Here is a 57,267-nt window from a genome sequence, read left to right on the forward strand (position 1 = left end):
CTTCACCCCCGATCCCGGCGGCAGCATGACTTGACAAACCCCATTGGGAAGTCCTTTCGGGTGGGCGGGCGTCATGAGCGCAACATATCATTAGTGGTAAATATGATTTAAGAGGCAAATCCTCACGTCAGGACGCTAGCCGCGCAGCGCGGACGCGAAGATCCCGGGCAGCTTGGACCAGCCAGGACGTCCGGCGAAGGCGGCCAGGCGGCGTCCGGTGACCCGCGCCGTCCGGTTGGTGACGAACCACGGCGGGCGCGGCGAGATCGCGAGCTGCCCGGTGGCGACTGACCGGGGGAACGGCCGGAACGGGCCGTGCGCTACGGTCCGTTCGACGTGGTCGAGCAGCAGCGCGTTGTGCACCACGCCGATTCCGCTTTGGACGTCGGTGAGCGGATGCCCGGGGAACGCGCCCCACGAGGCGCGGGCCGTCAGGTAACCGACGCCGGTCCAGGCGTTGATCGCGATGGTGCCGTACCGCAGGCGCGTGATCGCCTCGGTGAAGCTGCGGCCCAGACGCCGTTTCGTCCGCGGGTGGAGCACGATGTTCGCGCCCAGCGTCCCGGCCAGTTTCTCGTTCGCGAAGTCGACGGCTCGGTCGAGGAACTGCCGCGGATCTCCTGGCAGCTGAGTGACCGCCAGGACCGGGCCGAAGTACTCCTCGGTGAAAGCGGCGTCGCCGTCCGCGGGCACGTCGAGCAGAAGCCGGTCTTCCCAGTGTTCCGCGGCCGGGTGCTCGGCGAGGGCAAGGAAAACGTCCTTCTGCTCCCAATCGCTGCTGAGCACCAGGACTTGCGACGCGACGCAGTTGTACCCGTTGTTGTGCAGCTTCTGCGTGACGACGTGTTCGGCCTGGAACGCCAAGTCCCGCGCGGACCAGCGGCCGGGAACGACGATCGTCGGCGACACCCCGCCGAGTTCGCTGGTGATCGGCTTGGCCGCGTCCGGGGCGCCGGGGGATTTTCTCGACTATCTGGTGCGGCAGGAGGACTTGCAGGTGCGGATGATGCACGCGGCACTGATCGGGAACGCCTCGGACGTGCCCGGGATGGTCGAGGAGTTCATCAGCGTCTGGGACGGCTAGGTCAGACGCCGTATCCGCCGTCCACGTCGAGCTTCTGCCCGCTGATGAACCCGGCCCGGTCCGAGGCCAGGAAACACACTGCCTCCGCGATGTCCCGCGCACTGCCGAAGGTGCGCAACGGGATGGCGCGCCGCGCGGCCTCAAGAGCGCGTTCGTCGAGGTCGCCGCGCGCCATCAGGTCCGCGGCCATGCCGTCGGTCAACATCCCCGGCCCGACGCAGTTGACGCGCACGCCGAACCGGCCCTCCTCGGCGGCGAGTGCCCGGGCGGTCGCCTCGACCGCGCCCTTGGGCCCGGCGGACAAACCGTCGCGGACCGGGTACCGCCTCGTCGCCGCGGTGGTGACCGCCACGATCGATCCTTTGCTGGCCCGCAGCGCGGGCAGCGCCGGGTGGACGAGATTGAAGAACGCGGCGGCTTCCGCGGCGAGACGCGTGCCGAACTCGTCAGGGTCCACTGTAGACAGATGCTGCTGCGGGACCAGCGGTCCGGCGGCGTGGACGAGGGTGTGGATCGCCCCGAAACGCTCGACCACACTGCCGACGTACGCCTTGCTCCGCGCGGGGTCGGTGAGGTCGAGAGAATCGGCCGTCGCGCCGAGTTCGGCTGCCAGGCTTTCCGCTGCTTCCCGGTTGCTGAGGTAGGTGAAGGCGATCGCGCAGCCGCGCTCGGCGAGAGTCCGGCAGATCGCGGCGCCGAGTCCGCCGGTGCCGCCGGTCACGACCGCGACGCCCGGCTTGCCGTGAAAGTCTTTCAAGGGCCGGTCTTCTCCCGTCAGGCACGATAGCAAGCAAACGCTTGGTCGAGTTTACGAGGCCGTGCCGCACTGGTCAAACGGAAGCCGGAGGCGTCCGCTGAGCCGACGCATGCGCCCCGCTCTTCCCGCTGGCGAAGGTACCTTCGCGCGACCACGCACCCCGAGCCGAAGGAAGTGGAACGTGACCGACCAACTCGTGGACCTGCGGGACAAGATCGTGTTCGTCACCGGTGCCGCACAAGGACAGGGCGCGGAGCATGCCCGGACGGCTGCCCGGCTGGGCGCGGACGTCGTGCTGGCCGACCTCGACGAGAGCGCCGTCGCGAAAGTAGCCGCGGAGATCGACGGGCGAGCCATCGGACTCGACGTGCGCAGCAAGGAGAACTGGGCTGCCGTCATGGAACGCGTCCGCGCCGAGTTCGGCCGGATCGACGTGCTCGTCAACAACGCCGGGTTTTATCGCAAAGCACCGTTGGAGAGTTTCGAGGAGGAGCACCTGGCGCAAACCTTGGGCGTCAACCTGATCGGGCCGGTCCTCGGGATGCAGGCCGTGCTGCCGTTGATGCGCGACCGCGGCGGTTCGATCATCAACGTCGCTTCGACCGCGGGGTTGATGGGTTTCGCGGGCGGGCTGGGGTACAGCGCGTCGAAATGGGGACTGCGCGGCGCCAGCAAATCCGCAGCGAAGGAGCTTGGCGAGTTCGGTATCCGGGTGAACTGTGTCTGCCCGGGCGCGATCGACACGCAGATGATCTCCGAAACGACCCGCGCGGGCGGGGGAGCGGTGGCAGGTCAGCCAATCCCTCGTCCGGGGACGACGGCCGAGGTGGCCGCGTTGGTGGCTTTCCTCGCCAGCGACGCGAGCAGCTACTGCACCGGACAGGACTTCGTGATCGACGGCGGCCAAACCGCCTGACAACCAGGCTGGTCGGCCCTCCGCAACGAGGGCCGACTAACCAGCAGCAGGCCCGCCATTGGCCAGTTGCAGCTCAACCGCAGGCGGAAGCTCCGGCACCGCCCGGGGACGCAGCGTCGGAACGCCATTGGCGACCCGCCACACAGTAGCGGCGGCATTGCGCACCTCGGTGATCGTCGAGACCAGATCGAGCGCCCGGGTCGGACCGCACACAGACAGCGCGAAATGCCCGTCGTCGTCCATCGTGGTGATCGGGGCGGCCACCACAGTCACGCCGTGATGAGTGCCCTGCGCATCCACGGCCACACCCCCGCGGTCGCGGACCCGGGCCAGGTCTCGCAGGAGCTGGCTGCGCGACTGGATGGAGTACTGGGTGGGCGCGTGGCCGAAATGCAGCTCAGGCCAATGATCGGGGGCCAGGGTGGCGAGCAATGCCCGTCCGGGGGCGGTGAGCGGGACCGGCTGCCGGGCGCCCGCGCTCCATTGCCCGGAGGCGGACGGCCACGAGCCGATCCGTTCGAGGTGCATGATCTCGGAGCCGACCAGCATGCTCAGGTACACGGTCAGCCCGCTTCGGCGATGCAGTTCGGCCATCACCGCGACGGCGGCGCGCGGGACGGTGCGCCGCCGGGTGAACTGCGAGCCGAGTTCGAACATCCGCACGCCCAGCGTGTAGGTGAACTCCTTGCGCTCCACCCAGCCGAGTTCGACCAGCCGCTGCAGGATCCGGTGCGCCGACGACCGCGGCACGTGGGAGCGGCGGGCGAGTTCGGCCAGCGTCAGGGGCCGTTCGCCCACGAAGGACTCCAGCAGCGACGCGACGCGGTCGATCATCGCCGCGGGGGCTTCCTCGATGTGCGCCATTGCAACACCACCTCCAGAGACTGCGTGTGTCAGATTAAGACTACCTGTCAGAATCTGACATCTTGGAGTGTAGGCACATCGACGCTCGGCTGTAAACCGGCTCGCGGACAGAGAAGTGCGCCGTGTCCGGGCGAACCGGGCACGGCGCACCTGTGCGGTCACACCGTCTGGACGATCCGGAGCCGTCCTGCCGCGACTTCGGCTTCGAGGGACTCCTTGAGCCGCGAACATCCCGCCAGCGCCGGTCCCGGCATCGGCGACGCGCCGAGTTCCGCGCAGGCTTCGACGGCGTCGGCGTTCCACTGCAGGCTCGTCTGGTGCACGGTGCTCTTGCGCGCCAGCAGTCGCGCCGCGCAGTGCTGGCACCGCAGCGGCTGCATCGGCACGTCGTCGAGCCGGTTGTCGGTCCTGAGTTCGCTCACGGCGCGGTCTCCGTCGGCTTGGCCTGCCGGGCGATGTTCGCGGCCACCTCGTCGTGCCACGCCTTCGTCGGGCGGGTGAGATCCAGTTCGTACTCGAATCGGTCGACCATCTCCGGCTGGACGTCCGCGACGTCGACGTAGAACTGCTCGTACCAGCGGCGCAGCTGGTACACCGGGCCGTCTTCCTCGCACAGCAGCGGGTTGTCGATCCGGGCCTTGTTCTTCCAGATCTCGACGTCCTGCTCGAAGCCGACCTTGATGTAGTCGCCGAGCGCGATCGCCGAAGCCATCGCCGCGTCCTCCGGCAGCGAGGCCGACTTCTTGACGATGATCCCGTACTGCAGCACGAACGAATCCGCCGTGATCGGGTAGTGGCAGTTGAGCAGAACCGTGTGGTGATCGCCGAACTCGTAGTGATACGTCAGGTCGTCGATCATGAACGACGGGCCGTAATACGACGCGACCGAAGTGGTGCCGAGCATTTTCGGCTGGCCCTCGGGCGCGGGGTAGTCGTCGCGGGCGTCGCCGTTCATGTACTGGGTCGCGACGTGGCCCTCGAAGACGTTCTTGAAGTACGTCGGCAGCGATCCGTGCACATAAAAGAAATGCGCCATGTCGACGACGTTGTCGATGATCTCGCGGCAGTTGGTGTTCACGACGGTCGTGTACCAGTGCCAGTCGGTCCACTCGTCGCTTTCCGCGCCCTCGATGCGCGGGATGGCGACCTCTTCGGTCGGCTTCTTGCCCTCCGGGTCGTGCCAGACGAACAACAAGCCGTCCTGTTCCGACGTGGTCCAAGCCCGGGTGCGCGCGAGCATGGGGACGCGTTTGCTGTACGGGATCTGCTTGCACCGGCCGTCGCCGCCCCAGCGCCAGTCGTGGAACGGGCAGGCGATCTCGTCGCCCTTGACCTCGCCCTGGGACAGGTCGCCGCCGAGGTGCCGGCAGTAGGAATCGAGAATATTGATCTTTCCGCTCTCCCCGCGGAACACCACGAGTTTCGTGCCGAAGGCGTGCACGGTATGCGGTTTCCCGTCGCCGAAATCGCGGACGAGACCCAGGCAATGCCAGCCGCGGGCGAAGCGGGCGGGGGCCGAATCCGCTTCGATCAGGCGGATCTCGTCCGGTTGCAGAGAAGTCATCGCGCTCTCCTGGAAAGGGTTGGTGGGGAGCTGTCAGTCCGGTGCGTTCCGGTTTTAACAAGTGCTGGGGCCATGAACCCGGTCACAGTTCACTGACTGGAACGTCGTTGGTGCACGACGTCGGCCGGGCTCCAGATCGCGCGCATGCTCGTGATCCGGCCGCGTTCGTCGAACGTCATGACGTCGATCGGCTCGATCGAGCTGACGAACTCCTCGGTCGTGGTGATCACGCGCAGATGGAAGGCCGCCGTGTCGCCGGACGCGCGGACGGTCAGCAGTTCGGCGGTGAGAGCGAGGCCGTCGAGTTCGCTGTAGAACGCGGCGATGGCTTCGCGGCCCTTGCGGACGGCGCTGCCCGCGGGGTCTTCGACGGTGGCGTCCTCGGCGTAAAGCTCGGCGATCTTGGCCGCGTCGCCTGCTTCGAGCCGGCGCGCGTACTCCGCGACGGTCTGGGTGATCTTGTCGATGGTCAGCATGCGGGGATGCAAGCACAGCCGGGGCTGGGAAAAAGCCCGAGCAACCGCTTGGTGGGAAGCGACCGGTCTCCCAGTCAGCGAAACGCACCCGCCTCGCCGCCCTTTCCCCGCCCTACCGTTCCCCGGGACCGCCCGCGCTGAAGTCCGTGAGGGGAACCCTGAGGGAATCAGATTCCCTCAGGGTTCCCCTCACGGACGGGGCGGCGGGTTGGGCGACGAGGACCAGGAGGGTGGATGTCCACCGAAACGAGTACCGGCCGCGAGGCCGCGCCGGGTTCGCGCGGGAAACGGGTCCGGGTGACCGACGTCGTGGAGGAGACCGCCGACGCGCGCTCGTTCGTCGTGGAGCCGGTCGGGGACGCCGCGTTCGGCTACCGTGCGGGGCAGTTCCTGACCGTCCGGGTCCCGGACGCCGGAACGGGGTCCGCGCGCTGCTACTCGCTGTCGAGTTCGCCGCACAGCGACCAGGCGATGAAGTTCACCGTCAAGCGCGTGCGCGGCGGACACGGCTCCAACTGGCTGTGCGACACGGTCTCGGCTGGCGACGAACTCGACGTCCTCCCGCCCGCCGGGACCTTCACACCCGCGTCGCTGGACCAGCCGGTGGTGCTGGTCGCGGGCGGCAGCGGGATCACGCCGGTGATCGCCATCGCGAAGTCGATCCTGTTCGGCGGCAGCGGGAACATCGTGCTGATCTACGCGAACCGCGACGAGGCGTCGGTGATCTTCGCCGGAGAACTGGCCGCGCTCGAGAGCAAGTTTCCCGATCGCTTCACCGTGATCCACCTGCTGGAGTCGCTGCAGGGCTATCCCGGCCGGAACCTGCTGACCGTGCTGCTGCGTCCGTTCGCCGGCCGCGACGTCTACCTCTGCGGTCCGGAACCGTTGATGGACCTGGCGGCGGACGTGTGCGCCGGAATCCCCGGGACCCGGGTGCACTCGGAACGATTCCTTTCCCTGCAGCAAGATCCGTTCGCCGACGACCCGGAGACCGGGACCGGTGAGGTCGCGTGCACTGTGAAGGTCTCGCTCGACGGCGACGACCACGTCGTGCCCTGGAATGCCGGGCAAAAACTCCTCGACGCCCTCCTGGCCGCAGGCGTCGACGCGCCGTACTCGTGTCGCGAAGGCGCCTGCAGCGCGTGCGTGTGCGCGCTGACCTCGGGGAAGGTGAACCTGGCGCGCAACGAGATTCTCACCGAAGACGACCTCGCCGAGGGATACATCCTGGCGTGCCAGGCGGAACCGGTCAGCGACGAGATCGCCGTCGAGTACTGAGGCCCCTGTTCCACTCATCAGGAGACCTGGTCCGATCCGGCTTCCTGGTTGGCAAGCTCGACCCACTGCGAAGATCTAGGAGCCCCTATGCCGAATCCAGTGCTCGACAACATCGAGGCGATCGCCGACGAACTCCGGGCCGCCGCCGACGAGGGCGAGTCGCTCGGCCGCCTTCCCGACGACATGGCCAAGCGGCTCAAGCAGGCGGGCGTCATCCGTTTGCTGCAGCGCAAGAAGTACAACGGCTACGAGGCTCACCCGCGCGAGTTCGCCGAGACGGTCATGAAGACCGCGAGCATCTACGGTTCGGCGGGCTGGGTGGGCGGCATCGTCGGCGTCCACCCGTGGCAGCTGGCCTTCGCGGATCCGAAGGTGCAGGAAGAAATCCTGGGCGAGGACACCGACACGTGGCAGGCGTCGCCGTACATGCCCGCCGGGGTCGCGGTTCCGGCCGACGGCGGGTTCGTGCTGAACGGCCGCTGGCAGTTCTCGTCGGGCACCGACCACTGCGACTGGATCTTCCTCGGCGCGATGCTCGGCGGCCAGGACGGCCAGCCGCTGATGCCGCCGCACAGCATGCACGTGATCCTGCCGCGTTCGGACTACGAGATCATCGACGGTTCCTGGGACGTCGTCGGCCTTCGCGGCACCGGCAGCAAGGACATCGTGGTCAAGGACGCGTTCGTCCCGGCGTACCGGGTGATGGACGCGGACAAGGTCATCGACGGCTCCGCGGCGAGGGAGTACGGCGTCACCGAGACGCTGTACAAGATGCCGTGGTCGACGATCTTCCCGCTGGGCATCACCTCGGCCACCATCGGCATTTGCGAAGGGGTGCTGGCCGCTGGGGTCGATTACCAGCGCAACCGCGTCGGCGCGACCGGAACCCTTGTCAAGGACGACCCGTACGTGCTGCACGCGCTCAGCGATTCGGCCTCGGAGATCGACGCCGCGCGCCAGCAGCTGCTGTCCAATGTGGATCGAGCGTGGGACAAGGTCGACCGCGGCGAGGAGATCGACTTCGCCACCCGTGCCCAGATCCGCCGCGACCAGGCCCGCGCGGCGTGGCGAGCGGTGCGCGCCGCCGACGAGATCTTCGACCGCGCCGGCGGAAACGCGTTGCGGATGGACAACCCGCTGCAGCGCTTCTGGCGCGACGCGCACGCCGGGCTGCACCACGCGATCCACGTCACCAGCACCACCTACCACGCCGCCGCGCTGGCGTCGCTGAACGTCGAAGTCCCGCAGGGTCCCCTGCGCGTGATGATCTGAGAAAGGATCCCCGTCATGAGCGAAATCAAGGGACTCGGCTACGTCCGGGTCATCGCCACCGACCTGGAGCGCTGGCGCGAACTCGGCTTCGACGTGCTCGGTTTCGCGCCGGGCTTCGGCGACGAGAAGGACGCGCTGCACTTCCGGATGGACGAGCGCCCGTCCCGCATCACCGTCGAGCAGGGCGACGCGGACCGCGTGACGGCGGTCGGCTGGGAAGTGCGCGACGCTCCGGCGTTGCGTCGGCTCCGGGCGACTCTCGAAGACGCTGGCGTGGAGTGCACGCCGATGTCGCAGGAACTCGCGGACCGGCGCAAGGTCGAGGCGGGCTTCTCCGCGAAGGATCCGGGCGGCACGCCGCTGGAGTTCTTCCACGGTCCGGTGCTCGAACACAGCCCGGTGGTGACCAAGTACGCCCACAAGTTCGTCACCGGCGCGCAGGGACTCGGCCACGTGGTCATGCCGACCACCAGCTTCGACGAGTCCTTCGAGTTCTACACCGAGACGCTCGGCTTCCTGTCGCGCGGTGCGTTCCGGATGCCCGGCCCGCCGGAAGCCGGTCCGCTGCGCATCCGGTTCCTCGGGATCAACCAGCGCCACCACAGCCTGGCGATCATGCCGAGCCTGGAAGGCCGCGACCCGGGTCTGATCCACGTGATGGTGGAGGTCGATTCGCTCGACGCGGTCGGCCGCGCCTACGACCAGGTGCTGGCGCGCGACTTCCCGGTGTCCTCCACTCTTGGGCGGCACACCAACGACAAGATGATCTCGTTCTACGTGCGCGTCCCCGGCGGCTGGGACATCGAGTACGGCTACGGCGGCCAGCCCGTCGACGAAAGCTATTACACCGCCGAGGAAGTCACCGCGGACAGCTACTGGGGCCACGAATGGCTCTGGATGAAGGAAATGAAGGAAGCGCAGAAGGCCGCCGAGTCCACTGTGGATGCCTGACGTGGAAAACTCTTTCGACGCAGTCGTCGTCGGCGCCGGGATCGCCGGGCTCTACGCGGTGCACAAACTGCGTGCGCGCGGAATGCGGGTGCGGGGCTTCGAGAGCGCGGCCGGGGTGGGCGGCACCTGGTACCACAACCGGTATCCCGGTGCGCGCTGCGACGTCGAAAGCATCGACTATTCCTACTCGTTCGACGAAGAACTGCAGCAGGAATGGACGTGGAGCGAGCGGTTCGCGGCCCAGGACGAGATCCTGCGGTATCTCGGCCACGTCGCGAACCGGCACGACCTGCGCTCGGCGTACGAGTTCTCGACCAGGGTGACGGCGGCGGACTACGACGACCGGTCCGGGCGGTGGACAGTGCGAACGGACACCGCCCGGACCGTCAGCGCGCGGTTTCTCGTGCTGGCCACCGGTGTTCTGTCGGCCACCAACATGCCGGAGATTCCCGGACGGGACAGTTTCGCGGGCGAGCTGTACCACACCGGAGCCTGGCCGCACCACGGCGTGGAGTTCGAAGGCAAGCGCGTCGGCGTGATCGGGACCGGGTCGTCCGGAATCCAGACGATCCCGGTCGTCGCCGAAACCGCGGCGCGGGTGACGGTTTTCCAGCGCAGTCCCAACTATTCGATTCCCGCGCGGAACCGTCCGTTGCCGCCCGAGTTCATCGCGGACGTCAAAGCCGGCTATCCCGAACGGCGGCGGTTGTCGCGGATCAGCGGCGGCGGCACGCCTAACAGCCCGCACCCGCGCGGCGCGCTCGAAGTCGACGCCGCCGAGCGGACCCGGATCTACGACCAGTGGTGGGAACGCGGGGGATACCTGTTCGCCAAGGCTTTCCCCGACCAGACCACGAATCTCGCCGCGAACGACACCGCGCGCGAATACGTCGAAGCCAAGATCCGCGAACTCGTGCACGACCCGGAAATCGCCGAACAGCTCATCCCGGACGACCATCCGATCGGCACGAAACGCATCGTCACCGACAGCGGCTATTTCGAGGCGTACAACCGCGAAAACGTCGAGCTGGTCAACCTCCGGCGCACGCCGATCACCGAGATCACGCCCAGCGGAGTCCGCACGTCGGACGGTCTGCGTGAACTCGACATGCTGATCTTCGCGACCGGTTTCGACGCGATGACGGGTTCGCTGTCCCGCATCGACCTCCGCGGCCGGGACGGGCGCACGCTGCGCGACGCCTGGTCGGCGGGCCCGCGCACCTACCTCGGGCTGGCGGTTTCCGGATTTCCCAACATGTTCGTCGTGTCCGGGCCGGGCAGCCCGAGCGTGCTGGCGAACATGGTGCTGACCGCCGAACAGCACGTGGACTGGATCGCGTCCTGTTTGGACTATCTCGACGAGCACCGCGCGACGACGATCGAGGCGAGCGAGGACGCCGTCACCGAATGGGTGGCCACGTGCAACGCCAACGCGGCGGCGACGCTGTTCCCGGCCGCCAACTCCTGGTATCTCGGCGCGAACATCCCCGGCAAGCCTCGCGTGTTCATGCCGTACGTCGGCGGGCTCGGCAAGTACCGCGCGATCTGCGATGACGTCGCGTCCGACGGGTATCGCGGGTTCGTCCTCGACGACCGCGCCGCCGAGGTGAAGGCGATGCTGGCCGGTCTGGCGGACTTCCCGGACGTGACCCAGCACGATCCCGCGGGCCTGCGGACGCTCATCCGCTCGCGCCGGGCGCCGCTGACACATCAGCCCGCGATGCGGATCGCGGAAGACCGCGTCATTCCTGGGCCCGGCGGCGACCTGAGGCTGCGGATCTACGCGCCACACCACGAAGGGCCGCTCCCGGTCGTGGTCTTCGCGCACGGCGGCGGGTTCGTGTTCTGCGACCTCGACAGCCACGACGAGTTCTGCCGTTCCCTGGCGGATGCGGTCGAAGCGGTGGTGATCGCGGTCGACTACCGGCTGGCCCCGGAACATCCCGGTCCCGCAGCGATGGAGGACGTGTACGCGGCGGTGGTCTGGGCTGCTGAGCACGCCGCCGAATACGGGGGAGACCCGGCCCGGATCGGCGTGGTCGGCGACAGCGCGGGCGGCAACCTGGCCGCGACGGTGTGCCTCGCGGCCCGCGACCGCGGCGGCCCGCGCATCGCCGCGCAAGTCCTGCTGTACCCGGTGATCGACGACGATTTCTCCACCGAGTCCTACCAGCGCTACGGCGAGGGCTACTACAACACCGAGACCGCGATGCGGTGGTACTGGGCGCAATACGCGCCGAACGGAACCGACAGCCCCTACCTGGTGCCGACCCGGGCGGAGTCCCTTGTGGACCTTCCTCCCGCTGTGGTCGCGACCGCCGAACTGGATCCGTTGTGCACGGCCGGAGACGACTACGCCGAGCGCCTGCGGGAAGCCGGGGTCTCCGTGACCGCGCACCGGTTCGAGGGCCTGTTCCACGGCTTCCTGACGATCCCGGCGTTGTCCCTGACCGAACCCGCGCGCGAGAAGCTCTGGCAGATGATGCGGGACCTCCTGGCCTAGTCGTCCGTGAGGGGAACCCTGAGGGACTCAGAGTCCGTGAGGGTTCCCCTCACGGCACGCCGCACCCCGCAACGAGAAAGGACTCACGTATGACGGCAGGCAAGCTGCGTCCCGTCCCGGCCGCCGCGATCGCCGAATGGCACGAGACCGCGGACGTGGTGATCGCCGGCTACGGCATCGCTGGCGTGTCCGCGGCGATCGAGGCCGCGAGGTCCGGCGCGCAGGTGCTGATCCTGGAACGCACAAGCGGCTGGGGCGGCGCGGCGGCGCTGGCCGGCGGCTTCGTGTACCTCGGCGGCGGCACTCCGCTCCAGCGCGCGCTCGGGTTCGAGGACTCCGCGGAGAACATGGAGAAGTTCCTGCTCGCGGCCGTCGGCCCGGGCGCCGACGCGGCCAAGATCGCCGATTACTGCCGCGGCAGCCTGGAACACTACGACTGGCTGGTCGGCAACGGCGTGCCCTTCCGCGAGGCGCTCTGGGACGAACCGGGCTGGGAACCGCCGCACGACGAGGGCCTGGCCTATTCCGGCGGCGAGAACGCGGCTCCGTTCAACGCCGTCGCCAGCCCCGCGCCGCGCGGACACGTGCCGCGGATGCGCGACAAGCGCACGGGGGAGCGAGGCGGCGGCTACATGCTGATGAAGCCGCTCGCGGAGACCGCCGAAGCGCTCGGCGTGCGCGTTTCCTACGACGTCCGCCTGACCCGTCTCATCGTGGACGGCGAACGGGTCGTCGGGGTGCTCGCGCGGCGCTACGGGCGCGAGATCGCCGTCCGGGCCGAACTCGGGGTCGTACTGGCGACCGGCGGTTTCGCCTACTCCGAGCAGATGGTCGCCGACCACGCGCCGCGGCTGATCGGCCGTCCGGGAGCCGCTATCGAGGAACACGACGGCGTCGGCATCCTGGCCGCGACCGCGTTCGGCGCGGCGACCGCGCACATGGACGCCACCGAAGTCGCCTTCTTCGGCGACCCGCAGATGATGGCGCGCGGCATTCTCGTCAACGGCCAGGGCCAGCGCTACGTCACCGAAGACACCTACCCGGGCCGGATCGGCCAGGCGACGCTGTTCCATCAAGACAACCAGGCCTTCCTGGTGATCGACGAACAAGCGCACGAGGAAGCCCTCGCGACCGAGACCGCCACCCCGGTCTTCCGCGTGCCGCCGACCTGGGCCGCGGAGACCGTCGCCGAACTGGAGGCCGACATGGGCCTGCCGGAACTCGCTTTGCAGACCACGGTCGAGGTCTACAACACCTATGCCGCGCAAGGCCTGGACCCGCTGTTCGGCAAGAAACCGGAGTGGCTGCGCCCGCTCACCGGCGCGGTCGCCGCCTTCGACCTGCGGGGCGCGACCGCCGGATTCCCTCTGGGCGGTTTGCGAACCGATCTGGATTCGCGAGTGCTGCACGTGTCCGGGGAGCCAATCCCCGGCCTGTTCGCCGCCGGACGCTGTACGGCAGGCATCTGCACCGGCGGCTACGTCAGCGGCGCTTCACTGGGAGACGGCAGCTTCTACGGCCGCCGGGCCGGACTCGCTGCGGCCAAGGGAGAAGTTGAATGAACAAACCGTCGGACCCCACGCGGATGCGGGCCGTGCTGGGACATTTCGCGACCGGCGTCGTGGCGATCACCGGAATCGACCCGGACACGGGCGCACCGGTCGGCCTGGCGGCGAACTCGTTCACGTCGGTGTCGCTCGACCCGCCGCTGGTCGCGTTCTGCGTGGCCGCGACCAGCACGTCGTGGCCACGAGTGCGCGCCGCGGGCTGCTACGCGATCAGCATCCTGTCCGAGTCCCAGGAAGCCGTCTGCCGAAGCTTGGCGGCCCGCGGTGTCGACAAGTTCGCCGGTATCGACTGGACGCCGTCGCCCTCGGGCGCACCAGTGGTCACCGATTCCCTGGCGTGGATCGAAGCGGAACTCGACACCGAGCACGCGGCGGGCGACCACACGATCGTCGTCTCCCGCGTACGGCACCTGTACTCGTCGGACCAAGAGCCGCTGGTCTTCTTCCGCGGCCGCTACGGACGCATCAGCGTGCCCGCCTGAGAGCGTCCGCTGATCGGGAAAGCCGTCCGACCGGGGCAGATTCCGCTGGCAAAGTCGAGCCATGACCGCCGAATCCGCTCCCGAACTCCGCGAACTCCCCACCGAACACGGCGTCCTGCGCTACCGCGAAAGCGGCGACGGCCCGCCGCTGGTGCTGCTGCACGGTTCCGGCCCCGGCGTGACAGGCTGGCGCAACTTCGGCGCCAACCTGCCGACCTTCGCCCCGCACTACCGCACCATCGTGCTGGAGTTCCCCGGCTTCGGCGTCAGCGACGATTTCGGCGCCGCGCACCCGATGCAGTCCGCCGGGGCCGCCGTCCGCGCGCTGCTGGACGGTCTCTCGCTGGACCGCGTGCGCATGGTAGGCAACTCAATGGGCGGCTTCGTCGCAACGGACTTCGCCCTCTCGTCCCCCGAACGCGTCGAGCGCTTGGTCACGATCGGCGGCATCGGAACCCCGATCTTCAGTTCGCAACCAGGGGAAGGCATCGTCCGCCTGAGCGAGTTCGTGGAAAACCCGACCCGCGACGCACTGGTCGCCTGGCTGCGCTCGATGGTCTACGACCAGTCCATGGTCACCGAGCAGCTGATCGAGGAACGCTGGGCCCAAGCAACAGATCCCGCCACCCTGGAAAACTCCCGCCGCATGTACGGCGCCGCAGCCCTCACCGCCATGGCCGCCGCCGCCCGCAACGCGGAAACCCCCGCCTGGGCAAAACTACGCCACCTGACCACCCCAACCCTGATCACCTGGGGCCGAGACGACCGAGTGAGCCCCGTCGACATGTCCCTGCTCCCCATGCGCACTCTCCCAAAAGGCGAAATCCACATCTTCCCGAACTGCGGCCACTGGGTCATGATCGAACAAAAAGCGGCCTGGGAAGCCACAGTCTTAGCCTTCCTAGCCCGTTGATCTTCCTCCGCCACAGCTTTCGCCCGCTTCCCTGAACTTGCCCACCACGCGGGATCGCGCCGGCGTTTGGGGGCTGCCCGGCGTGACAGGCCGAAGGCCCCTCACGCCGGGCAGCCCCCAAACGCCGGCTTAAAAGCGATCCCGCCCGCGACGACGAAGTCGGCGCCAAAAACACAGGAGCAACGTGAAAAACAAAGTCCCCGCCGTAACACCAGCCAAGAACAAAACCGTAGACCTGCTAGTAATCGGCTCCGGCACCGGCCTAGCCGCCGCCCTCTCCGCCCACGAACGAGGCCTCTCCACCCTGGTCGTCGAAAAAACCCCCTACGTAGGCGGCTCAACAGCCCGCTCCGGCGGCGCCTTCTGGATCCCAGGAAACCCCACCCTGCCCGACACCGGCCCCCAAGCAGTCACCGACGCAACCACCTACCTAAAAGCAGTAGTCGGAACTTCAGCCCCACCCGAACGCGGACACGCCTACCTAAAACACGGCGCCGCAGCCGTAGACATGCTCCGTCGCACCACACCAATGCGATTCTTCTGGGCAAAAGGCTACTCCGATTACCACCCAGAAAAACCAGGCGGCCGCCCAGAAGGCCGAACCTGCGAATGCCGCCCATTCAACGCTTCCGTCCTAGGCCCCGAACGCCCCAGACTGCGCCCGGGCGTAATGGAGGCCCCAGTGCCAATGCCAGTCACCGGCGCAGACTACAAGTGGATGAACCTGGTAGCACGCAAACCACTCAAGGCGCTACCACGGATCCTCGCGCGAGCCGCACTGGGCATCGGCGGCATGCTCATCGGCCGCGACTACCTAGCAGGCGGGCAAGCACTCGCGGCCGGAATGTTCGCGGGCGTACTGCGCGCGGGCATTCCCGTGTGGACAGAGACCAGCCTGATCCGCCTGCTCCAAGACGACGACCGAGTCACCGGAGCCGTACTGCGGCAGGGAGACAAGGAAGTCACCGTCCGAGCCCGACGCGGCGTAGTCCTGGCCGCAGGCGGCTTCGACCACGACGTCGAGGCGCGGCACAAATTCCAGTCACCCCGACTCGGCGAACACGCCAGCCTAGGATCGGAAGGCAACACCGGCGACGGCATCCACGCAGGCCAGGAACTCGGCGCGGACACCGCTTTGATGGACCAGGCCTGGTGGTTCCCGGCGTTCGCACCGGTACCGGGCGGCGCTCCGGCAGTCATGCTGGCCGAGCGTTCGCTGCCGGGCTCGTTCATCGTCGACCAGAACGGAAAACGGTTCATCAACGAGGCGATCGACTACATGTCGTTCGGACAGGAAATCCTCGCCCGCGAACGGGCGGGCGCGCCGGTCGAGGAGATGTGGCTGGTGTTCGACCAGCGCTACCGGGACAGCTACATCTTGGCGGGCCGCTGCTTCCCGCGGCAGCCGCTCCCGGAATCGTGGTACCGGGCCGGAATCGCGCACAAGGCGGAAGACCTCGGCACGCTTGCCGCGGCGATGGGCGTGCCGGTTGCCGCGTTCCAGGACACCTTCCAGCAGTTCAACGAACGCGCGGCAACCGGAACCGACCCCGACTTCGGCCGGGGCGACAGCGCTTACGACCGCTACTACGGCGACCCCACGATCGGCCCCAACCCGAACCTGGCCCCGCTGCGCCGAGCGCCGTACTACGCGGTCAAGGTGGTCCTGAGCGACCTCGGCACTTGCGGCGGTCTCGTCGCCGACGAACACGCCCGAGTCCTGCGCGAGGACGGCGAAGCGGTCGACGGTCTCTACGCGATCGGAAACACCGCGGCGAACGCCTTCGGCACGTCATACCCGGGCGCAGGCGCGACGATCGGGCAGGGCGTGGTGTACGGCTACATCGCCGCGATGCACGCCGCTGGCGCGTCCTCGTAACTCCCGCTGTAGCCGGGCGGGACTCGTCACTCGGCGATTCCCGCTCGGTCCACAAAGGACTACTTGGCGAGCCGGGTCAACCCGCTCAACGCCATCCGCAACCCCCGCGAGTCCCACCGCTCAATGTCACTGAAGTCATCAGACCCACCGCTCTGCACCCACCGCGTCAGCGAGTGCCGCATAGTCTGTATCACCAGCAGCGCCGGAAGTTCGCGCAGGAACGGGTCCGGGTCAAGCTCGTAGTACCGCGCGAGAAACCGCGTGACCGCCCCGCTCAGCCCCTCGCACCACTCCACGAACCGCAGCCGGTACTGAGGGGTGTTGACGATCAGGGTCATGATCTGGTGGTCGTACTCGGGCACCTGCCGCCGGTTCAGCTCCGTCGTGAGCGCGGTCGTCAAGACCTCGATCGGATCCGCGTCGTCCGGTGCGTCCTCCAGGCCCTGCACGATCACTCGCTCGCTGCGGCGCAGCAGCGGCATCAGGACGTCCTCCTTGACCGGGAAGTGCCGGTGGAACGTCCGCGGGTTGATCCCGACGATCTCGCAGATCCGCTCGACAGTCACCGACGTGTCGCCCTCGGTCACGAACAGGTCCCGCGCGGTGAGCGCGATGCTCATGCGCAGCTCCTCGGCCCGGCGTTCGGTGAGGGTCTGCCGTTTCGGTTCCGTCACCAGGACTCCCTCCCTGTCGCGTTCATGGACCGTAGCCGCGCGGACGCACTTCGTGACGCCCGCTGACCACTCTGCGGAACAACGCGCCGTGCGGCCGCGAATGTCAGAATATGACACGTCCCAGCAGGCCCGGCGCCGATCCTGCTACGCTGATCGTGATGAGCAACTACTCGAACAGATCGGGGGTTCCGTTCGCCAAAGGTGAGTGCTGATGCACCCTTTGCCCGCGAACGAGAATCTTCGCCTCCTTTTCTGGGCGCGCGTGCGCGAATTCGCCGTGCCGCCGTCGATGATCGAGTCAGCGACTGCCCGCCGCTCGGCGGGCGACTGGGCCGGGGCCTGTGCCGCGGCGCGCGTCGACGTGGATCTGAACCTCCGGGCCATCAGCCGCACCCATGGCGGCTGGCTGGCGGCACAGGTCCGCGCCGATTTGCGGCATCTCGCCCCTGACCTGCTTCGCTGGCATTTCCCGCGCATCGCGCCGGACGGCCTGCTCCGGCCAGGGCTCACGGTGTCCCTGGCCCGGTACGGCGAGTTCCACCTTGTCGCGCGTACGCCGCCCGCCTGGGCGGATGCCGGGCAGCGGATCAGTCTCGCGCTGTGGTCGCCGTCCCAGCGCGCGGCCGGACTCCATCCGCATCCGCGTCCCGACCGGCGTTATCGCCTCGACCTGCACCGTCACTTGTGGGACGTGCGCAGGGCGGGCGAGCTGCGAGAACGGTCGGGGCGCTGGCCCCCGGACGAGAATGCCATCCAGCTCCCAGGCGGAGTGGGACCCTGCGCGGTCGACCGGTGGACGGCCGAGGCGGCGTTGCTGCTGCGCGCGGAGGGGCGCACGGACGGCGTCGTCGCGGTACGGCTCACCTCCCGGCACCGGCTGATGCTGGATATCGGCGCAGGAGACCGGACCCGTGCGGCACCGGTCCTGCCAGACGCCGCGACCTGGGTCCTGCCCGACCTGGAGCTGCTCCACGCCAGGCTGCTCGACGTCGACCAGCTGCATCCGCTTGTCGCAGCGGCACTTCGGCCCGGCCACCGACCCGGCGCGGCACGGAATTCCACCGCAACGGGGAATTCTCGCCTCGTCGACTGTCGCGGCGCCACGCATCGGATCGGCGTGGTGAACGGCGTGCTCGTCCCGCTGGACCACGACCCCGGCGAAATTCGCCGCGAAGAACTGCTGGGCGCGCTGGGCGGCCCCGAACTGCCGTGCCTGCGGGCGATCGACGAGGCGCACCGGTCTCCGGAAAGCCTCGTGGACGTCCGCGCCCGGCTCGATCACGGCGATGCGGCCGGCGCCCTCGCCGCCGTCGAAGGACTGCTCGGCCCGGACGTACTCCTGCGCAGCGGCGCACTGCGCGACGAACTGGAAACGGCAGTGGATCGCCAAGTCGTCCACGGCCTCTACCGGGCCGGACTGGCCGGATACGCACAGCCGTACTGGCCCGGGCCCGCCGCCCGGCACGCCAGCCACCGCGGCCACCCCCGGCACGCGACCTCTCGCTGATTCGCTCAGCCCTGATTCGACCCCAAAGGTGATGAAACCTGTTTACTGCCATGGATAATCGACGACCCCTGGACACCGCCGCCGCTCTCCTTTCCCTGCTGAACGACACGAGCACCGAACCGCGCCCCGACAGCCAGCTGGAAGCCTTGACGCTGGCCGTGTCCGCCGACCTGCCGGTGCTGCTGTGGGGCGAGCCGGGCATCGGCAAGACCGCCGCGCTCACCCAGCTCGCCGAGGCGCTCGAACTGCCGCTGACCACGGTGATCGCCAGCGTGCACGAACCGTCCGACTTCTCCGGCCTGCCGGTGGTCGGCGACGATCCCGCCGAGCAGGGCGTGCCGATGGCCCCGCCGGACTGGGCCGTGCGCCTGGTCCGTGCCGGCCGCGGACTTCTGTTCCTGGACGAGCTTTCCACCGCCCCGCCCGCCGTCCAGGCCGCGCTGCTGCGCGTCGTGCTCGAGCGGCGGGTCGGGGCGCTCAGGCTTCCTCCCGGCGTGCGGATCGTGGCCGCCGCCAACCCGCGTTCCTCCGCCGCCGACGGCTGGGAGCTGAGCCCGCCGCTGGCCAACCGGTTCGTGCACCTGCAATGGACCTACGACCACGACGTCGTGGTGCGCGGACTCGGCGGAACGTGGCCCCAAGCAGCGCTGCCCCAGCTGGACCCAACGCAGTTGCCCGACGCCGTGACGTTCGCCCGCCGCGCGGTCTGCGGGCTCCTGAGCACCCGGCCCGGGCTGGTGCATCAGCTGCCGAAGAGCGAAGCCCGGCGCGGCGGTCCGTGGCCTTCGCCGCGCAGCTGGGAAATGACCCTGCGACTGGTCGCTTTCGCCACCGCGGCGGGCGCTTCCCGGGAAGTGCTGTCCATGCTGGTGCGCGGCACGGTCGGCGACGGCCCGGGTCTGGAGCTGCTCGCCAGCCTCGACCGGATGGATCTGCCGGACCCCGAAACCTTGCTCGCGGACCCTCGATCGGCGGTGCTGCCCGAACGCGGCGACCTGCGCCAGACCGTCCTGGACGGGGTAGTGGAAGCGGTGCGGAAACGGCCGGAACAGGCCCGCTGGGACGCGGCGTGGGCGTTGCTGGTGCTGGCGTTGGAAACCGGCGCGCCGGACCTCGTGGTCGTGCCCGCGACGACGCTCGCCTCGCTGCGCCGCGAAGACTGGCAGGTACCGGCGGCGATCGAACGGCTGTCCGGCGCGGTGGCGTTGTCCCGGCGGGCGCAACCCGCAGGTGAGCGCTGATGGACGAGGAGAAGCTTTACGCCGCAAGGCTTTACGCCGTCCGGCACCGGCCGTATCTGGCGACCGCGTTGTTCGCCTTGCACGTGGTGGAGTCACGGCGAGTGCCGACGATGGGCGTTGACCGCCACTGGCGTTGCTACGTTTCGCCGAGGTTCGTGGACCGCACGCCGCTGGAGGAGCTGGCCGGAGTCTGGGTGCACGAGGTCTCCCACTTGCTGCGCGACCACCACGGCCGCGGCGACCGGTACGCCGCGAAGCACGAGCTGACCGGGCCGGCGGAGCGATTGCGGATGAACATCGCCGCGGACTGCGAAATCAACGACGACGTCTTCGGCGACGGCCTGGACCGGCCCGAGGGCGCCGTCGATCCGCAACTGCTGAGGCTGCGCGAAGGCGAGTTGATGGAGGAGTACCTGGCCCAGTTCCGGCTCGGTCCGTACACCGCCGAATTCGCCTGGCTCGACTGCGGCAGCGGCGCCGACGGCCTGGAGCGCGACTGGGATCTCGGCCTTGACGGCGCGCACGGGCTCAGCGAGCAGGAACGGGACGCCGTCCGGTTCCGGGTCGCGCAAGGCATCAACGGCAACCCGGGCGACGTTCCGGCGGGCTGGAAACGCTGGGCCGAGGAAGCGTTCCATCCGCCGCTGCCGTGGCGGGAACTGCTGGGCGCGGCGCTTCGGTCCGCGATGTCGGGCGCGGGCGAGGATTACACCTACGGCCGCCCGTCGCGCCGGTCGGCCAGCCTGCCCGGCGTCATCCTGCCGAGCCTGCGCCGCAGGCCGCCGCAGGTCTGCGTCATCGTCGACACCTCCGGCTCGGTGAGCGACGCCGAACTGGGCAGCGCACTCCTCGAAATCGCCGCGATAGTCCGCGCGGTGGGCGGCCGCCGGGATCTCGTCTCGGTGCTGTCGTGCGACGCCGCCGCGTACGTCACGCAACAGCTGTGCGGCGCCGAAGGAATCCCGTTGCTGGGCGGCGGCGGTACGGATCTGCGCACCGGTTTCGCCGGGGCGCTGAGAAGCAACCCCCGCCCCGATGTGATCGTGGCGTTGACCGACGGCCAAACCCCTTGGCCCAGCTCGAGACCGCCCTGTCGGACGGTGGTGGGCCTGTTCCCCAGGGTGGGTCGGCTGGCCGAGAACATTCCCGGCTATCGGCCGGATTCGCCGCCTGATTGGGCCCGCGTGGTCACCGTGGGGTGAGCTACCTTCGGAGAATGCCTTTCACCGGTCTGGACGCCTGGTTGAGTGCCCGAGCCGCCGCCGACGAGTTCTCCGGGGTGGTGTTGATCCGGCGCGGCGAGGAAGTGCTGTTTTCGGGCGCGTACGGGCCGGCGAGCCGTCGATGGGCCGTGTCGAACCGGCTCGACCTCCGGTTCGACACGGCCTCCATCACCAAGCTCTTCACCGCGGTGGCCGCGTTGCAGCTGGTGGACGAAGGCCGGCTGGACCTGGACATGCCGATCACCGAGATCGTCGACCTGGCCGGTACGGCGATCTTGCCGAGCGTGTGCGTGCGGCACCTGCTCACGCACACCTCCGGGATCGCCGACGACGCGGACGAGGAAGCCGGCGAGAGCTATGAGGCGTTGTGGGCCGACAAGCCGGTCTACTCGGTGCCGCGAACGCGTGACCACCTGCCGAATTTCGTTCACAAGCCGCCGAATTTCCCGCCGGGGGAGGGCTGCCGGTACTGCAACACGGGGTACGTCCTCGTCGGCCTGGCGATCGAGGAGATCACCGGAACCGCGTACCGCGACCACATCCGGAGCGCGGTTTTCGCACGGGCGGGCATGACCGCGGCGGACTTCTACGACCGCAGGGAAGCGGCGCCGGACGTCGCGGAGGGCTGGGATCCGGTCACCGATTCCGAAGGCCGGATCACCGGGTGGAAGCAGAACATCTTCAGCTATCCGTCGATCGGCTCGCCCGACGGCGGCGCGCACGTCACCGCGGCCGATCTGGTGCGGTTCCTGCGCGCGGTCCGCGGCGGCGAGCTCATGTCGGCCGAGCGGACCGAGCAGTTCCTCACCCCGCGGGTGCTGCACCACCGAGCCGAGGACGGCGACGTGTGGTACGGCTTCGGGCTGGAATTCACCTTGCGGCAGAACGGTTCTGTCCGGAACTACTACAAGGAGGGCCGCAACGCCGGCGTCGGCGGCATCGCGCGGCACTACCCCGCCGAGGACATCGACGTTGCGGTGCTGTCCAACGCCGCACGCGGCGCCCTGGCCGTGATCCGCGAAATCGACCGCCGCATTTAACTGGCAGCCGGTTAATTGCCGGGGCAAAGTATGAGACTGTGCTCCAGTTGAGGTTTCAACCTGCTACGCAATGGCCGTGAATGAGTGCGCGAATGTCCGAGTTTATCGGGTTGTGATAGGTGTGTTCATCTGTTGTTAACCTGCACGTTCCTGTCTGGTTAACCTAGGCAGCGCCACCATTGTGCACCATGCCCACCCCCGCCCAGGCTAGTGAAAATACTTTCATGACACCGTCGGGAGGCCCCCTTTCCCCCGGCGAACTCGCCGTCTTCCTTCGTCTGGAAGAAACTGAAAAGTTCGCGCCGCCGGAGCTTGCCGCGCACTACGCGGAATGTCTTCCGGAAGCGCGGGCGACGACTATGTCCCGGCTGCTCTCCGCTGTGGCGCGCGAGGGTTTGCTGAAAATGGACCTGGCCCGCGAACGCGGTCTGGACCTGGTGCTGCGCCAGGCGACGAAGACCGGCCGCCTGGTCCTCGCCGGTCCGGTGCGCCTCGACGGCTGCGAGGTCGCCGATCCGTTGCGGCTCTGGGATTTCCTGGTGAGAGAACAGCTTTGTTCCGGCGACGGCGACTCTTGGGATCGGCTGCGCGCCGAACTCGCCGACAGCGTCACCGGTCACGCGCTGTCCCTGGCCGCCGCCGGTCTCTTCGCGGCCGACCTGCGCGATCGGGATGATTCCGACAACGAGCCCGGAACCCGGCCGTTCACCGCGCTGGTCGCCGCGCTCCGCGAATCGGGAGAGACCGGGTCGCTGCTGGTTCCTTTCGAGAGAATGGTCGTCGAAGGGCACCCATTGCATCCGGTCGCCAAAATGAAAGTCGGGATGTCCGCCGAGGACGCCGTCCGCTATTCCCCGGAATTCGGTCCGGAATTCGGCCTGCCCCTGGTTTCGGTTTCCCGGGACGCCGCCGCCGGAGCGAACGGCCTTGATGCTTCGCAAACACTGCTGAGCGAAGCCTTTCCGCGAACTGTCGCCGCGGCGACGGTCGAGATGCGCGCGGCCGGGCTGATTCCCGAGCAGCGCGTGCTGATTCCCGTTCATCCGCACCAGCGTTTCCACGCCCTGCCCGTGCTGCACGCCGACGCGATCGCCGACGGCACGGTGGTGCCGCTGCGGACCCGGATCCCGGCGCGTCCGCTGATCTCGGTCCGGACCCTGTCGGCGCGCGAGGCCGCGGCCAGCGCGGGGCTGCACGTCAAGACCGCGCTGGAAGTGCAGCTCACCAGCGCCGTCCGCGGGGTTTCGCCCGCCGCGGTGCACAACGGCCCGCGGCTGTCCGCGCTGCTCGAACGCATCGTCGCCGGAGACCTGGACCTGTCGCTCGCCACGCCGGACGGGCGTCGCCGGTTCGCGGTGCTGCGAGAGTTGGCCAGCGTCGCGTATGTGCCGCCGGACGGAGACCCCGCCCCGGCGCGACGTCGTTCGCTCGCCGCCGTCCTCCGCGAAGACAGCGAAGATCTGCTCGGCCCGGACGAACTGTCGATGCCGATCGCGTCGCTGTTCGCGAAATCGCCGTTGACCGGCGCCAGCCTGCTCCACGACCTGATCACCGAGACCGCTTCGGGCACCGGCGCTCCGCTGACCGAAGTGGCCCGGCAGTGGCTGGCCGCGCACGTCGAGTGCTGCGTCCCGCCGGTGCTGACGCTCCTCGTCCGCTACGGCATCGCGCTCGAACCCCATCCGCAGAACACCGTTCTCGTGCTGAAAGACCGCTGGCCGCACCGCGTTCTGGCCCGGGACCTCGGCGCCGCGCGCCTGCTGGAGTCCCGCTTGGCCCGGCGGGCCATGACCGGCGACTTCCTGCCCGGCTCGCCCCTGCTCGCCCGCGACGCCGCGACGCTGCGCGCCAAGCTGTACTACCCGCTCTTCGGACACCACCTCGGAGAACTCGTCGCCGAGCTCGCGAACACAGCCGGGTGCTCGGAGGACCTTCTGTGGCCGGTGGTGGGGGAGTGCGTGCGGAGGACGTTCCACCGGCTCGCCATGTCCGCCGGCTGTCCCGAAGAGGCCGAGGACGCCAGGGCGGACGCCGAAGCGCTGCTGAGCGGGCCGTGGCAGCACAAAGCGTTGCTGACAATGCGGTTGAAGAACCTCGTCACCGATCAGCAGTACGTCGAGGGGCCGAATCCGCTTGTCGCGCCGGTCGCGGAGCCGGAACCGCCGGACCTCAACGAGGCGGAGCGGGACATGTTCGCCGGCCTGCGGGATCGTCGGCCGGAACTCGTGCGGCCGTGGCTGGACGAACTCGCCGGGGCGCGACTGAGCACCCTCAACGGAGCGTGCGGCGCCCTGCTGCGCGAGCGGAGATCGTTGTCCGCCAAGCGGATCACCGAGATCGTCCTGCCCTTCACCGGAACCCCGCCGGTTTCCCCGAGCGTTCTCGCGCTGCTCGGTCCGCGCACGGGCAGGCTGATGTGCGTGACCCTGCCGTCCGGACGACGGCTGGCCGTGGTGTGCGAGCTGGAGAACGGGTTCGGGGCCAACGAAGTGGCGAGCCCCGTGGTAGTGAGCGACGGCGTCGAAGTCCGCGCGCTCGACCGTCCCGAACAACTGGTCGACGCCGTCGCTTCACCCGGCGGAGAGATGGATTGGGGCGCGCTCCGAGACGATCTCGTCGACTCCGCGCGCAACCTCGCCCTGTCCCGCGCCTGCGTCCGGCGCGGCCTGCCCCTGCACCGGCTGGCCGAGCAGCGCGCCGCTTCCGACCTCACGCTCGACCTGGACGCGGCAAGCGCGGAAGGGCACACGATCCACCTCTGCCCGAGGGTTCGCCGAGGCTTCACCCCGGCGGATTCTCTCGCGTACTGCCCGGAAAGCGCCGACACGGTAGGCCTTTCCTTCGTCGCGGTGCGCAAGGATTCCGTGCGCTCGACCCCCGACCCGTCGGGCGCCTCGGTGGGCACGATCGTGGCCGACCACTTTCCCGCGATAGCCGCGCGCGCCATCGACGGACTCGCCGCCCGCGGGCATGCCCCCGCCGAGTACGAGCTGATCCCCGTGCATCCGTGGCAGATGCGGAGCCGGCTGGCCGCCGAGTACCACGAGGAACTGGTAGCGGGCAGCATCGTCCCGCTCCCCGAAGCGCAACTGGCGTGCCGCCCGACCGTCTCGGTGCGCACCCTGGTCACCGCCGCCCCGGGCAGGCACGGACGTCGCCTGACGGTCAAAACCTCGCTCGACGTCCAGCTCACCTCGCGGCGGCGCACGATCTCGCCCGCCACCACCGACAACGGCCCGCGGATGAGCCGTCTCCTGCAACGCCTCCTGGCGGACGACCCCGCCACGCGCGGCAGAGTCGTCTGCGTACCGGAGCTGGCCGGCATCGCTTTCTCCTCGCCGGCAGGCAAAGGCGCACCCGAGCGAGAACGCGGCCTTTCCGCGCTGCTCCGAGACGATCCCGCCGACTACGCGATGCCCGGCGAGATCGTCCTGTCCGCCTGCGCTCTGCGCGGAGCTTCGCAGCCGGACGGAACCGTTCTGGCGGAATTGGCCCAGGAACGCCCGCACGAGTTCTTCGAGCAGTACGTCGAGTTGATGCTGACCGCGGGGCTGCCCTTGCTGTGGCGATACGGCATCGGCCTGGAAGCCCACCTGCAGAACACGCTGCTGGTGGTTCGCGACGGACTCCCGGTGCGAGTCCTCGTCCGCGACTTCGGCGGGATCCGCGTCAATCCCCGCCGGATGCACGAGGCAGGCCTCGATTTCGCCCCGCACCCCGATTCGATCACCTTCACCGACGACATCGACTACGTCCGCCGAAAAGTGTCGTATGCACTGCTGCAGGCCAACATCGCGCAAGTGGTGACGATGTTCGCGGCGACCTGGAACCTGCCCGGCGAGCAGCTCTGGGCGACGGTGCGCACCAAGATGACGGACCTGCTGGCCGGCCTCCCCGAGAACCTGCTCGCCAGGGCGTCCGCCGACGTGGCGTTCCTCCGGACGTCGCATCTTCCGCAGAAAGCGTTCGGCCTCATGCGATTGCTGGCGGCCGACCACGACATCTACCTGCCACAGGCCAATCCTCTGCACGGCGCGGGCGACCCCGTGCGATGAGCACCGGCCCTGCCGGACGGCTGCCGCTGCGCCTGTTCCTGGCCGGCACGCTGTCCTCCCGGATCGGCGACACCGCGGATCTCGTCGCCCTCAACTGGTACGTGGTCGAGCAGACCGGTTCGGCGACCGCGCTGGCGACGGTGAACGTGGTGCGGCTCGCGCCCATCCTGCTGTTCACCGCGCCGGCCGGGTGGCTCGCCGACCGCTACGACCAACGCCGGCTCCTCGCGGGCCTGCGCGTGGCGCTCTTCGTCTCGACCCTGTGCCTGGCCTGGATCGTCACCACCGGCGGCCCGCTGTGGCTCGTGTGCGCGATGGTGTTCGCGCGGGCCTCAGCGGGCAGCGCCGAACCCGTGCTGAGACAGACGCTCCTCCCGCTGCTGCGGGACCAGCGACCGCTCACCGCCGTGATCGCGATGCACTCCGCCTGCCTGAACGCCGCGATGATCCTCGGCCCCGCGGTCGGCGCGCTCGTCCTCGCGGTCAGTTCGGTCCCTACCGCGTTCTGGTTCAACGCGTTCTGCACGCTGGTCGCCCTGTGCTGCCTGACCATCCTGCCCGAGTCCGCCCCTCCGGAACCGTCCGCTTCGGACCCGCCGACGGATTCGGTCTGGCACCTGCTCCGGCGAAACCCGGCGATGCGCCGCCAGATCGCCCTCGCGATGGGACCGATGCTGTTCGCTTTCCCTTACACCGCAATGATGCCGCTCCTGTCGAAAGACCTCTTCGACGGCGACGGAAGCACCGCGGCCCTGCTGCTGACCTGCGGCGCGGCGGGCGCGTTGGCCGCGTCGACCACCATGTCCCGCCGCCCGCCGGCCAACCCCGCGCGACTGGCCGCGATCGGCGCGGTGCTCCTCGGCTGCGCCCTGCTGGTCCTCCTGGTGCCGAGCGGCTTCACCGGAAGTCCCGCCGCAGTAGGCGCCGGCGCGACGATGGTCGTGGTCGGCCTGGTCGGCCAGTGTTACCGCACGGCCAACCGGGCAGCCTTGCAAGCGACCGCCCCCGGCAACCTCCTCGGCCGGATCATGGGCATCGCGAGCACCGACCGCGCGATGATCCCGGTCGGCACCGCGGTGCTGGGCCCGATCGCGGAACTCGCGGGCACCCGGGCGATGCTCGCGTTCATGGGGCTCGGATGCGTGGTCACGACGCTGCTGACGATCCGGATCTACCGGGCCCCGCCGCAGCCGGAACCGGGTCTGGCCCCTGGCTGATTCCCGCGCTCGCCGCCTGCCATCTGTACGTATTCGCTGTCCAGCGCGTCAATGACCGAAACTCGCGCCAAGCGCCCCAGCCCCATGAACGCGAGTGTGGCGACCGGCAGCACGATTTCGCCGAAGTCGGCCCCGCTCGCAGACCTGACCGAGGCGGCCCGAGCCTGGACTTCCTCGGTTCGCGGCGGTCGTGCAGCAAACGCGCTCTCCTGGGCCTCGACCGCGCGCTGCCGGTGACGAATCCGCCCTGAATGCGAGGACACGCCGGGACGCCCGCCCCTCGCGGCCCGAAATCGCCCGCCGACAGTCCTCAGTGGATCTCCCGAGCGGCGGATTGCGCCATCTGCCCCAATGGCGCCGGGCCGCAGCGGGTATCCCCACCCCATGAACCGGATCACCCGCACGGTCGCCCGAGGCGAAAAGACCGACACCGCCCAGTTGCTCGGCCGGGCGGGGATGGCGTGTTACGCGCTCGTGCACCTCATCCTCGCCTGGCTCGCCGTGCGAGTCGCCTTCGGCAGCGGCGAACAGACCGACCAGAAGGGTGCCCTGCGGGAGGTCGGCTCGACGGGGTTCGGCCAGGTTCTCTTATGGGTGCTCGCGTCCGGCCTGGCCGCCTTCGGGCTGTGGCAGTTCCTGATGGCCGCGACCGGATACGCCTGGACCAGCGGCGGAAAGCGAACTCGCAAACGGTTAGGCGCCGCCGCCCGGGGAATCGTGGTGCTCGCGCTGGGCGGCACCGCCTTCCGCCTCGCCGCGGGCGAGGGCGGGGGAGGTTCGAGCGATCAGACGCAGCAGGAGTTCACCGCGAAGCTGCTCCAACTCCCCGCCGGTCCGGCGTTGGTGGTGGCCGCCGCGGCGATTGTGCTCGGCGTCGCCGTTGCCGCTGGGGTCAAAGGCGTGAAGCAGACTTTTCTGGAAGACCTCGACCCGAGCGGGCTGCCCGGCAAGACCCGCCGCTGGGTCGGCTGGCTGGGCACTACGGGATATCTGGCGAAGGCCGTCGTGTTCGCGGTGACTGCTTTCCTGCTGGGCTACGCGGGTTTCCGCGCCGATCCGAGGCAGGCGGGCGGGCTGGACGCCAGCCTCAAGACTCTCGCCGCCCAGCCGTTCGGGACGGTGCTGCTGACGGTGGTCGCGGCGGGTCTGGCGGCGTTCGGCGTCTATTGCCTGGCTGCGGCTTGGGCACACCGGCGCTGAGGCGGGTCAGCCGGTGCCCGCGAGCAGGTCGACGACATCCTCACCGCGTCCCCGCTCCGCGAAGCGCTGTCGTTGCCGATCCGCGCCGCTGCCCTCGGCGCACAGCCGCGTCACGGCTTCCCGGGCGAACTCCAGGTCCCCAGCTGCTTCCAGCGCAGAAGAAGCCAGCTCGACCAGATCAGTCAAGACCGTCTTCGTCGGAGCCAGATCGCCGCTGCTCGGGTGCGGGCAACTGCCGATGACCCCGTCCCGCGACGCGCGCCAGCCGAGCAGGACCGCTTCCTGCGGGGTCGCGGCGACGTCGGCCATGCGGAACTCGATGGTCGGCTGCTTCTCCGAGAGCCGGACGTCCCAGTAGACCATCCCGCGGTCGAGGATCGCGCCCGAGCACAGCCACGCGTCGACGACGCTTTCGTACTCGTCGAGCGACGCGAACCGCGGCGGGGGACCGGCCGAGGGCCAGCGGCTCCATTGCTGGTCACGCCAGCTGCGGTATCCGGTGTCGTAGCCGTCGGCGATGGCGGAATTCGCGGTCACGGTCAGCAGCGCCGGCAGCCACGGCCGGATCCGCCCGAGCACCTGGGTTCCGGTCTCCTTGTCCGGGACGGCGACGTGCACGTGACAGCCACAGGTCCGCGCCGTACGCGCGATGGCCCCGAAATGCTCGGCGATCCGCTCGTAGCGCGGATTCGGCGTGACGCTGGGCAAACCGGCTTCGGCCACCGGCGGCGTGCCCGCGGGCAGCAACCGGCGTTGCTGCCGGCGCGCGGCTGCGGCCAGGTCCTCGCGCAATTCGCGCAGCCGCCGCAGCGCCTCGTCACGGGTCCGGCAGACATCCGCGCAAACAGCGCTTTGAGGGCAGCGCCAAGTCCACAAAGGACCGAATCAGGTGAGTTTGCTGCCGCCGGCAAGCGAACCCTTCAGCGCACCGGTAGCCGCAGTGAGTGCCTTGGTCGCGGCACTGACGTCCATACTGTCGTTCCAAGTGCTCATGACCGCGACCGCGAAAGTCCGGGACTCGATCCGCACCAGACCGGTCGTATTGAGCACCCGCCGCCCGTCGGAAGTGCCCCACCCCTGTTTCACCGCCCATTTCGCGTCCGGGAACGCGCGCGGGATCCCGAAATGCTGGTCAAACCCGTCAGCGGCGTTGCGCGAGGCGTTTTCCAAGGCCTCAGTAAGGAATTCCCGCTCCTCGTCGGACCGGCCCGAGGTGATGTGCCGGTACACCGCGACGACGTCGTCAGCCGACATCTGCGTGGAACCCCATTGGCCGGGGTCGGCGGGCGGCGAGGTGTGCGCGAGGCCCAGTTTTTCGGCCTGGTGCCGGACAATCGCCGGTCCGCCGAGTTGCTGCCACAGGCGGCTGGCGATGCGGTCGTCGCTGGCCGAGAGCATGGTGCGGACGGCGGTGGCGTCGTCGTCGGAGGGAACTCCGGAACGGTCGATCAGCTCGAGTGCGATCAGCAGCTTCACCACGGACGCGGTCGGCTGCGGCTGGTCGGCTTTCCAGCTCACCTCGACGGAGCACGCGTCGAGATCGACGACCTCGATCTCGAGCCGAGGGTCGTTTCCGTTGCTCAGCAAGGCTTTCCGGGCTTCGGCGACGGCGCCCGGATGCTTGGCCGCCGCCGCGGCCGGAGCCGTTCTGCACGAGGCGGTCCAGTCGGTCCCGCCGGAACTGCTGGCGATGACGGTCGCGGCGACCAAACTTCCCGCGACCGCGAGCGCGGCCACCCCCACGAGCATCTTCATCGATGCGAACTCCTTCGGCAACGGTCCGCTTCCGCGGGAAGCGGGAGCGATGCGAAGGTAGTGAGAGCGGGGGAATGGCAGGATCGTCCGAAGAGTCCGTCCATTCAGGCCAGTCGGCGGGCAACCCCGTCCGGGCATCGGCCATTTGGCCGACCCGCGGCGCGCTGAACTGCGGAGACTCGACGGCCGCCAGCGATGCGGCGACGGCGGCCGGGAGCGCGAACAACTCGGCGACGGCGGAAGCCGGAGGACGTTCAGGCAGATCCGCTTGCCCGATCTTGCCTTTCCGGCCGCCTTTTGTCGGTCTCCGGGGTTCGTTCAATCGGTTTCGGGTTGCTGCCACGTCCGTCCGGCCCGCTGGGCGGCCAGCCGGATCTCGTCGCCGACCACCTGCCAGTTCTGGTCCGTCGGGTCGTGGTCGCCGATCCACGTGCGCCGCGGCGCCGCGAGGGAGCCGCCGGCCGGCTGCGGGTTTTCTGTCATCTGAGTCATGATTCCTCCGTCTCCGGACGAAAACCACCTCGGACTACCCCTATCGAGCCCCGCGAGGCGATCGAAAGATTTCCGCTGAGGGGTGTCGATCCTCGCTACGGTCGTTCGACGCGTAGTCGAAGGCCCCTCGAAAGGCAGCCGCCGAGACCCCAAGGACCCTCCCATGACCGAACTGAACGCGGAACTCGTCCGGCAAGCGATCGTCGACCACACGAGGCACCTGGCGGAATCAGCCGTCGCCGCCGGGCCGGGCGCTGCCGTGCCGACCGCTCCGAAGTGGACTGTCGCTGACCTGGTCGCGCACGTGGGCCAGACCCAGCGCTGGGTCGCCGAGATCATCGAGCGCCGCATCACCGACCCCGCCCAGCTGCCCACCGAGATGGCCGCCCCGCCTTCGGATCCGGCTGAGTGGCGGGCCTGGCTGTCGGAATCCGCGCAACGGGTCGCGAACGCGTGCTCCGATGAAGCGCTCGACGCACCGGTCTTCAACGCCTCAGGAGACACCCGGTCCGGGACGCGATTCTGGATGACCAGCATGCTGAACGAAGCGGTCGTCCACGGCTTCGACGCCGCCAACGCCGCGCACCGCTCGCTCGACGTCGACCCCGGCATCGCGGCCGCGCTCATCACCAACCACCTGACGATGCTCACCTCGCCCACGTGGGAGATGCAGCGGTCCGAGTCCGCGCACGCCATCCGGGGCACCGGTCAGACGCTGCAGTGGCTGGCCACCGACACCTCAGCCGCCTGGTCCGTCGAACGACAGCCGGACGGCGCGACCTGGCAGCCCGGAACCCGCGAGGCCGACGTGACCGTGACCGGCCCGGCGCAATCCCTGCTCCTTCTCTTGACCCGGCGGCTCCCGCTGGCCGACTGCGAAACCGTCGACGGCGACACCGCCCTCGCTCAGCATTGGCTCGACAACACCGCCCACGCCAGCGACTGACCTGGAGCTCACCGGCGCGGAACCGGCCGGGAAAGCCGCAGTTCGATCAGGTCCGCACCGCGCCGCAACAGGTCCACCCACTGCTCGGGATCGTGGTCGAAGCGCGCGGAGGACCAGCCGATCGACAGGCTGCCGTACGGTTCGCCGCGCAGGAAAACGGGCACCGCGAGCGTCGCCACGCCGGTGTCGTACTCGCCGGTGGTGAACGCCCAGCCCCGGTCGGCGACCTCGGCCAGCTGATCGCGCAGGACGGCGAGGTCAGTGACCGTGTCCGGCGTGAAGCGCGCCATCGGCCGGTCGGCGAACAGCCGGTCGCGCTCCTCCTCGGGCAGGAACGCGAAGTACGCCTTGCTGGTCGCGCCCGCGTGCGCCGGGTACAGCTCGCCGACCAGCGAATAGCCGCGCAGCCGTCCGTCGGTGCCTTCCGCGGCCAGCACGCACCGGGTGTGCGCGCCGTCGGGCAGGGACAGCAGGGCGGCGTGCCCGGTCTGGGCGGCGAGGTCGGAGAGGACCGGGACCACCAGCAGGTCCAGTGCCCCGGCCCGGTCCCACAACCGGCCGAGGTGCAGCGCGGCGGGCCCGATCCGGTACCGGCGGGTGCTGTCGTCGCGGACGAGGAAACCGCGATGCGCCAGCACCGCCAGGAGCCGCTGCGCGATCGAGGTGTGCAGCCCGAACTCGCGCGCCACCGCGGTGACTCCCCATTCCGGGCGGGCGCGGTCGAACGCGAGCAGCACCTGCAGCGCGCGGTCCGCGGTCTGCGGCAGGCCGGGCGGGGTGGCGCGCTCGTCGTGGTCCGGCATCCGGCCATTGTGCGAATAACGGGAAATATTTGTAAAGCCGGTGCACCCGGACCGAGTCTGGTCGGACCACCCCCGGCGGCCTGACTTCTCAGAGGAACCACATGCTCAAACACGTCCTGGAACTGCTCGAAATCCTCGACGACCCGGCGGTGACCGGGAAAGAGGTCGTCGCCTACCTCGACGCCGTCGCCGGCGCCGCGGGCAGCGGCGCGGAAATCACCACCGTGACTGGCGACGCCGGCCAGACCGACTTCGTCCGGGTGCGGGTGCCCGGCAGCCGCGGCCGCACCGCGGGCGGCGACGCGCCGACCCTCGGCGTGGTGGGCCGCCTCGGCGGAGTAGGCGCCCGGCCGGAGGTGACCGGTTTCGTGTCCGACGGCGACGGCGCCGCCGCCGCGCTGGCCGCCGCCGCCAAGCTGCTGTCGATGCGGGCGCGCGGGGACGTGCTGGCCGGTGACGTGCTGATCGGCACGCACATCTGCCCGGACGCGCCGACGCTGCCGCACGACCCGGTGCCGTTCATGAACTCGCCGGTCGACATCGCCACGATGAACAGCTACGAGCTGTCCGCCGAGATGGCCGCCGTGCTGTCGATCGACACCACCAAGGGCAACCGGGTGATCAACCACCGCGGGCTCGCCCTGTCCCCGACGGTCCGCAGCGGCTACATCCTGCGGGTGTCCGAGGGCCTCGGCGAACTGCTGGAAACGGTGACCGGCGCGCCGCTGGTGACCTACCCGATCACCACCCAGGACATCACGCCCTACGGCAACGGCGTCTACCACCTGAACTCGATCCTCCAGCCGGCGACCGCGACGGACGCGCCGGTGGTCGGACTGGCGATCACCTCGGCCGCGACGGTGGCCGGCTGCGCCACCGGGGCGAGCCACGAGACGGACATCGCCGCCGCCGCGCGTTACACGGTCGAGGTCGCGAAGCAGTTCGGCGCGGGCACGCTGCATTTCCACGACGAGACGGAATTCGCCACCCTGCAGACCCGCTACGGCTCGATGGCGCACCTGCAAACCCTGGGCACGGAGGTGACCGGATGAGCACCGCGACGCAAACCGCGAAGCACGCCAAAAAGCGGATCGGCAACGACGACTACGCGCTGCGCCGCGTCCCCGGGGACGCCCGCTACGGGTTCGGTTCGATGCTGCTGCAGTGGCTTGCGCAGTCCGGGTCGCTGTCCCAGTTCGTGCTCGGCGCGACGCTCGGCGTCGGGATGCGGTTCTCCGACGCGTTCTGGGCGTTCACCCTCGGCGCGGTGATCCTGGAGGCGGTGATCTTCCTGATCGGCCTCGCCGGGCAGCGCGAGGGACTCACGATGACCATGCTGACCCGGTTCACCGGCTTCGGCCGCAACGGGTCCGCGCTGGTGAGCCTGGTGATCGCGATCAGCCTGGTCGGCTGGTTCGGCGTGCAGAACGGCATCTTCGGCAAGAGCATGAACGCCCTGGTCGGCGGGCCGGTGTGGCTGTGGTGCGCGGTGTCCGGCGTGGTGCTGACGCTGCTGGTGATCTACGGCTTCAAGTACATGATGTGGCTCGCGAAAATCGCGGTGCCGCTATTCTTCGGGCTCGTCGCGTGGAGCGTCATCTCGACCCTGTCGGAGCACTCGGTGGGCGCGCTGATGTCGGCCGCGCCGACCGCGACCGCGATCTCCGTCCCGGCCGCGGCGACGATCATCGCGGGCGGCTACATGACCGGCGCCGTGGTCGCCCCGGACATGACCCGGTTCAACCGCAAGGGCTGGCACGTCCTGCTGCAGAGCTCGGCGTCGATGGTCCTGTCCGAATACATCGTCGGCATGACCGGCGTGCTGCTCGGGCACCTGGTCGGCAGCTCTGACGTCACGCACATCGTGCTCTCCACGTCGGGCTTCGTCGGGCTGATCGTGGTGGTGCTGGCGACCGCGAAGATCAACGACTGGAACCTGTACGGCTCCTCGCTGGGCGTGGTGAACTTCGTGCGGACCGTGTTCGGCCGCCCGCTGCACCGCGGCGTGGTCACCCTGGTGATCGGGATCGCCGGGACAGTGCTGTCCGCGATCGGCTTCCTGCAGCACTTCACCGCGTTCCTGTCGCTGCTGGGCGTCGCGATTCCGCCCGTGGGCGGGATCATCGTGGCCGAGTACTTCCTGGTGCGCCGGCTTTCCACGCCGCTGCGGGAAACCCGGGCGGCCGGGCGGGTGCCCGCCACGATGCCGGTCTGGGTGCCCGCCACGCTCGCGGTGTGGGCGGCGGCGTTCTGCGTCGGCAAGTTCGTGCACTGGGGCATCCCCGCGCTGAACTCGCTGCTCACCGCGGCGATCCTGTACACGGTGCTGGGCTGGGCCGGGCTCATCCGGCCGGTGGGCTCGGTGGAACTGGAGGAGGTGGCCGCGTGACCAGCGCACAGGACGAGGTGGTCGAGCTTTGCCGCGACCTGATCCGGATCGACACCTCCAACCCGGGCGCGACCGAGCGGCCCGCAGCGGAGTACGTCGCGGAGAAACTCGGCGAGGCCGGGCTGGAACCGACTCTGGTGGAGAGCGCGCCCGGGCGGGCCAGCGTGTTCGCCCGACTGGCCGGAGTGGACTCTTCGCGGCCCGCGCTGCTCCTGCACGGGCACCTGGACGTGGTGCCCGCGGACGCCGACGAGTGGAGCGTCCCGCCGTTCTCCGGGGAGATCGCCGACGGCATGCTGTGGGGCCGCGGCGCGATCGACATGAAGGATTTCGACGCGGCGATCCTCGCGCTGGCGCGGCAATTCGGCCGCACCGGCGAGAAACCGCCGCGCGACCTCGTGTTCGGCTTCCTCGCCGACGAGGAGGGCGGCGGGAAGTTCGGTTCGCACTGGCTGGTCGAGAACCGCCCGGATCTGTTCGAGGGCGTCGGCGAGGCGATCACCGAGGGCGGCGGCGTGTCGTTCGACCTCGGCAACGGCAGCCGGCTGTATCCGATCGAATGCGCGCAGCGCGGGCAGGCGTGGCTGCGCCTGGTCGCCACCGGCCGCGCCGGGCACGGTTCCTCGCCGAACGACGAGAACGCGGTCACCGATCTCGCCGAATCGCTCGCCCGGATCGGCCGCCACCGGTTTCCGGTCCGGCTGATCGAACCGGTGCGGGCGCTGCTGGAACGCGCGGCGGAACTGCTCGGCGTCCCGTTCGATCCGTCCGATGTGGACGGGAGCCTGGCGCGGATGGGCCGGGTGGGGGAGCTGGTGAACGTGATCCTGCGCAATTCGGCGAACCCCACCATGATCTCCGGCGGGTACCAGGTCAACGTCATCCCCGGCCGGGCCACCGCTGCGGTCGACGGCCGGTTCTTGCCTGGGTACGAGCAGGAACTGCTGGACACGATCGACGAGCTGCTGCTGCCGTCGGTGCGCCGCGAGTTCATCCATCGGGACATCGCGATGGAGAGCGGCTTCGACGGTCCGCTGGTGGACGCGATGTGCGCGGCCGTCACCGCGGAGGACCCCGACGGCCACCCCGCCCCGTACTGCAACGCCGGCGGCACCGACAACAAGGCGCTGTCCGCGCTCGGCATCCGCGGCTTCGGGTTCAAGGCGCTGCGCGTCCCGCCGGAACTGCCTTACAACCGGCTGTTCCACGGCGTCGACGAACGGGTGCCGCTGGAGTCGCTGCGGTTCTCCGTCCGGGTCCTGGACCGGCTGCTGCGGACTTGCTGAACAATGGCGGGCGAACCAAGGAGAATCGCGTGACTGACCTGCTGTTGCTGTCCAACTCGACCAACCACGGCCGCGACCCGCTCGACCACGCGCTGGACGCGGTCGCCGAGGTGCTGGACGGGCGCACCGAACTGGTGTTCGTGCCGTTCGCGCTGGCCGACCACGACGGCTACACCGAGCGCATCGCTGCCGCGGTGGCGCCGCTCGGCGTACGGGTGCGCGGGCTGCACACCGCCGCCGACCCGGTCGCCGCGGTGCGCTCGGCCCCGGCGGTGTTCACCGGCGGCGGCAACACCTTCCGCCTGCTGGCCGAGCTGTACCGCCGCGAGCTGCTGGAACCGTTGCGGGACAGGGTGTCCGAGGGGATGCCCTACCTCGGAGCGAGCGCGGGAACCAACATCGCCGGTCCCACGGTGCGCACCACCAACGACATGCCCATCGTGGAGCCGCCGAGTCTCACTTCGCTGGGACTGGTGCCGTTCCAGCTCAACCCGCACTACGTCGACCCCGACCCGGCCAGCAGGCACATGGGGGAGACCCGGGAGAAGCGGCTCGCGGAATTCCACGAGTGCAACGACATTCCGGTGCTCGGCCTGCGCGAGGGCACGTGGCTGCGCGTGCGCGGCGACTGGGCGGAACTGTCCGGCGTGTCCACGAGCGGCGGTGCGCCCGGACGGCTGTTCCGGCGGGGTGCGCCGGGCGAGGACGTCTCCGGCGACGTCAGCGACCTGCTCGCTCCCGCGACCGAACCGGTGTGGGGCTGATCGCGCGACGTCTGCACGTCGTTCCGCGGGTCGACAACTGGGAAGGGCTGGGCCAGCGGGCTCGGCCCTTCCCGGTTTGCTTTCTCGGCAGCCGTTGTGCCCGGCGCGCAGCGGCTCCCGCAGATGTCCGTGAAGGGCTCCTTGCGGGAACCCGATTCCCTCAAGGAGCCCTTCACGGACCTCCACGGCCGCGCACCGTCGGCGTTGCGCTGCTGCTGAGAACCTCGTCATGGCATCGAGGAAGAGGCCTCTGCCGAGATAGCTTGACACAAGCATCTTAGGACAAAGATACTTCCCGGCGACCCCGCCGGCCGAGGCGGCCGGTCCGGCGTCGCGGCGGGTCCGCGCGGTCCGGGCCGCCTCGCGATGGTCCGGCCCGGAAAGGAACCGCCGTGACCGTGCTGAGGGAAGACCGCCGCCCCGGCGCGCCGCTGTCCGCGTGGCTGGGCGTGCTGGCGCTCCTGGTGGTCGTGGCGGTTTCCTACATCGACCGGGTCAACGTGTCCGTCCTGATCACCGATCCGGCCTTCACGCAGCATTTCGGGATCGCGGGCAACCGCGCGGCGCAAGGCGCGCTGATGACGCTTTTCCTTGCCGGATACGGAATCGCGGCCATGCTGATCACGCCGTGGTACGAGGCGGTGTTCGGGGTGCGGCGAGGGCTGCTCGTCAGCCTGGCGTGCTGGGCGCTGTTCACGCTCGCGTCCCCGTATGCCGGGGGAGCGGTGGTGCTGCTGACGCTGCGGTTCCTGCTCGGCGCCAGCGAGGGGCCGCTGTTCTCGCTGAAGACCATGTACGTCAAGGACAATTTCGCCGAAGGCACCTGGGGCAAGCCCAACGCGGTCAGCTCGATGGGCGTTTCGCTGGGGACGGCGCTGGGCATCCCGGTGATCACCTTCGCCCTCGTGCACTTCGGCTGGCACGGCTCGTTCCTCCTGCTCGCGGCCCTCAACCTGGTGGTCGGGCTGCCGCTGGTGGCTGTGTTCGTCCGCGCCTCGCGGCATCGGACAGCCGCGCGGCAACCGGCGTTGCGGCGGTTCGCCGGAGCGCTGCGCACACCCAAGCTCGGCTGGATCCTGCTGATAGAGGTGGCCACGCTCGGCTATCTGTGGGGCAGCACCTCGTGGCTTCCGTCGTATTTGCTGCAGGCGCGGCATTTCTCGCTGGCGCAGATGAGCGCGCTGTCGGCACTGCCGTTCGTGGTCAGCCTCGGATCCGGCTTCCTCGGCGGGTATCTCATCGACCGGATGCCCGCTCGCCGGGCGCCGCTCGTGCTGGTGATCGGCAGCGTCGGCACCGCCCTGTGCGCGACGACCGTGACCCTCGCCGATTCGCGCTGGCTGGCGGCGGCGACGCTCATCCTCGCCAACGCGTTCTGGGGCCTGCAGGGACCGGCGATTCCGACGCTGGTGCAGCAATACGCGCCGGCGGGCGCCGTCGGGAGCGCCTACGGCCTGATCAACGGAGTCGGCAATCTCGTCTCCGCGCTGCTTCCCACGTTGATGGGCGTGGCGATCGCCGCGGGCGGCGACCACGGATTCGCCGCCGGGTACGCACTGCTCGCCGCGACCCAGCTGCTCACGCTGCTCGGTGCGGTCGTGCTTCTCCGCGGCCGCGGCCCAGCCGGAAAGGACCCCGCTGTGGCCGATGTCCCCGCGGTGCCGGAAGAGTCCCGTTAGGACTCGTTGTCGCCGCGCGAACACCGGATAGGCTCCGTCCGCACCCTGGCGGACAAGGAGTCGATGACGATGGACACGGTCGATCAGGTGGTGGCGGACTGGGCGCGGCAACGCCCGGACCTGGACGCCTCGCCGATCGCGATCTTCGGCCGGATCCGGCGGATCGCCGACCTGGCCGCCGGGAGCCTCCGCGGATACCTGGCCTCGTACGGCCTGACTCCCGGTTCGTTCGACATCCTGTGCAACCTGCGCCGAGGCGGCCGCCCCTATCGGAAGACACCGTCCGAGCTGGCGGCCTCCGCCCTCGTCACCTCGGGTGCCCTGACCGCTCGGCTGGACGCGCTAGAACGCGACGGCCTGATCCGCCGCCGCGACCACCCAGCCGACCGCAGGGTCAGCTACGCCGAACTGACCGCCGCCGGCCGCAAGCTCATCGACCGCGTCCTCGAAGGACACCTAGACCGGGAGGAAGCGCTCCTCGCCGGTCTGAGCGAAGCCGACCGCAAAGACGTCGAACGGGCACTCGCACTGCTGGAAGACACGGTCCGGGAAGCTTCTCCAGCGCAGTAGCCCGCAGAGGTTCATTCGGGCAGACAACGAACCCGCCGAAGCTACGCGGCCGCCGGGCCTCCGCAGGCGTGGCTAGCGTGATCATCATGGAAGCCGAGAAGCCGACTACGTTCGTTCTGGTGCACGGCGCCTGGCACGGCCCATGGTGCTGGGAACGGGTGAGCGAGCACCTAATCGCGCGCGGTCACGAGGTGGTCTGCCCGTCGCTGCCGTGCGACAACGCCGAGGCAGGACAGGACGAGTACCTGGCGGTGCTCGAAGCCGCGCTCCGAGGCCGTTCCGGCGTCGTTCTCGTCGCGCACTCGATGAGCGGCATGGTGGCACCGTTGGCGACTGGCAACCCCGCGGTCAGCTCCCTGATCCTGCTGGCCGCCCTGGTGCGCAAACCCGGCTCGTCGCTGACCGACGACGGGGCAGCGCCACTTGCCGAGCCGCTGCAAAAGGCTGTGGCGCGCGCCGTCGTGGACGAGTCCGGACGCGTAGTCCTGGACCCAGCCGACGCGACCGACGTGCTGTACCACGACTGCGCCCCGGCGGACGCCGCCGACGCGGTCCGCCAATTGCGCCCCAGCGCGAATACCGTGGGCGCGCAAACCTGCCCTGCTTTGCCGGAACGCCGCGTGCCGACCACGTACGTGTCCTGTCGTGCCGATCGCGCGGTGAACTGCGACTGGAACGCCGCCCGCGCGCGGGAACTACTAGCGGCGGAAGTCCGCGAGATCGACGGCGGGCACTCGCCGTTCTGGTCGGCGCCGGAAGAATTCGCCGCGCTGCTGGTCGAACTGGCCTGACGGAACACCTCGTTCGCCGCACCGGATGTCGGCTTGGGCTAAAAGCGGCCTGTCGGGGGTACGAAATTGTCGTACCCCTGTGTGATCGTAGGGCAGCCCGTTGTTCCTCGGGGGAGGAGAACCGACGATGCCCGCAGCTCGACCGACGCCGGAAGGCCGCGAGTGGTCCGCAGTCCGGATCACCGACGGCTTTACCGAGCCCGCCGACCCCGGCAGCACCGGCCCCGCAGGCGAGCCGCAGCCCGCCGGGATCGAACGCGCCGAAGCCCGCCTGGCCTACGTCGAGGCCACTCAGCACCGGCCCGCCCCAGGTGGATTGTCCTGGATCAACCAGCGTCCGGACAGCGTCGCGGCCGGAGCGATCCGGTGAGCGGCGTGTTCGGCGTTCTCAACCAGCAGGTCGCTCCGCCCGGGCTCGGGCTGGTGCTGGCGCTGGGGGTGTTCGCGGTCGCGGTGTCGGCGGCGACGTTCGTGCTGATGCTGGCCGGTCCCGCACGGTGGCGGCCGCTCACCCGGGCCAACGTGCTGAGCACCGTCGTGCACGAGGGCGGGCACGCGCTGCTGAGCATCGTGACCGGCGGCGGAGTGTTCCAGATCGAGGTCACCAGCGCCGAAACCGGGCTCACCCGCACCTGGAGCACGTCTCGCTGGTCGCGGGTGCTGACCCTGGTCGCCGGATACGCGACGCCGCCGCTGGCCGGTCTCGGCGCGGCCGCGCTGCTGCACCGGGGGCTCGCACCGGCGGTGCTCGCGCTGACCGTGCTGGCCATGGTGCTGGTGCTGCTGGCGACCCGGGACGTGCTCACGCTCGGGATCGTGGTGGCGCTGGCCGCGGCCGCGTTCGCGACGCTGAAGTGGGGACCGGACTGGCTGCGGAACACCGTCGCTTACCTGGAAGCGTGGCTGCTGCTGACGAGCGAACTCGGCGGCGTCGCGGCGCTCGTCGTCGGCCGGCTCCGCCACGGCTACTACGGCCTTGAAGACGACGCCGCCGGACTGGCCGAGGCGAGCGGGATTCCGGCGTTCGCGTGGATCGCCGGTTGGGCCGCCCTGATCGGCTGGACGGCCTGGACCGCGGTGCCCCTGCTCTGGCCGACCGCGTAAAGGCCAATGCCGGGGACTCAAGCTGCGCGGCCCACGCCCGTCCACAAAGGACCTCAGCGCCACCGGAACGCCTGATTTGTCGCCAGGCGGCCGGGTCTTGAAGTCCGTGAAGGGAACCCTGATTGACTCTGAGTCCCTCAGGGTTCCCCTTACGGACGCCTGGCCCCGCCCAAATCCTTCGACCTGGGCAAACCGAACCTGCAGCGCCGCCTTAGGTCCCTGCCATTGGGCCGACCGCGTGAACGCCCGTGCCCGCACGGACGCCAGCAGGCAGCAGCGATGCTCGCCCAGCACTGCGGTTCTTGCCAGTTCTCGCGATGGGCGAGCCCTCTCGCGTCGTCGAGTCGCCAATCGCTTCTGCGGAGTCTTCGCGGACGTGCGCGGCCACTGGGTCAGGCGTCGCCCTTGATTTTCTTCATCGTCAGGTGGGAGGTGACCCGCAGGACGCCGGGCAGACCGGACAGCTTCCGGGTCTGGAACTCCTCGTAGGCGGCGTGGTCGGCGACCGCGACGCGGATGAAGTAGTCCGGGCGGCCGAAGAGCCGCCGGAACTCGATGACCTCGTCGTAGGAGGCGATCGTGTCCTCAAGCGCCTCGATGGTCGCCCGGTCGGTCGCGTAGACCTCGAGGTCGATCAGCGTTTCCAGCCCCCGGCCGACAGCTTCGGGATCGATCACCGCGCGGTAACCGGCGATCACCCCGGCTTCTTCAAGGCGCTTGACCCGGCGCAGGCACGGGGGAGGGGTGAGCCCGACCCGTTTGGCGAGTTCGACGTTGGTCAGCCTGCCGTCCTGACGCAGGTGAAACAAAATATCCCGATCCAGCGCATCCAGCCGCACTACATTGCTCACCGACCCATGGTAACGCCATGATCGGACACCAAATTAGCCGAGAGCTGACGTAGTGTTCCAAGGGTGGAAACCGTCTCCGACCTGGCTGTTCGCGATCGCCCGCCCGCTCTGGCCGCGCTGAAGGACTGCGGGTCCGTCGGCATCGGCCTGGTCCCGCTCGGACTCGCCTTCGGCGCGTTCCTCACGCATTCGGGCCTCGCCTGGTGGTGGGCGACGGTGTTCACGACGTTCATCTACGCGGGCTCGTTCGAGTTCCTGCTCATCGGACTGGCCGTCGCGGCCGCCCCGCTGGCGTCGATCGGGCTCTCGGCGTTCCTGGTCAACGTCCGCCACGTCTTCTACGCCCTCTCCTTCCCGCTGCACCGCGTGCGCGGCCGCAGGGCACGCGCGTACAGCACCTTCGCCCTCACCGACGAGGCGTACGCACTGTCCACAACGGACGCCGCCCGCGAGTGGAACGGCGCGCGAATCCTGTGGCTGCAACTGTTCCTGCACCTGTTCTGGGTCGGCGGAGCAACGGTGGGCGGCCTGCTCGGCTCGCTGATCCCCAGCGGTGTCGTCGGCCTGGACTTCGCCATGACGGCCCTGTTCGTCGTACTCGCGCTCGACGCGGTCCGCGACCGAAAAGGCGACCTGCCGACGCCCGTCCTAGCTGCCCTGAGCGCGGTCGTCGCCCGCGTGGTCTTCCCCGGCCAACTGCTCCTGGCGGCCTTCCTGCTGTTCGTCGGAGGACTGGTCGTCCGCTCCGTCGTGGCCGAACGGAGCTTGAGCAATGCCTGACCCTGGCTACCTGCTCGCCGCGGTCGCAGTATCCGCCGCGGTCACCTGGGGTTTGCGCGCACTCCCGTTCGCGGTCCTGGCACCGTTGCGCGCCAGCCGGATCGTGCAATACCTGAGCACCCGCATGCCAGCGGGCGTCATGGTGATCCTGCTGGTCTACTGCCTGCGCGACGTGTCGTGGACGTCCTCGAGCGCCGTCGCCCCGACCATCGCGCTGGCGGTGACGATCGGCCTGCATCTGTGGCGCCGCAACGCAGTACTGAGCATCGTCGGCGGTACGACAGTGCATGTTTTGCTGGCTAGCCTGCTGTTTCCAGCGTGAGGTCGCCGAAGAATTCTCTTCGCGAACTCGAACACGGGGGCACCGCCAGTACCTGTATCAGGCGGGCCTCCCGGCCGCCCGCGAGGCGACCTAATCTGGCTTTACCGGTCCCGGCTGAACAGCGGGGACGACGGGCCAGATTATCTTTTGCCGAAGGAGCACTCTCCAGTGCGGAAACGCAAACTCGGACAGCACCTCGAAGTTTCAGCCATGGGACTCGGTTGCATGGGCATGAGCTTCTTCTACGGTTCGCCCCCGGACCCAGCCGAGATGACGAAGTTGCTGCGGGCCGCCGCGGACCGCGGCGTGACTCTGTTCGACACCGCCGAGGTCTATGGCCCTTTCACCAACGAAGAGCTGGTCGGTCAGGCGCTGGCACCGGTCCGCGACCAGGTGGTGATCGCCACCAAATTCGGTCTCAAGCACGGAGAACACGGGCCGGCCCCGGCTTCCGGACTCGACAGCAGGCCCGAGCAGATCCGCCGGGTGACCGAGGCCTCGCTCCAGCGTCTGCGCACGGATCGCATTGACCTGCTTTACCAGCACCGCGTCGATCCTGACGTGCCGATCGAGGAAGTTGCGGGCACGGTCAAGGAATTGATCGCCGAAGGCAAGGTCAAGCACTTCGGTTTGTCGGAGGCCGGTGTGACGACGATCAGCCGCGCCCACGCCGTGCAGCCCGTGACGGCGCTGCAAAGCGAATACTCCCTCTGGACCCGGGAACACGAAACCGAGGTCATCCCGGCCTTGGAGAAACTGGGCATCGGCCTGGTGCCCTACAGTCCGCTGGGCAAAGGCTATCTGACCGGCACCATCGACTCCCGTACCTCGCTGGCCGACAACGACCTCCGCCGCATGCTGCCGCGCTTCACTCCCGAAGCACGGCAGGCCAACCAAGCACTGATCGACTTGCTCCAGGAGATCGCCGGAGACAAGGGAGCCACCCCGGCTCAGATCGCTCTCGCCTGGGTGCTGGCGCAGAAGCCGTGGTTCGTGCCGATTCCCGGGACCACCAAACTGCATCGGTTGGAAGAGAACCTGGGAGCGCTCGACGTCGAATTGACGTCCGGCGACCTGCGGCGCATCGAGGAGGCGGCGAGCCATATCCACGGTGAGCGCATTCCCGACGCGGTGAAGTCTCAGTTCGGCCGCTGAGCCTCAGAACGTCGAATAGCGGAATCGCGTCCTTCTGCAGTACGGCAGGCAAATGCGCCGTTTGCGAGACCGCCCTCGCTTCCTCCCGATCAAGGAGCGGAAAGGGCGCTGCCGCGCCGCAGCCGAATGCTTCTGGCGGAGAGGTAACGCCGCCGGTCGGTGACGAGGATCGAAACGAGGCCGCCGACCAGCAGCCATGCGGCGAGCTGAGCGACGCCGGCGGCCAGCCCGGTCCCGTCGGTGGCGGCGGCTCGCAACGCGAGCACCGCGCCGTGGGTGGGCAGGTAGCCGGCGAGTGCGTACAGCGGTCCGGGAAGTGTCGAGACGACACCGGTCGCCCCGGCCAGGACCAGCACTGCCAGCGAGGCTATCCGGCCGGCCCGGCCGAAGATCGCCGTCGCGGCCTGGTTGAGGGCGACGAACGCCGACGCGGCCAGCAACGCGATCAGCAGGAACCCGACGGTGCCGCCGAGGCTGAGTTTGAGCACGGGGACGGCGATCGCGGTGATGGCGACGGCGGCGAGGGCGGCGGCGGTCGCGCCCGGGATGGCGGCGCGCAGGATGATTCGCCAGGTGGGTTCGCGGGCGGTGAGCACCGCGTCGGGAACGGCGCGGGTGACGAGGTAGGTGGCCAGTGCCAGCGCCCAGAGGCCCAAAGCGGCGAACAGCGTGAGGGCCAGGGTTCCGGTCGGCGTTCCGCCGGCGGCTGAGGTGCTCGGCGCGGCGGCGACGGTCTTGAGATGTGCGCGTTCGGCGTCGGTGTAGCTGGGCACTTGATCGCGGCCCTTGTCGAGCTGGGTGGCCAGTTCCCGGGCGCCGCGGTCGGCCTTCTTGGCGCCGTCGGTCAGCTGCCCGGTGCCGTCGGCGAGCTTGTGGGCACCGGAATTCGTTTGCCGGACGCCGTTATCGAGCTGACGGGCACCGTCCGCGGCGGCCGCGATTCCGGCGGCGAGCTGGCCGGATTTGCCGGCCAGCTGGGCATTTCCGTCGGCGACCTTGCGGGATCCGGCGGCCAGGGCCTGGATGGAGTCGCGAGCCTTGACGGCGTTGGCCCGGACGGCGGCCTTGGCGCCGTCGATCTTCTGCGCGTCGCTGGTGAACCGGTCCGCGCTCTGGCTCAGGTCGCTGCAGAAGGAGGCTGAACCGCCGTTGGCGGGGCACTGGTCGGCCAGCTGCCGGAATTGCTGCGCGGCGCTGCCCGCCGACGGGAGTGCGTCGATGGCGGCGATGATCCGGTTGGCCAGCGGGACCACCACGGCGGCGAGTTGTTCGTTGCCGTCGGCGACTTGATCCGCTCCGTCGGCGAGTTGGCGGGTCAGCGCGGGCAGTTGCGCCGTGTCCCGTTCGGCTTGGGTGAGCCCGGACGAAAGTTTCCCGGACCCGGCGGCGAGCTTTTCGGTTCCGTTGGCGAGCTGGCCGGCGCCGTCGTTGAGCTGACTGGCGGCCTCGGCCAGCTGCCGGTTCCCGTCGGCCAGCTGGGCCGCTCCGTCGGCTGCCTGTCCGACCTGCTTGTGCAGCGTCGTGAACCCGACGTACACGTTGTCCAGGTAGGTTTCCACGACTTGCTGATTGAGGGTTTGCTGGGTGGCCTTGGCGATGTGCGTCGCCAGGCTGGGATCGGTGACCCCGGCGGCGTCGGACGTCTGCACCTGCAGCCGCGCCTGCCGCGCGTCGAGCGGTTTGCCGGTGGCGCTGGAGGTGGCGCGGGCGGAGAAGTCCTTCGGGATCGTGACGGTGGCGGCATAGCTGCCGTCGGCCAGCCCGGAGGCGGCGTCGTCGGCGTCGGTGAGCACCCAGGTGTACGAGGAATCCTCGCTGTGGGTCAGGTATCCGGCGAGCTGACGGCCGAGCGGGATGGTCTGCCCGTTGACCTGCACTGGTTCGTCGTTGTTCACCACGGCTGCTTTCGCGGTGCCGTGATTGGCGTCCGGCGCCCAGAACGCCCAGGTGAGCAAACCCATGACGATCAGCGGCACGGCGATGAGACCGGTCCAGGTGCGCCAGGTCAGCGGCCCGGCGGCCAGTGCGCGGGCGGAGTTGGCGAACGGCTTCAGCATCAGCGGACCTCGGTGGGCTTGGCGGCGGTGAGACCGTGCAGGCGGGTGGTTCCGGCAGGCAGCAGGTCCCGGATGCGGTCGGGATCCTGGCAGGTGAGCACGAAGGTGGCGGTTTCGCCGGAGCGGGTGCGGCGATCGCCGAGCAGCGCGCGCACCTGGTCTCGGACATCCGTGCGGAGCACGAGATCGACGTCGTCGACGACGATGAGCCCGGCGTCGCTCCGAAGAGCTTCAGCGATCTGGCCCGCCGGGTTTTCCTCGTCGCGGCAGGGAATGACAGCGACATCCCGGCGCAGGGCGTGTGCGTGCTGCGGCAGGACGCGCCCGAGCACCTTCAGATCGCCGGTGAACTTCGTGACCCGTCCGGCGAGCGTGTACAGCAATGCTGTTTTGCCGCACGCGCCCGCGCCGTGCAGCACAAGGACTTCTCCGCCCTGGAGGTGCAGCTCGATTCCCGAGTAGATCGGACGGCCCCGGTCGTCTTCGAGCCGGAGAGCCCGGGCACTGACCGCTTCGGTGCTGTCTGGTGCGGGCCAGTCGGCCAGGCGCAATTCGTGGACGAGCGCGTCGCCCTCCGCGTCGAACACCGGCAAGGCGCGGTCGAGCTTCGGGGGCAGTCCCCAGGCGCGGCGGCCCAGCAGCGCGAGGACCGCGGGCACCAGGGTCATGCGCACGATGAAGGCGTCGATGAAGACTCCGACCGCGAGACTGAACGCGATCGGCTTGATCGTGGCGCTGCCTTCGGGCACGAACGCGGCGAAGACGGCGAGCATGATCACCGCGGCCGCGACGACCACCCGCGACGCGGAAACGAACCCGGATTCGATGGCATGGTGCGGATCGCCCTGGTGGACGTAGTCCTCGCGGATGCGCGAAACGAGGAAGACCTCGTAGTCCATGGCCAGCCCGAAAAGGACACCCATGAGGATGATCGGCAGAAAGCTGATCACGCTCCCGACGTGAGTCACGTTGAGGACGTCCGCGAGATGTCCCTGGACGAACACGAACGACGTCGCGCCGAAAGCCGCGGCGACCGAGAGCAGGTAACCCGCGGTCGCTTTGATCGGAACCCAGATCGACCGGAACACCATGGCCAGCAGGATCAGCGAGAGGCCGACCACCAGGATCCCGAACGGCACCAGGGCGTCGCCGAGTTGTGCGGACACGTCGATCCCGACCGCGGTGATCCCGGTGACGGCGGTCTGCGCGCCGTAGGTTTCCCGGAAGTGCGGCTCCATCCCGCGCAGCCGGGCGACCAGGTCGTCGGTCTGCACTGAGTCCGGCGCGGTCGCGGGGATGACCTGCACGATGCCGGTGTCGCCCTTGGGGTTCGGCGTGGCCAGCGGAACCGAGGCGACGCCGGGCACGTGCCGGATCTCCTCGGCGAGCTTGTTCATCAGCCCGATCGGATCGGTGCTGGTGATGATGTCCGCCGTGACGATCAGCGGACCGTTGTAGCCGGGCCCGAAATGGTCGCTGACGACGTCGTAGGTGTCGCGCGCGGGGCTGCCGTGTTCCTCGGTTCCGCTGTCGGGCAACGCCAGGCGCAAGGACAGCGCCGGGATCGCGCAGACCGCCAGACCGGCGACCACGACCAGCACGGTGACCAGCGGAGCCTTGGTCGCGAGCCGGACCCACCCGCGCGCGATCTGCGGCTTCTGACGGCGCCGGGTCCGCCGTCGCGGCTTCCTGACCCGCGGCCGCAACCGGTTGCCGGCGAAGGACATCAGCGCCGGCACCAGCGTGACGGCGATCGCGACGGCCAGTGCGACCGCGACGGCGGCGGCAATGCCCATGGTGGTCAGGAACGGGATGCCCGCGACCGCCAGCCCGAGCAGGGCGATGACCACGGTCAGCCCGGCGAAGATCACGGCCGACCCGGCGGTGGCGGTGGCCCGGGCGATCGACTCTTCGACGTCGAGGCCCTCCGCGAGCTGGTCGCGATGCCGGGAGAGCAGGAACAAGGCGTAGTCGATCCCGACGGCGAGCCCGATCATCACCGCCAGCATCGGCGCGGTCGAGGAGATCGGGGTGACCAGCGTGGCCAGGAAGATCAGGCCGCCCGCGACGCCGACGCCGAGGACCGCCGTCGCCAGCGGCATCGCCGCGGCGATCAGCGACCGGAACATCAGCACCAGCACCAGCAAGGCGATGACCAGGCCGATGCCCTCGGTCGGGCTGAGCTTCGGGACCCGGTCGGAAAACGCGTCGCCGCCGGTGCGGACCTCCGTGCCGGTCGCCTTCGCGAGGTCGGCGGCGATCCCGGCGACCTGAGTCTTAGTGGTTGGGTGGACCTCGGCGAGCTGCACTTTCAACGGCACGGCGATCAGCGCGGCCCGGCCGTCCTTCGACACCGCGCCGTTGACGTCTTTGCCGAACGGGTCCACGACCGTGGCGACCTGGTCCAGCTTCCCGATCCGGTCCACCGCTTGGCCGACCGCGGCCCGGACCCGCGGGGTATCGGCCTTCGCGCCCTCCGGCGCCACGAGCACCAGTTGCGCCGACGTGCCGCTGACCTCAGGAAAGACGCGGCCCAGGTGGTCGAGGGCATCTTGGGACTCCGAGCCCGGAATGGCGAACGCGTCGTCGGTGCCTTGATTGGCCACGAGCGCCGCGCCGCCGGCCGCGGCCAGGATCACGACCCACAGCGCCACCACGAGCACGCGCGCTCGGGCGGCGGCGCGGCCCAGCCGGTACAGAAATGACGACACGGGCGCTCCCAACACATCGGATACAAGGTGTATCGTAATGCAGTGTGCATCCGATGCAACGTGTATCCGATCACCTGGTCGGGGGAGATAGGGTGAGCGACATGGCGACGACCGGCGCGAGCCTGGAAACCCCGAAGCGCATGACCCGCCGCCGCGCGGAAACGAGGCGGCGAGTCATGGCCGCCGCTTACGAAGTGTTCGCCGAGACGGGCATCCGGGACGCTCCCGTCGAGCTGATCTGCGAACGGGCCGGTTTCACCCGCGGCGCCTTCTACTCGAACTTCGCCAGCAAGGAAGAACTGTTCCTCGCGATCTACGAGGTGGAGATGCGGGAGCGCGCCGAGCGGTTGCGCGGCGCCGTCGAAGAGGCGGTCGAGCGGGCCGTGCCCGGTTCCGTCGACGAGGTGCTGCCGAAAGCCGGTCTGCTGTTCATGGAATCCCTCGCGGCGGACGAGACGTGGTACCTGCTCAACGCCGAGTTCCGGGCACAGGCGCTCCGTCAGCCGGACCTGCGCGCGCCGGCCGCGGCCGCGGAACGCCGCTTCCACGACGCCCTCTCCGACATCCTTCGGAACCTGCTCGACCGGCTGGACATGCGGCTGACCGTCGAACCGCGCAGTGCCGTCGTCGCGATCGTGGCGCTCTACGAGACCATGCTCGAACGCGCGATCCTCGACGAACTCCCCGACAAGGCCGACAGCCGCTATCTGACCGACGTGCTCCCTCGGCTGTTCACGGCGCTGACGACCGCGGGCCGGTGACTCAGGACCCGACAACCTGCGCCAGCCGGGGGAGTTCGCGCAGGCTGTTGGCTCGTTCGATCTGAAGCCGGTCGCTGGTTGTGAAGGTCTGATCGAGTTCGGGCTGCGGATCTCCGGAACCGGTGAGGGTCAACTGGGAGAATGGCCAGTCGCTGCCGAACACGACGCGGGACTGCTGCCCGGCCGCGAGCACGCTGCGCATATCCGTTGCCGCCGGGCTCAACGCGGTGTCGTAGAAGAAAGTCTTGACCAATTCGGCGACGTCGAACGCCGACGGTCGCGGCACGCCGGGCGGAAACAGGTCGGCGGCCCCGGTTTTCGAGAGCACGCCCAGGCGGTAGGTCAGGAAGGGGATCGTGCCGCCGGCGTGCGCGAGCTGGAACCTGATGCGGGGATAGCGGCGCATCGTTCCGGTGTACATCAGCATTGTCGCGGCGCGGGTGGTGTCGAAGGTGAACTCGTAGAGGAAATCCGGGAGAGGCAGTTCTGGTTTCGAGTCGCGGGACACGGACGCGGGGTGGACGAAGACGTACGCGTTGTGCCGGTCGAGAGCGGCCATCAGCGGCTCGAAGCGCGGGTCGCCGAGATAGATGCCGTCGTACGAGGACAACAGCACGACGCCGTCCAGTTTCAACACGGTCAGCGCGTATTCGAGTTCGGCGATCGACGCTGCCACGTCAGGCATGGGCAGCACCGCGAAACCGCCGAAGCGAGTCGGATGGGACTTGAACAAGCTTGCGGCGTAGGTGTTGCAGTACCGGGCCATGTCCCGAGCCTCGGTGCCGCGGAGGAAGGACACGCCGGGGTCCGAAATGGACAGTGCCTGGGCGGCGATCCCGTAGCGGTCCATGAAGTCCAGCGCCGCCTCCGGCGACCATTCGGGGGTCGGATAGCCGCCGATGGTGAAATAACCGTGGCTCAGCAAGGAAGCCCGGTATTCGGGTGGCAGGAAGTGCGCGTGCAGATCAATCCGGTAGGCACCGGAAGGCGGCGCGGTCGCTCGTGCGGCCGCCGTGCTGAACAGGCCAGCGCTGGCTAGGGCTGCGGCACTGGTGACCGCGCGGCGACGGGTGAACTTTCGGTTCATGGCGGTGGTCCTTCCGGGTCAGGAAAGCAGGCGATCAGCGTCGAGCGGCCGGAGTCCGGCTGGCGGCGGGGAGAGCGCGGTGGTGGCGTCTGCGGCGGCGTAGACGAAGCCGTCTGGCCGCAGGACCAAGGTGTGCGCCCGATGCGTCCGCATCCAGGCGAGAAGGGTGCTGTCGATGTCGACCACGCATCCGTTTTCCGGCTGTGCTCCGGGAGGGAGGACCGTCAGGCGGGCGGCGGCGGTCCACGCCGGGTCCGGGACGGCGGCGCAGGTGCTCAGCACGGTCCACTTGCCGTCGAGGACGTCGTCGAGCCTGCTGCGGGCACCGTCGCTGTCGAGTACCCACGGCTGGGGCACCTTGTGGCCGACAGCGGGGGTGCCGCCGCCGAGGAATCCGCGTGGGTAGCGCGCCGGGGGTAGCCAGGACAGCTTGACGAGGAGTCGCCGGACCGGCGACAGCCGCGATAGCGGACGCACCAGCGTGTCGCGGATGTGGCAGATCCGGCGACGGCGTTCGGTGATGATCCGGCCCACCAGTACCGCGCGGCGCGTCACCTCGCGCACATGCGGTTTGCGCTCGGTCTCGTAGGAATCCAGCACGGTCTCGGGCAATTCGCCGCGGATGACGGAGGCGAGCTTCCAGCACAGGTTGGCCGCGTCGCGCACCCCGGCGGCCATGCCCTGGCCGATCCACGGCGGCATGGCGTGGGCCGCGTCGCCGGCGAGGAAGACGCGGCCGACGCGCCAGCGGGCGGCTGCGCGGACGTGGTGGCTGTAGACCACGGCCCGCAGCACGGTCACCTCGTCGCGGGTGATGCCCTGGCGGCCGAGCAGACGCCATACGGCCGCGTCGGTGACGAGGTCGTTTTCGTCTTCGCCGGGAAGGACGGGGAATTCCCAGCGGTGGTGCCCCAGCGGCGTGGGGCAGTCCACGGCAGGGCGGAGCGGGTCGCAGTGGAAGCGCAGCCGGTCGTGACCGGGCCACTCGCGCTTGACCTCGGTGTCGATGACCACCCAGCGGGTTTCGTAGGTGCGGCCGTCGAAGCCGACGCCGAGCTGGCCGCGGGTCGGGCTGGAACCGCCGTCCGCGGCGATGACCCAGGAGGCGCGTACCCGCTTGAGATGCTCGCCGCCGTCCTCGGCCAGCAGCAGTTCGGCGCCGCCGGTGTCTTGGCGCACGCGCAGGCATTCGTGGGCCAGCAGCAGGTCGACGTTCGGGAACCTCGTGACGCCCTTGCGCAGGGTCGCTTCCAGGGTCGGTTGGTAGATGAACAGCTGAGGCGGGTAGCCATGGCCTGCCGAGTCGAAGGACGCGGACAGGAACGACCGTCCCCGGTGATCGACGAAGTCGATCGGCAGCCCGGCCAGCATGTCTCGCTGCAGCTCTTCGGCCAGGCCGACCTGTTGCCAGACGCGCAGCACCTCCTCGTCGGTGGAGATCGCGCGGGCCCGGGTGTAGACCTCGGCGTCGCGTTCGACGACGACCACCTTCAAGCCCTGCGCGCCAAGCAGATTGGCGGCAGTGACCCCGGTGGGCCCGTACCCGATGACGGCCACGTCGTAGCGGGGGATTTCGGACACTTCCGTGTGCCTCCTTGGCTGAGACGGATGTCAGCGGTGGGTGCCCAACGCGGTGGCGGACAGCGCCGGGACGGTCTCCTCCTGCTCGCGCAGCGACCGGACCGCGGCTTGGAAACGCGACATGAGGGCGGCGACGCCTGCGCCGGCCGTGGTGTGCCCCCAGAGCGAAATGCCTTGGTACGTAGCGGGTTCCCAGGTCTCTTCCCGTTCGGGGGTGACGACGACCGGGTTCCAGCCGACCTCGAGTTCGAATCCGGACGGGGTGACGCAGTAGTAGGACAGCTCGCGGTCGTTGGTGTGCTGGCCGATCGACCAGGCCATGGCGAAGCCGAGTTCGGTGACCCGGTGAAAGCCGGCGAGGAGGTCGTCGAGGGTGGCGATCTCGATGTTGACGTGCTGCACGGAGGTGCGGACCGGGTCGAGCGCGAGTCCGGCGACGTTGGCGAGTGCGATGGAGTGGTGGCGCTGCCCGCTGCGCAGGAACCGGATGTTCAGTTTCGCCGGGCCGACGCGTTCGACGATCCGATCCGACAGGCGCAGGTCCAGCAGGTTGTTCCAGTAGGTGTGCAGCTGCTCGGGCCGGGTGGTGGTGATCGCCAGGTGACCCATGCCGGAACGGCCGGTGACGAAGGCGGTGTTGCACATCCGCAACGGTGCGGCGGTGGTGCGGGCACGGGTGAAGACCTCGGTGGCGATGCCTTTCGGACCGGGGAATCGCCACAGCCGTTCGACCCCGCGCAGGGCGGCTTCCTCCGGGGAGCCTTCGGTGACGGGAAGTCCGGCGGCGGCGACCCGTCCCAGTACGATCTCGAAGGTCTCGTGGTCGTCGATTTCCCAGCCGGCGGCGGTGACGTCCTCGGCGGGGCCGCGCTGGACGAGGAACCGGCATTCGCGGTCGTCGAGGCGGAAACGCAGAGTGTCGCGGGTGAGTTCGTCGACGTGCAGGCCGATCGCGTCGGCGCCGAAGCGGTTCCAGTCGGTCAGCCGTCGCGACTCGACGACGATGTACCCCAGCCGTACGGCACCGAAGACGTCCGGGCGGCTTCTAGCGTCCACAATGGTCACCTGACCCCTCCGAGCCAGTCGAGCAGCAGCCGGTTGAATCGCTCGGCCTGTTCGTATTGAGCCCAGTGGCCGGTGCGGGCGAACAGGTGCAGGTCGCAGTGCGGCATGGTGCGCGCCAGCCACGGTCCGCCGGACGGCCGGTTGACCTTGTCGTGGGTGCCCCACACGACCAGCGTGGGCACCTGGCAGCGCGCGAGCCGGTCGCGGTCGCGGGTGAAGTCCATGCGCCACAACGTGCGCAGCGCTCCGCGCCCGGCCGGGCGGCGCAGGGGCGGATTCGCCACCACTTCGGGGTCGATGCTGGCCTGATAGCGCAGCTCGATCAGTTCTTCCGGCACTTCGGACTCGTCGAACACCAGGTACTCGCGGATGAACGAGGTCAGCTTCGCCCGGGACGGGCCTTCGCCGCCGTAGTAACCGAGCAGCGCGTTCAGTCCCTTGGTCGGCGGCCGACGTGTTGTGCCAATGCCGCCGGGGCCCATCAGCACGAGCGTCTCCACCCGGTCCGGCCGATCGAGCGCCAGCCGCAATGCCGCCGCTCCGCCGTAGGAGTTGCCCACTACGTGCGCCTTCTCGACGTCTAGCGCGTCAAGCAGGCCGCGCACGAAGATCGCGAGGTCGCCGAAGGGGTCGGCATGGTCCAGTTCCTTCGACGACCGCCCGTATCCGGGCATGTCCGGAACCAGCACCCGGTGACCGGCCGCCGCGAGCGCGTCGGCGTTGCGCGCGTAATTGGACGCGCCGGTCGCGCCCGGCCCGCCGCCGTGGAGCAGGACCACCGGTGTCGCCTTCCCCGGGCCGGCGATCTCGGTGAGGAAGATGTCGCGGGCACCGACCCGGACGGTGCTCTCAGTACTCCGCACCACAGCGGACGATGGTGAGCCAGTCGACGGCACGGGGCCTCCACGTCGAGTCGGGAACCGTATTCCTGTAGTCATCACTACAATTGGATCGATCGATACGGTAAGCTGAGCGAGCAGCGTCGGTCAACCCCTTCCTGTAGTGACCGATACGGTAAGGTGCGAGAGTGAACGTGAACGAACGAGGTGCGCGACGCCGGCGAGCGAACGGCGAGGAGTCGCGCCGGAAGATTCTCGACGCGACCGTCGAAGTCGCCGGGGAACGCGGCTACGAGGGCACCAGCATCGCGCTGGTGAGCAAGAAATGCGGGCTCCCGGCGAGTTCGATCTACTGGCATTTCAAGGACAAAGACGACCTGATCGCGGCGGTCATCGAGCGCAGTTTCGACGGCTGGCTCGCCGCGTTGTCCTTGCCGGAGGAAGACGGAACGCCGCTGGCGCGCGTGACTGCGCTGGCTCAGCAGGTCGCGAAGGCGCTGCTCGAAGCCCCGGATTTCTTGCGCCTGGGCCTCATGCTCACCCTCGAACGTCGCCCCGAAGAACCCAGTGCCCGGACGATGTTCCTGCAGGTGCGCGGAGTCGCGCATGAACGCGTCGCGGGCATCATCGCCGAATTCATGCCGGAACTGGACTCCGCCTCCGTCGAGTTGCTCACGACGTACGCCATGGCTGGTGCCGACGGACTGTTCGTCGCGAAGGAAATCGGCGGCGACGCCGTAGATCTGATGCGCTTGTTCGAACTGCACGCCCAGGCGGTATTCGACCTCGCTGCCCGGCTTCGCTGACCCACTTCGAGAAAGGACACCTCCGATGAGCCGTGCCCAGCGCATCGACACCCACCAGCACCTCGTGCCGCCCCGCTACGCGAAATGGATGCAGGACAAAGGAATCCGCCCTGGCGGCATCGACCTGCCGTCCTGGTCGGCGCCGTCCGCGCTGAAGTTCATGGACGGCCACGGAATTGCCACCGGAATTCTCTCCCTCTCCACTCCCGGGGTCTACTTCGGAGACGTCCCGGAGGCCCGCCGCTGGGCACGCGACGTCAACGAATACGCCGCCGAAGTCGTCGCCGACCGGCCGGACAGGTTCGGATTCTTCGCCACCCTCACCCTGCCCGACGTCGAAGGCGCGCTCGCCGAAGCCGAATACGCACTGGACACGCTGCACGCCGACGGCATCGTCCTGCTGGCCAACAACGACGGTCGCTACCTCGGCGACCCGGGATTCGAGCCGCTGCTGCAGTTCCTCCACGAACGCCAGGCGGCGGTGTTCGTCCACCCGGGCGAGCTGCCCGGGCCGGAGGTGCCCGGAATCCCCACCTTCACCGCGGACTTCCTGCTCGACACCACGCGCACGGCGATCAGCCTGATCCTGTCGGGATCGATGGAAAAGTACCCGGGGATCAAGTTCATCCTCGCGCACGCGGGCGGGTTCGTGCCCTACATCTCTTACCGCATCCTGCTCACGATGCTGAACACGAAGAACAAGGCACAGCAAGCATGGGCGCTGCTCGACCAAAAGCACCAGGTGCCCAAGCAGCTCTCAGTCCTGCGGCAGTTTTACTACGACATCGCCCTTTCGGCGTCGCCGTCGGCCTTGCCGAGCCTTCTGGAGGTGGCGGATCCAGACCACATCACGTACGGCAGCGACTTCCCGTTCGCCCCCGCGGTCGCCGTCGGTTTCATGAACAAGACCTTCGAACGCTATCCCCTGGACGACGGCCTGCGGGCGGCGATCGACCGCGGGAACTCGGAGAAGTTGTTCCCTCGGCTCAAGGGCTGACCGCTTCGCGCTCGCGGATCGGAATAAGTAACAGAACACCCAGCAGCGGGCCGATCGCCAGTACGCCGAAAGCCAGGAACAGCGAGCCGGTCGCACTGAACACGGCCCCGACGGCGACCGGTGCGAACACGCCGCCGAGTTGCCAGGCCGTGTTGGCGAGACCGAAGGCCCCGCCGACGAACCGCGGGTCGGCGTACTGCGGGACGGTCGAGTTGGTCAGCACCGTGTAGCCGTACACGCCCAAACCGAGAAGCGGGGCGAGGATCAGCAGGACGGAGTAGTCGCGCACCAGGCCGAAGACGACCAGGATGACCGCGAAGTACCCGCTGAGGATCATCAGGTGCGCCTTGCGGGTGCCGCGCAGGCGGTCGGACAGGAAGCCGACCAGGGGTTTGACCCCGATCGCGGTGGTGCTGACGACGACCATGACCAGCGCGGCCCTTCCCGCCGAGAGCCCGAGCGATTTCACCATCAGGGAGTTGCCCCAGGCCAGGAACCCCAGGGTGGCCCACTGCATGCCGAGTCCGGCGGCCGCGAGCGACAGCAGGTTGCGGTTCTTGAGCATCGCCGCGAAGCCGAGGCGTCCGCCCGGTTCTGTTGTCTCGGCCGAACCGGGCGAGACGGGCGGGTCGTTGCGCAGCAGGACCCAGCAGACCACGCCCACCACGACGGTGAGCACGCCGAACAGGTAGTAGACCCCGTTCCAGTCGAGCCTCGCCATCAGTGCCGGGATGGAGGCGTTGGCGAGCACGCTGCCGAACGCGGTCGCGGTGATGTACAGCCCGAACGCGGTCCCGCGCTCGCGCGGCGGGAACCAGCGGCTGAGCAGCTTCGTGAACGACGCGACGTCGGCGCCGCTGACCAGCCCGATGAGGACCTGGATCGCGATCCCCACGCCGAGGTTGTGCACGGTGCCGAAGGCGAACGTCAGCATTCCCGCCAGGACAAGGGAAATCCCCACGGCGAGGCGGCCGCCGATCAGGTCCGCGACGATTCCGCCGGGGATGTTGGT

General features: G+C 69.2%; 52 protein-coding genes (1 of these 52 only partly in view). 33 read left to right on the forward strand and 19 right to left on the reverse strand.

Annotated elements, in window-relative coordinates; all coding sequences use genetic code 11:
* Positions 1-135 precede the first annotated feature (135 nt).
* On the reverse strand, positions 136-864 hold the full coding sequence (locus ACFORO_RS05390) for a hypothetical protein (protein WP_377896493.1): 729 nt from the start codon (positions 862-864) through the stop codon (positions 136-138).
* Here ACFORO_RS05390 and ACFORO_RS05395 point away from each other — a divergent pair.
* Positions 836-1,084 carry a hypothetical protein gene (locus tag ACFORO_RS05395; RefSeq protein WP_377896494.1) on the forward strand — a complete coding sequence of 83 codons (249 nt, stop codon included), beginning with the start codon at positions 836-838 and terminating at the stop codon, positions 1,082-1,084. The two genes, ACFORO_RS05390 and ACFORO_RS05395, sit on opposite strands and share 29 nt — an antisense overlap.
* Before the next feature lies 1 nt (position 1,085).
* On the opposite strand, the gene ACFORO_RS05400 is transcribed toward ACFORO_RS05395, so the two are convergent.
* Positions 1,086-1,841 carry an SDR family oxidoreductase gene (locus tag ACFORO_RS05400; RefSeq protein ID WP_377867560.1) on the reverse strand — a complete coding sequence of 252 codons (756 nt, stop codon included), beginning with the start codon at positions 1,839-1,841 and terminating at the stop codon, positions 1,086-1,088.
* 181 nt (positions 1,842-2,022) lie between these two features.
* Here ACFORO_RS05400 and ACFORO_RS05405 point away from each other — a divergent pair, with 181 nt between their 5' ends.
* A complete protein-coding gene (locus ACFORO_RS05405; RefSeq protein ID WP_377867562.1) occupies positions 2,023-2,757 on the forward strand; it encodes an SDR family NAD(P)-dependent oxidoreductase in 735 nt (244 codons plus the stop codon).
* Between the two features lie 36 nt (positions 2,758-2,793).
* On the opposite strand, the gene ACFORO_RS05410 is transcribed toward ACFORO_RS05405, so the two are convergent.
* The 4 genes from ACFORO_RS05410 to ACFORO_RS05425 all read right to left on the reverse strand — a co-directional run bounded on the left by ACFORO_RS05410 (position 2,794) and on the right by ACFORO_RS05425 (position 5,661).
* Positions 2,794-3,621 (reverse strand): IclR family transcriptional regulator, encoded by an 828-nt coding sequence (locus tag ACFORO_RS05410; protein WP_377867564.1) that lies wholly within the window; start codon positions 3,619-3,621, stop codon positions 2,794-2,796.
* A gap of 158 nt (positions 3,622-3,779) precedes the next feature.
* Positions 3,780-4,043 carry a ferredoxin gene (locus ACFORO_RS05415; RefSeq protein WP_377867566.1) on the reverse strand — a complete coding sequence of 88 codons (264 nt, stop codon included), beginning with the start codon at positions 4,041-4,043 and terminating at the stop codon, positions 3,780-3,782.
* Entirely contained in the window at positions 4,040-5,185 is a 1,146-nt protein-coding gene (locus ACFORO_RS05420; RefSeq protein ID WP_377867568.1) for a Rieske 2Fe-2S domain-containing protein, read from the reverse strand. Before ACFORO_RS05420 ends, ACFORO_RS05415 begins: the two co-directional genes overlap by 4 nt.
* 89 nt (positions 5,186-5,274) lie before the next feature.
* Positions 5,275-5,661 carry a nuclear transport factor 2 family protein gene (locus ACFORO_RS05425; RefSeq protein ID WP_377867570.1) on the reverse strand — a complete coding sequence of 129 codons (387 nt, stop codon included), beginning with the start codon at positions 5,659-5,661 and terminating at the stop codon, positions 5,275-5,277.
* A gap of 234 nt (positions 5,662-5,895) precedes the next feature.
* Here ACFORO_RS05425 and ACFORO_RS05430 point away from each other — a divergent pair, with 234 nt between their 5' ends.
* The 8 genes from ACFORO_RS05430 (at position 5,896) to ACFORO_RS05465 (ending at position 16,507) form a co-directional block, all read left to right on the forward strand.
* On the forward strand, positions 5,896-6,939 hold the full coding sequence (locus ACFORO_RS05430; RefSeq protein WP_377867572.1) for a 2Fe-2S iron-sulfur cluster-binding protein: 1,044 nt from the start codon (positions 5,896-5,898) through the stop codon (positions 6,937-6,939).
* An 87-nt stretch (positions 6,940-7,026) separates the two neighbouring features.
* Positions 7,027-8,211: an acyl-CoA dehydrogenase family protein gene (locus tag ACFORO_RS05435; protein ID WP_377867574.1), complete on the forward strand. Its 1,185-nt coding sequence runs from the start codon at positions 7,027-7,029 to the stop codon at positions 8,209-8,211.
* Positions 8,212-8,226: 15 nt separating this feature from the next.
* Positions 8,227-9,162: a VOC family protein gene (locus tag ACFORO_RS05440; protein ID WP_377867576.1), complete on the forward strand. Its 936-nt coding sequence runs from the start codon at positions 8,227-8,229 to the stop codon at positions 9,160-9,162.
* Positions 9,155-11,665 carry a flavin-containing monooxygenase gene (locus ACFORO_RS05445; protein WP_377867578.1) on the forward strand — a complete coding sequence of 837 codons (2,511 nt, stop codon included), beginning with the start codon at positions 9,155-9,157 and terminating at the stop codon, positions 11,663-11,665. The genes ACFORO_RS05440 and ACFORO_RS05445 overlap by 8 nt, the downstream gene beginning before the upstream one ends.
* An 89-nt stretch (positions 11,666-11,754) precedes the next feature.
* Positions 11,755-13,227 carry an FAD-dependent oxidoreductase gene (locus tag ACFORO_RS05450; RefSeq protein WP_377867580.1) on the forward strand — a complete coding sequence of 491 codons (1,473 nt, stop codon included), beginning with the start codon at positions 11,755-11,757 and terminating at the stop codon, positions 13,225-13,227.
* Complete coding sequence (locus tag ACFORO_RS05455) at positions 13,224-13,715, forward strand: flavin reductase family protein (protein WP_377867582.1); 492 nt, start codon at positions 13,224-13,226, stop codon at positions 13,713-13,715. The genes ACFORO_RS05450 and ACFORO_RS05455 overlap by 4 nt, the downstream gene beginning before the upstream one ends.
* A gap of 61 nt (positions 13,716-13,776) precedes the next feature.
* Positions 13,777-14,628 carry an alpha/beta fold hydrolase gene (locus ACFORO_RS05460; RefSeq protein ID WP_377867584.1) on the forward strand — a complete coding sequence of 284 codons (852 nt, stop codon included), beginning with the start codon at positions 13,777-13,779 and terminating at the stop codon, positions 14,626-14,628.
* Between the two features lie 184 nt (positions 14,629-14,812).
* Positions 14,813-16,507 carry a 3-ketosteroid-delta-1-dehydrogenase gene (locus ACFORO_RS05465; RefSeq protein WP_377867586.1) on the forward strand — a complete coding sequence of 565 codons (1,695 nt, stop codon included), beginning with the start codon at positions 14,813-14,815 and terminating at the stop codon, positions 16,505-16,507.
* Positions 16,508-16,566: 59 nt separating this feature from the next.
* Here ACFORO_RS05465 and ACFORO_RS05470 read toward each other — a convergent pair whose 3' ends face one another.
* Positions 16,567-17,181, reverse strand: coding sequence for a TetR/AcrR family transcriptional regulator (locus ACFORO_RS05470; protein WP_377867588.1), 615 nt, complete (start codon positions 17,179-17,181; stop codon positions 16,567-16,569).
* Positions 17,182-17,392: 211 nt separating this feature from the next.
* Between ACFORO_RS05470 and ACFORO_RS05475 the strand changes: the two genes are divergently transcribed.
* The 7 genes from ACFORO_RS05475 to ACFORO_RS05505 all read left to right on the forward strand — a co-directional run bounded on the left by ACFORO_RS05475 (position 17,393) and on the right by ACFORO_RS05505 (position 28,664).
* Positions 17,393-18,688 (forward strand): hypothetical protein, encoded by a 1,296-nt coding sequence (locus ACFORO_RS05475; protein WP_377867590.1) that lies wholly within the window; start codon positions 17,393-17,395, stop codon positions 18,686-18,688.
* Between the two features lie 50 nt (positions 18,689-18,738).
* Positions 18,739-19,929 (forward strand): AAA family ATPase, encoded by a 1,191-nt coding sequence (locus ACFORO_RS05480; protein ID WP_377867592.1) that lies wholly within the window; start codon positions 18,739-18,741, stop codon positions 19,927-19,929.
* Positions 19,929-21,131 (forward strand): vWA domain-containing protein, encoded by a 1,203-nt coding sequence (locus ACFORO_RS05485; RefSeq protein WP_377867594.1) that lies wholly within the window; start codon positions 19,929-19,931, stop codon positions 21,129-21,131. Before ACFORO_RS05480 ends, ACFORO_RS05485 begins: the two co-directional genes overlap by 1 nt.
* Before the next feature lie 14 nt (positions 21,132-21,145).
* Positions 21,146-22,192, forward strand: coding sequence for a serine hydrolase domain-containing protein (locus ACFORO_RS05490; protein ID WP_377867596.1), 1,047 nt, complete (start codon positions 21,146-21,148; stop codon positions 22,190-22,192).
* 224 nt (positions 22,193-22,416) lie between these two features.
* A complete protein-coding gene (locus ACFORO_RS05495; RefSeq protein ID WP_377867598.1) occupies positions 22,417-26,247 on the forward strand; it encodes an IucA/IucC family protein in 3,831 nt (1,276 codons plus the stop codon).
* On the forward strand, positions 26,244-27,464 hold the full coding sequence (locus ACFORO_RS05500) for an MFS transporter (protein ID WP_377867600.1): 1,221 nt from the start codon (positions 26,244-26,246) through the stop codon (positions 27,462-27,464). The genes ACFORO_RS05495 and ACFORO_RS05500 overlap by 4 nt, the downstream gene beginning before the upstream one ends.
* Before the next feature lie 384 nt (positions 27,465-27,848).
* Positions 27,849-28,664, forward strand: coding sequence for a DUF1206 domain-containing protein (locus ACFORO_RS05505; protein ID WP_377867602.1), 816 nt, complete (start codon positions 27,849-27,851; stop codon positions 28,662-28,664).
* 6 nt (positions 28,665-28,670) lie between these two features.
* Here ACFORO_RS05505 and ACFORO_RS05510 read toward each other — a convergent pair whose 3' ends face one another.
* The 3 genes from ACFORO_RS05510 to ACFORO_RS05520 form a co-directional block, all read right to left on the reverse strand.
* Entirely contained in the window at positions 28,671-29,540 is an 870-nt protein-coding gene (locus ACFORO_RS05510) for a carboxylate-amine ligase (RefSeq protein WP_377867604.1), read from the reverse strand.
* Positions 29,541-29,549: 9 nt separating this feature from the next.
* On the reverse strand, positions 29,550-30,419 hold the full coding sequence (locus ACFORO_RS05515) for a hypothetical protein (protein ID WP_377867606.1): 870 nt from the start codon (positions 30,417-30,419) through the stop codon (positions 29,550-29,552).
* A gap of 318 nt (positions 30,420-30,737) precedes the next feature.
* On the reverse strand, positions 30,738-30,911 hold the full coding sequence (locus tag ACFORO_RS05520; protein ID WP_354747149.1) for a hypothetical protein: 174 nt from the start codon (positions 30,909-30,911) through the stop codon (positions 30,738-30,740).
* A 163-nt stretch (positions 30,912-31,074) separates the two neighbouring features.
* Here ACFORO_RS05520 and ACFORO_RS05525 point away from each other — a divergent pair, with 163 nt between their 5' ends.
* A complete protein-coding gene (locus ACFORO_RS05525; RefSeq protein ID WP_377867607.1) occupies positions 31,075-31,857 on the forward strand; it encodes a maleylpyruvate isomerase family mycothiol-dependent enzyme in 783 nt (260 codons plus the stop codon).
* Between the two features lie 8 nt (positions 31,858-31,865).
* Here ACFORO_RS05525 and ACFORO_RS05530 read toward each other — a convergent pair whose 3' ends face one another.
* Positions 31,866-32,660, reverse strand: a complete 795-nt coding sequence (locus tag ACFORO_RS05530; RefSeq protein WP_377867610.1) for an IclR family transcriptional regulator — start codon at positions 32,658-32,660, stop codon at positions 31,866-31,868.
* Between the two features lie 101 nt (positions 32,661-32,761).
* Here ACFORO_RS05530 and ACFORO_RS05535 point away from each other — a divergent pair, with 101 nt between their 5' ends.
* The 9 genes from ACFORO_RS05535 (at position 32,762) to ACFORO_RS05575 (ending at position 41,243) form a co-directional block, all read left to right on the forward strand.
* Positions 32,762-33,712 (forward strand): DUF1177 domain-containing protein, encoded by a 951-nt coding sequence (locus ACFORO_RS05535; protein ID WP_377867612.1) that lies wholly within the window; start codon positions 32,762-32,764, stop codon positions 33,710-33,712.
* Positions 33,709-35,049: a cytosine permease gene (locus tag ACFORO_RS05540; RefSeq protein WP_377867614.1), complete on the forward strand. Its 1,341-nt coding sequence runs from the start codon at positions 33,709-33,711 to the stop codon at positions 35,047-35,049. Before ACFORO_RS05535 ends, ACFORO_RS05540 begins: the two co-directional genes overlap by 4 nt.
* Positions 35,046-36,335: a M20/M25/M40 family metallo-hydrolase gene (locus ACFORO_RS05545; RefSeq protein ID WP_377867616.1), complete on the forward strand. Its 1,290-nt coding sequence runs from the start codon at positions 35,046-35,048 to the stop codon at positions 36,333-36,335. The genes ACFORO_RS05540 and ACFORO_RS05545 overlap by 4 nt, the downstream gene beginning before the upstream one ends.
* Before the next feature lie 29 nt (positions 36,336-36,364).
* Positions 36,365-37,099 carry a dipeptidase PepE gene (gene pepE, locus ACFORO_RS05550; RefSeq protein WP_377867618.1) on the forward strand — a complete coding sequence of 245 codons (735 nt, stop codon included), beginning with the start codon at positions 36,365-36,367 and terminating at the stop codon, positions 37,097-37,099.
* A 392-nt stretch (positions 37,100-37,491) separates the two neighbouring features.
* Entirely contained in the window at positions 37,492-38,778 is a 1,287-nt protein-coding gene (locus ACFORO_RS05555) for an MFS transporter (protein WP_377867620.1), read from the forward strand.
* Positions 38,779-38,847: 69 nt separating this feature from the next.
* Positions 38,848-39,348, forward strand: a complete 501-nt coding sequence (locus tag ACFORO_RS05560; RefSeq protein ID WP_377867622.1) for a MarR family winged helix-turn-helix transcriptional regulator — start codon at positions 38,848-38,850, stop codon at positions 39,346-39,348.
* 86 nt (positions 39,349-39,434) lie between these two features.
* Positions 39,435-40,139 carry an alpha/beta fold hydrolase gene (locus ACFORO_RS05565; RefSeq protein WP_377867624.1) on the forward strand — a complete coding sequence of 235 codons (705 nt, stop codon included), beginning with the start codon at positions 39,435-39,437 and terminating at the stop codon, positions 40,137-40,139.
* Positions 40,140-40,266: 127 nt separating this feature from the next.
* Positions 40,267-40,509 carry a hypothetical protein gene (locus ACFORO_RS05570; RefSeq protein WP_377867626.1) on the forward strand — a complete coding sequence of 81 codons (243 nt, stop codon included), beginning with the start codon at positions 40,267-40,269 and terminating at the stop codon, positions 40,507-40,509.
* On the forward strand, positions 40,506-41,243 hold the full coding sequence (locus ACFORO_RS05575; protein WP_377896495.1) for a M50 family metallopeptidase: 738 nt from the start codon (positions 40,506-40,508) through the stop codon (positions 41,241-41,243). The genes ACFORO_RS05570 and ACFORO_RS05575 overlap by 4 nt, the downstream gene beginning before the upstream one ends.
* 392 nt (positions 41,244-41,635) lie before the next feature.
* Here the strand turns inward: ACFORO_RS05575 and ACFORO_RS05580 are convergent, their stop codons facing one another.
* Positions 41,636-42,094, reverse strand: a complete 459-nt coding sequence (locus ACFORO_RS05580; RefSeq protein ID WP_354747126.1) for an Lrp/AsnC family transcriptional regulator — start codon at positions 42,092-42,094, stop codon at positions 41,636-41,638.
* 63 nt (positions 42,095-42,157) lie between these two features.
* Between ACFORO_RS05580 and ACFORO_RS05585 the strand changes: the two genes are divergently transcribed.
* From ACFORO_RS05585 to ACFORO_RS05595, 3 genes are all read left to right on the forward strand, one after another.
* Positions 42,158-42,874 carry an AzlC family ABC transporter permease gene (locus tag ACFORO_RS05585; protein ID WP_377867631.1) on the forward strand — a complete coding sequence of 239 codons (717 nt, stop codon included), beginning with the start codon at positions 42,158-42,160 and terminating at the stop codon, positions 42,872-42,874.
* A complete protein-coding gene (locus ACFORO_RS05590; RefSeq protein ID WP_377867633.1) occupies positions 42,867-43,196 on the forward strand; it encodes a branched-chain amino acid transporter permease in 330 nt (109 codons plus the stop codon). The genes ACFORO_RS05585 and ACFORO_RS05590 overlap by 8 nt, the downstream gene beginning before the upstream one ends.
* Before the next feature lie 168 nt (positions 43,197-43,364).
* Positions 43,365-44,351 carry an aldo/keto reductase gene (locus ACFORO_RS05595; protein ID WP_377867635.1) on the forward strand — a complete coding sequence of 329 codons (987 nt, stop codon included), beginning with the start codon at positions 43,365-43,367 and terminating at the stop codon, positions 44,349-44,351.
* An 89-nt stretch (positions 44,352-44,440) separates the two neighbouring features.
* Here ACFORO_RS05595 and ACFORO_RS05600 read toward each other — a convergent pair whose 3' ends face one another.
* The gene (locus tag ACFORO_RS05600) at positions 44,441-46,408 is read right to left on the reverse strand and encodes a YhgE/Pip family protein (RefSeq protein WP_377867637.1); all 1,968 of its coding nucleotides are present in this window, start codon (positions 46,406-46,408) and stop codon (positions 44,441-44,443) included.
* Entirely contained in the window at positions 46,408-49,119 is a 2,712-nt protein-coding gene (locus ACFORO_RS05605; protein WP_377867639.1) for an MMPL family transporter, read from the reverse strand. Before ACFORO_RS05605 ends, ACFORO_RS05600 begins: the two co-directional genes overlap by 1 nt.
* A gap of 101 nt (positions 49,120-49,220) precedes the next feature.
* Here ACFORO_RS05605 and ACFORO_RS05610 point away from each other — a divergent pair, with 101 nt between their 5' ends.
* Positions 49,221-49,880 (forward strand): TetR/AcrR family transcriptional regulator, encoded by a 660-nt coding sequence (locus ACFORO_RS05610; protein ID WP_377867641.1) that lies wholly within the window; start codon positions 49,221-49,223, stop codon positions 49,878-49,880.
* Position 49,881: 1 nt separating this feature from the next.
* Here the strand turns inward: ACFORO_RS05610 and ACFORO_RS05615 are convergent, their stop codons facing one another.
* The 4 genes from ACFORO_RS05615 to ACFORO_RS05630 are packed head-to-tail and all read right to left on the reverse strand — an operon-like array spanning position 49,882 to position 54,476.
* A complete protein-coding gene (locus tag ACFORO_RS05615) occupies positions 49,882-50,967 on the reverse strand; it encodes an amidohydrolase family protein (protein WP_377867643.1) in 1,086 nt (361 codons plus the stop codon).
* A gap of 18 nt (positions 50,968-50,985) precedes the next feature.
* Positions 50,986-52,548 carry a bifunctional 3-(3-hydroxy-phenyl)propionate/3-hydroxycinnamic acid hydroxylase gene (locus ACFORO_RS05620; protein WP_377867645.1) on the reverse strand — a complete coding sequence of 521 codons (1,563 nt, stop codon included), beginning with the start codon at positions 52,546-52,548 and terminating at the stop codon, positions 50,986-50,988.
* A 30-nt stretch (positions 52,549-52,578) separates the two neighbouring features.
* Positions 52,579-53,604, reverse strand: coding sequence for a VOC family protein (locus tag ACFORO_RS05625; protein ID WP_377867647.1), 1,026 nt, complete (start codon positions 53,602-53,604; stop codon positions 52,579-52,581).
* A 5-nt stretch (positions 53,605-53,609) separates the two neighbouring features.
* Positions 53,610-54,476: an alpha/beta fold hydrolase gene (locus ACFORO_RS05630; RefSeq protein ID WP_377867649.1), complete on the reverse strand. Its 867-nt coding sequence runs from the start codon at positions 54,474-54,476 to the stop codon at positions 53,610-53,612.
* A gap of 164 nt (positions 54,477-54,640) precedes the next feature.
* Here ACFORO_RS05630 and ACFORO_RS05635 point away from each other — a divergent pair, with 164 nt between their 5' ends.
* On the forward strand, positions 54,641-55,258 hold the full coding sequence (locus ACFORO_RS05635; RefSeq protein ID WP_377867651.1) for a TetR/AcrR family transcriptional regulator: 618 nt from the start codon (positions 54,641-54,643) through the stop codon (positions 55,256-55,258).
* 25 nt (positions 55,259-55,283) lie between these two features.
* Positions 55,284-56,255: an amidohydrolase family protein gene (locus tag ACFORO_RS05640; RefSeq protein ID WP_377867653.1), complete on the forward strand. Its 972-nt coding sequence runs from the start codon at positions 55,284-55,286 to the stop codon at positions 56,253-56,255.
* Here ACFORO_RS05640 and ACFORO_RS05645 read toward each other — a convergent pair.
* Positions 56,245-57,267, reverse strand: partial view of an MFS transporter gene (locus ACFORO_RS05645; RefSeq protein ID WP_377867655.1) — the 3' portion only. It continues 222 nt past the right edge of the window; the window shows 1,023 of its 1,245 coding nt (coding positions 223-1,245); its start codon lies beyond the right edge, outside the window; it ends in the stop codon at positions 56,245-56,247. The two genes, ACFORO_RS05640 and ACFORO_RS05645, sit on opposite strands and share 11 nt — an antisense overlap.

The sequence above is a fragment of the Amycolatopsis halotolerans genome, from assembly GCF_042647905.1.
Taxonomy (GTDB): Bacteria; Actinomycetota; Actinomycetes; order Mycobacteriales; family Pseudonocardiaceae; genus Amycolatopsis; species Amycolatopsis halotolerans.

Excerpts from the sequence above, each read along its gene's own strand:
- ACFORO_RS05430 (WP_377867572.1), top strand. The coding sequence starts at position 5,896 with ATGTCCACCGAAACGAGTACCGGCCGCGAGGCCGCGCCGGGTTCGCGC.
- ACFORO_RS05570 (WP_377867626.1), top strand. The coding sequence starts at position 40,267 with ATGCCCGCAGCTCGACCGACGCCGGAAGGCCGCGAGTGGTCCGCAGTC.
- ACFORO_RS05460 (WP_377867584.1), top strand. The coding sequence starts at position 13,777 with ATGACCGCCGAATCCGCTCCCGAACTCCGCGAACTCCCCACCGAACAC.
- ACFORO_RS05600 (WP_377867637.1), bottom strand. The coding sequence starts at position 46,408 with ATGCTGAAGCCGTTCGCCAACTCCGCCCGCGCACTGGCCGCCGGGCCG.
- ACFORO_RS05425 (WP_377867570.1), bottom strand. The coding sequence starts at position 5,661 with ATGCTGACCATCGACAAGATCACCCAGACCGTCGCGGAGTACGCGCGC.
- ACFORO_RS05490 (WP_377867596.1), top strand. The coding sequence starts at position 21,146 with ATGCCTTTCACCGGTCTGGACGCCTGGTTGAGTGCCCGAGCCGCCGCC.
- ACFORO_RS05610 (WP_377867641.1), top strand. The coding sequence starts at position 49,221 with ATGGCGACGACCGGCGCGAGCCTGGAAACCCCGAAGCGCATGACCCGC.
- ACFORO_RS05615 (WP_377867643.1), bottom strand. The coding sequence starts at position 50,967 with ATGAACCGAAAGTTCACCCGTCGCCGCGCGGTCACCAGTGCCGCAGCC.
- ACFORO_RS05455 (WP_377867582.1), top strand. The coding sequence starts at position 13,224 with ATGAACAAACCGTCGGACCCCACGCGGATGCGGGCCGTGCTGGGACAT.
- ACFORO_RS05500 (WP_377867600.1), top strand. The coding sequence starts at position 26,244 with ATGAGCACCGGCCCTGCCGGACGGCTGCCGCTGCGCCTGTTCCTGGCC.
- ACFORO_RS05485 (WP_377867594.1), top strand. The coding sequence starts at position 19,929 with ATGGACGAGGAGAAGCTTTACGCCGCAAGGCTTTACGCCGTCCGGCAC.
- ACFORO_RS05565 (WP_377867624.1), top strand. The coding sequence starts at position 39,435 with ATGGAAGCCGAGAAGCCGACTACGTTCGTTCTGGTGCACGGCGCCTGG.
- ACFORO_RS05480 (WP_377867592.1), top strand. The coding sequence starts at position 18,739 with ATGGATAATCGACGACCCCTGGACACCGCCGCCGCTCTCCTTTCCCTG.
- ACFORO_RS05590 (WP_377867633.1), top strand. The coding sequence starts at position 42,867 with ATGCCTGACCCTGGCTACCTGCTCGCCGCGGTCGCAGTATCCGCCGCG.
- ACFORO_RS05475 (WP_377867590.1), top strand. The coding sequence starts at position 17,393 with ATGCACCCTTTGCCCGCGAACGAGAATCTTCGCCTCCTTTTCTGGGCG.
- ACFORO_RS05520 (WP_354747149.1), bottom strand. The coding sequence starts at position 30,911 with ATGACTCAGATGACAGAAAACCCGCAGCCGGCCGGCGGCTCCCTCGCG.
- ACFORO_RS05505 (WP_377867602.1), top strand. The coding sequence starts at position 27,849 with ATGAACCGGATCACCCGCACGGTCGCCCGAGGCGAAAAGACCGACACC.
- ACFORO_RS05410 (WP_377867564.1), bottom strand. The coding sequence starts at position 3,621 with ATGGCGCACATCGAGGAAGCCCCCGCGGCGATGATCGACCGCGTCGCG.
- ACFORO_RS05515 (WP_377867606.1), bottom strand. The coding sequence starts at position 30,419 with ATGAAGATGCTCGTGGGGGTGGCCGCGCTCGCGGTCGCGGGAAGTTTG.
- ACFORO_RS05640 (WP_377867653.1), top strand. The coding sequence starts at position 55,284 with ATGAGCCGTGCCCAGCGCATCGACACCCACCAGCACCTCGTGCCGCCC.
- ACFORO_RS05445 (WP_377867578.1), top strand. The coding sequence starts at position 9,155 with ATGCCTGACGTGGAAAACTCTTTCGACGCAGTCGTCGTCGGCGCCGGG.
- ACFORO_RS05560 (WP_377867622.1), top strand. The coding sequence starts at position 38,848 with ATGGACACGGTCGATCAGGTGGTGGCGGACTGGGCGCGGCAACGCCCG.
- ACFORO_RS05530 (WP_377867610.1), bottom strand. The coding sequence starts at position 32,660 with ATGCCGGACCACGACGAGCGCGCCACCCCGCCCGGCCTGCCGCAGACC.
- ACFORO_RS05450 (WP_377867580.1), top strand. The coding sequence starts at position 11,755 with ATGACGGCAGGCAAGCTGCGTCCCGTCCCGGCCGCCGCGATCGCCGAA.
- ACFORO_RS05535 (WP_377867612.1), top strand. The coding sequence starts at position 32,762 with ATGCTCAAACACGTCCTGGAACTGCTCGAAATCCTCGACGACCCGGCG.
- ACFORO_RS05420 (WP_377867568.1), bottom strand. The coding sequence starts at position 5,185 with ATGACTTCTCTGCAACCGGACGAGATCCGCCTGATCGAAGCGGATTCG.
- ACFORO_RS05495 (WP_377867598.1), top strand. The coding sequence starts at position 22,417 with ATGACACCGTCGGGAGGCCCCCTTTCCCCCGGCGAACTCGCCGTCTTC.
- ACFORO_RS05525 (WP_377867607.1), top strand. The coding sequence starts at position 31,075 with ATGACCGAACTGAACGCGGAACTCGTCCGGCAAGCGATCGTCGACCAC.
- ACFORO_RS05435 (WP_377867574.1), top strand. The coding sequence starts at position 7,027 with ATGCCGAATCCAGTGCTCGACAACATCGAGGCGATCGCCGACGAACTC.
- ACFORO_RS05540 (WP_377867614.1), top strand. The coding sequence starts at position 33,709 with ATGAGCACCGCGACGCAAACCGCGAAGCACGCCAAAAAGCGGATCGGC.
- ACFORO_RS05440 (WP_377867576.1), top strand. The coding sequence starts at position 8,227 with ATGAGCGAAATCAAGGGACTCGGCTACGTCCGGGTCATCGCCACCGAC.